This window comes from Pantoea sp. UBA5035, assembly GCF_002415245.1.
GTDB lineage: Bacteria > Pseudomonadota > Gammaproteobacteria > Enterobacterales > Enterobacteriaceae > Pantoea > Pantoea septica.
Genome location: NZ_DICD01000028.1, coordinates 1 through 55,768, shown reverse-complemented (window position 1 = coordinate 55,768; position 55,768 = coordinate 1). Strand labels below are relative to the sequence as shown.

Below are 55,768 nucleotides of genomic sequence, written 5' to 3'. Positions count from 1 at the left end.
TTGATATCGGCCGCCTGCGCCAGCTCGGCGCGCGCCTCGTCCGCTGACAGCGGACGCAGGCTCTCCAGGTGCACGATCTGCGCGTTGCCGTAAAACACCGGCGCCTGCACGCTGGTGACCGCGATCGGCAGCCCGTCATCCTGCAGCACCTTACGCACCTGCTCGACCAGGCGACGCTCGCTGGCGACGCTGCCCTCCGCGTCGGCCAGCTGCGGCAGCAGGTTAAACGCCAGCTGACGGCCGAAAAAGTGCTCTTCCGCCGGCACGCCGTTAAGCAGTCGCGCGCTCTCGCCCGCCAGGCCGTCGACCGCGCTTTTGCCGTGGCTGGAGACGGAGAGCAGGTTCGTGACCTGCAAACGGCCCAGGCCCGCCGCGTCAACCAGCGGCTTGATGGCGCTGAGCAGCTGACTGGTCAGGCTGTCGGCGACGCTCACCAGGTTGCGGTTGCGGTAGTCCGCCAGCACCTGCGGGTTAACGTCCGGCACCACCAGCGGCACATCCGGCGACAGCGCGAAGCAGTCGCTGCTGTCGATCACCAGACAACCGGCGCTGGCGGCCTCATCGGCATAGCGCGCCGAGGCGTCGCGTCCGGCGACGAAAAAGGCCAGCTGCGCCTGCGACCAGTCGAAATCGGCCGCGTTTTCGACGCGCAGCGAGCGCCCATCAAAACGCAGCGTTTCGCCGGCGCTGTTTTCGCTCGCCAGCAGATACAATTCACCAACCGGGAACTGGCGTTCCGCCAGCAGTTCCAGTACAGCGTTCCCTACTGCGCCTGTCGCGCCAAGTAGCGCAATATTCCAGCCGTCAGACATGTTGGTTTACTCCAGACAATGACATAAAAACAGAAGGCGGTGATATTCACCGCCCAGGTTTCGGAATTATCCCCCGCCGCGTCCGGCGCGGCGAGAAGATTAATTTAGCTGTTGTTGAGACGCGCGCAAAAACCCAGGGCGTTCAACAGGCTGGCGGTTTCTGCGTCGTTGCAGATCACCTCCAGCGATGACCACTCGCGGCGCTCCTGATAGGTTTTGCGCAGGCGGTCGAATTCGCCGGGTTTCGCCGCTACTTTACGCAGCGGTGCGTCGTCGCGGCGCACATCATACACCAGATGCGCCAGACGTTTCAGCGTTGCCTGATCGAGCGGGCCGTTGAGCGTGACGCTGCTGAATTCCGGCGTCGGCAGCAGCTCGCTGAGCGGCACCTGCTGCGGCTGGCCGAGGAAGTCGCACCAGGCTTCGAATACCTGGGTGGTGCCGCGCGCTTTGCCCTCCAGCGTATAGCCAGCAATATGGGCGGTGCCGATATCCACGCGATCCAGCAGCTCGAGCGACAGCGCGGGTTCCGGCTCCCAGACGTCGAGCACTACGCTGAGATCGGCGCGCATCTTCAGCACCTCCAGCAGCGCGGCGTTATCCACCACCGGCCCGCGGCAGGCGTTGATCAGAATGGCGTTGGGCTTCAGCGCCATCAGCAGCGCCGCATCAGCGAGATGCCAGCTTTTATAGGGGCCCTCTTTGAACAGCGGCGTATGGAAGGTCAGGATATCCGCCTCCGCCACCAGCGCGTCGAGCGAGCGGAAGTCGCCTGCGTCGCCGCGATCGGCGCGCGGCGGATCGCACAGCAGGGTTTTCACGCCCCAGGCTTCCAGCCGTTTTTGCAGTCGACCGCCAACATTACCGACGCCAACGATGCCGACGGTACGGTCGCGCAGCGCAAAGCCGTCGCGCTCCGCCAGCAGCAGCAGCGCGGAGAAGACATACTCCACCACCGCGATAGCGTTGCAGCCCGGCGCGGCGGAGAAGGCGATGCCCGCCTGACGCAGCCAGTCTTCATCGATATGGTCGGTGCCCGCCGTAGCGGTGCCGACGAACCTCACCGGCTTGCCCGCCAGCAGCGCTTCATTTACCTGCGTCACCGAGCGCACCATCAGGCCGTCGGCATCCTCCAGCTCCTGCTGCGGCAGCGGACGACCCGGCACCGCCAGCACCTTGCCGGTACGGCTGAACAGTTCACGCGCATAAGGCATATTTTCATCGACAAGAATCTTCACCACGGCTTTCCTGCTGGTTGCGTTATTGAGATGCGTTATTGTGGCACAAACGCGCCTGTTAACCCAGGCGTGCGCGGTAGCGATCCGGCGTGGTGCCCGCCTGCTGCTGGAACATTACGATCAGCGCCGACGCCGAGCTATAGCCGAGATCGTGCGCAATCGCCTGCACGCTTTTGCCCTGCCCCAGCTGCGCGACAGCGTGCAAAAAACGCAGCCGCTGCCGCCATTCGCCGAAAGACATATGCAGTTCCTGACGACAGCGGCGCGCCAGGGTGCGTTCGGTGGTAAAGACCCGCGCCGCCCACTCCGCCAGCGTGGTGTTGTCGCCGGGATGCGCCTCCAGCGCGTGCAGCACCGGCGCGAGAAACTTATCCTGCGACCCTGGCAAATAGCTCTCCTGCACCGGCGCCAGCCGCAGCCGATCGCGCAGCACCTCGCACAGCCGCCACTGCTCCGCGCTCTCTGGCTGTTCGAGGCCGAGGCGCGCGAACTCGTCCATAATCGCATGCACGATGGCGTCGACGTTCAGCAGGCACGCCTGCTGCGGCAGGCCGTCGCACAGCGCGGCGGCGAGATTAAAGGTGCGGAACTGCGCCTGCTGATGGTTGTAGCTGGCGTGCCGCCGTCGCGGCGGGATCCAGATGGGGATACTGGCGGGCGTCAGCAGCCGTTCGCCCTCGACGTTCATCTCCAGCACGTGACGCGTCACGAAGATCACCTGTCCCCATTCGTGGGCGTGCGGCAGATATTCAGTTTTCGCGTTGGTTTGTTCATAGCGCATAAAATAGCGAAGCCGCAGCGCATCTTCGGGCGGCTGGTATTCAATCTGTAAATTCATTCTGTCCGGTCAGCAACGTTTTTTGTCTGCTTTTAACTATCTCCTTGAAAGCGGTCAAAAGTAAACTAGCCGTATACATCCGCAGGAGAAGACCATGAACTTACTTTTTCCGCTGCTGGCGGTGCTGATCTGGTCGGTGAATACCATCGTCAGCAAGCTCTCCGCCGGCAGCATCGATCCCGCCGCTATTTCGTTTTACCGCTGGCTGCTGGCGCTGGTGGTGCTCACGCCCTTCGCGCTGCCGGGCGCGTGGCGGCATCGCCACGCTATCCGCGCCAGCCTGGGACGCCTGCTGATCCTCGGCCTGCTCGGCATGGTGCTCTATCAGAGCCTGGCCTACTACGCGGCGCACAGCGTCTCGGCGGTGATGATGGGCATTCTCGGCGCCACCATTCCGCTGCTGACCATTCTGCTGAGTCTGGTGGTGCTGCGGCTGGCGCCGACGCGCGGCATTCTTATCGGCGGCGTGCTGTCGTTCGCGGGCCTGGTCTGGCTGGTAAGCGAAGGTCATCCTGCCCAACTGCTGCACCAGCGTCTCGGCAGCGGCGAGCTGATGATGCTCGCCGCCTCAACCTCCTACGCGCTCTACGGCGTGCTGACCAAACGCTGGGCGATCCCGCTGCCGACCTGGCAGAGCCTCTACGTGCAGGTCTTTTTCGGCGTACTGCTGCTGCTGCCAGGCTTCCTGCACGCGCCCGACGTCGCGCTAAATGCGCGCAATATTCCGCTGGTGCTGTTCGCCGGGCTGTTCGCATCGATCATCGCGCCCTTTCTGTGGATCCTCGGCGTGCAGCGCCTGGGCGCCAGCACCACCAGCATTTTTATGAATTTCGTTCCGGCCTTTACCGCCGTTATCGCGGTGCTGTTTCTGCATGAGCAACTGCGCGCTTATCACTGGATCGGCGGCGCCATGACGCTGGTGGGCGTGATCCTTGCTCAGCGCCTGAAGACTCCGCTCAGGCGTCCTAAGGCGGAACCGACGCCCGGCTGAATAAACACAGGCCCCCGTGGGATTTCCCGGGGGCTTTTGCTATCATGGCGCATCTTTTTTCCGGCGCACCCCACGCTGTCTTGTTTTCAAGGATTCCGCCATGCAACCTCTTAGCGGCCCCGGTGCGCCGATGGGCGATCGTTCCTCTGTCACGCCGTCAACCGGCGCGGCCCGTCCCGGCGCGACGCCTGGCGATCAGCCACTCTCACCGGCCCAGCGCACCACGCTGGAACGCCTGATCGTGCGCATTATCTCCTTCAGCAACTTAAAAGCGCCTGAACTCTGGGCGGGCGTGCAGCGCGAAGTGGGGGTAAAAAGCGAAGCGGAGCTGCAGTCGCGCCATTTTCCGGCGGCGGAGCAGTATCTCAATAGCCGTCTGACGCAGGCGGAGACCGGACGCGCCACGCGTCAGCTGCTGACCCAGCTCACCGACCTGCTGCCGAAGGGCAATAACCGTCAGGCGGTAAGCGATTTTATTCGTCAGCAGTTCGGCCAGACGGTGCTGAGTTCGCTGTCGCAGGATCAGCTGCGTCAGGTGCTGACCATGCTGCAGAACGGCCAGATGGCGATCCCGCAGCCGCAGCAGTCGCGCACCACCGACCGCACGCTGCTGCCCGCCGAGCACCAGACGCTGAACCAGCAGATCGCCCGGCTGGCCGCCGCTACCGGCGAGCCCACCGGCAAAATCTGGGCTTCGGCGCTGAAGCTGGTCAACCTCACCAGCGGCGATCCCATTCCGTCGCGCCACTTCCCGCTTTTGACGCAATATTTGCAGGTGCGTCAGACGCTGAGCCAGCACAGCGCGCCGACGCTGCAGGTGCTGGAGGCCTCGCTGAAGCAGCCGCTCGATAGCAACGAACGCCAGCAGCTGGAGGATTACAGCCTGCAGCGTTTCCAGGCGACGCCGCAGACGATGCTGACGCCGGCGCAGACCCAGGATCTGCTCAATCATCTTTTTGCGCGCCGCGCCGAAAGGCATCAGGAACAGCCGCTGGCCGACAGCGCGCTGCGCCCGCAGCCCATCTGGGCGCCTTTTATCGCCGTGCTGCCCCAGCCGCTGGCGCAGCGCCCGATGCTGGGCGTCGCCGCGGCGCTGATCGTCATCCTCTTGCTGCTCTGGCTGGTGATCTGAGTGAGCCGCCGCGCGCTTCAGGCGCGGCGGGAAAAACGCCAGGTAATGACGATGCCCAGCAGCGCGCAGCAGGCGCCGGCCACATAGACGGAGCCGTAGCCAAGCGCGGTGGCCAGCAGTCCGGCAATCGGCCCGCTGGCGCCGTAGGCGACATCCTGAAAAGCGGAAAAACCGCCCAGCGCCGTGCCGCGCACCTGCGGCGAAACGCGCTTCACCACCTCCACGCCCAGCGCCGGGAAAATAAGCGAACAGCCGCAACCGGTCAGCGCCGCGCCGATAAGCGCTATCCAGCCTTCAGTGGCGAATGCCAATAGCAGCAGACCCGCTGCCTCCACCAGCAGCGAAATCAGCGCGACGCGGATGCCGCCGTGCCGATCCGGCGTGCCGCCGAACAGCAGACGCACCAGCACAAAGGCGACGCCGAACGCCGTCAGGGTAAAGCCCGCGTTGCCCCACTGCTGCGCGGCGAAGTAGAGCGAGGTGAAGGTGCCGATCACCGCAAAGCCGACGCCCTGAAGCGCCAGCGCGAGGCCCGGCTGGAAAATGGTGCGGATCACGCTGACCAGCGACGGCCGCTCGCCGCCCACCACCGGCACCGGACGGATGGCGCTGTTGAGCGCCAGCGCCACCAGCGGCAGCGCCGTGGCCACCGCGCTCAGCAGCGCAAAGCCGCCGTGCTGATGCAGCAGCAGACCGAGCGGCGCGCCGGCCGCCAGCGCGCCGTAGATCGCCATGCCGTTCCACGACATCACCAGCCCGGATCGCTTCGCGCCCACCAGCCCCAGCCCCCACGTCAGGTTGCCGGTAAGCAGCAGGCTTTCGCCAAAGCCGAGCAGTAGACGCCCCAGCGCCAGCAGCGCGAATTTAATCAGCGTCGGCGCCGGCAGCAGCGCGGCGGCGAGGTAAGCGACGCCCACCAGCATAATCGCCAGCATCCCCTGCTGAGTGGTGCGCTTCGCCCCGTGCCGATCGGCGCGACGACCGGCAAAGCCGCGCGTCAGCAGGGTGGCGAAAAACTGCATGCCCACCGCGACGCCGACCATCACGTTATTCATGCCCAGTTCCTGATGCACATAGAGCGGAATAACCGGCAGCGCCAGCCCGGCGGTTAGATAGGTAATAAAAACGGCCAGCGAGGAGCAGGCCAGCGGCAAGGTAGACGCGGTCTGCGGTTCAGTTGCGGTGGTGGTCATAACGGACGTAGCTCCCTGATGTCAAACGCGTCTGCACCCGGTCCACAAAAAGAAAAAGGGCCGGTCAGACCGGCCCTTTATAAAACATTTTTAGCGATTACGCCTGAAACTTACGCATCGTCAGAGTGGCGTTGGTGCCGCCGAAGCCGAAGCTGTTGGACATCACGGTGGTCAGCGCTTTTTCCGTCGGTTTAGTGACGATGTTCATGCCTTCCGCCGCCGGGTCCGGCGTCTCGATGTTGATGCTCGGCGCGATAAAGCCGTGCTCCAGCATCAGCAGGGTGTAGATCGCTTCCTGCACGCCCGCCGCGCCCAGCGAGTGGCCGGTCATCGCTTTGGTGGCGGAGATAGCCGGGGTGTTGTCGCCGAAAACTTCACGGATAGCGCCCAGCTCTTTCACGTCGCCGACCGGCGTAGAGGTGCCGTGGCTGTTGAGATAGTCGATTGGCGTATCTACGCCGTGCATCGCCATCTTCATGCAGCGCACCGCGCCTTCGCCCGATGGCGCGACCATGTCCGCGCCGTCAGAGGTCGCGCCGTAGCCGACGATCTCAGCGTAGATGTGCGCGCCGCGCGCCAGCGCGTGCTCCAGCTCTTCCACGACCACCATGCCGCCGCCGCCGGCGATAACAAAGCCGTCGCGCTCGCTGTCATAGGTGCGAGACGCTTTTTCCGGCGCGTCGTTATATTTGGTGGAGAGCGCGCCCATGGCGTCGAACTCGCACGCCATTTCCCAGCACAGCTCTTCGCCGCCGCCGGCAAAGACGATGTCCTGTTTGCCCAGCTGTATCTGCTCGACCGCATTGCCGATACAGTGCGCGGAGGTCGCACAGGCGGAGCTGATAGAGTAGTTTACGCCGTGGATTTTAAACGGCGTGGCGAGGCAGGCAGAAACGCCGGACGCCATCGCTTTAGTCACGACGTAGGGGCCAACCGCTTTCAGGCCGCGCGGGCTGCGCATCGCGTCAGCGCCGAACACCTGGAAGCGCGGTGAACCGCCGCCGGAGCCGGCGATCAGACCCACGCGCGGGTTGCTCTGATACTGTTCGTCGGTCAGACCGGAATCTTTGATCGCTTCTTCCATGGAGAGGTAGGCATAGATGGACGCATCACTCATAAAACGCACAATTTTGCGATCGATAAGGCCGGTGGTATCCAGTTTGACGTTACCCCAGACGTGACTACGCATGCCGGAATCCTTCATCTCCTGGGAGAAGGTAATGCCGGAACGGCCTTCACGCAGAGAAGCGAGCACTTCCTGCTGGTTATTACCAATGCTGGAAACAATCCCCAGGCCAGTAATCACTGCACGTTTCATTCAGTTGTCCTCATTCCACTTCTTTTTGGATTGACGTGCACTCTAGCTTACACTTGTACGCCGAACAAGTCCGATCAGCCATTTCCTTTTGTAAATTTGCGTCATGTGACCCTGGTCGCTAAAATCGCGCCACTGCCTGAAAAATGAGCCTTTGCCGTGAAATTATCCCCGGTTGAACATGCCCAGCTAAGCTGGAATGAACAGGGTACACCTGTTTCCCGAGCCTTTGACGACGTCTATTTTTCCAATGACAACGGTCTGGAAGAGACGCGCTACGTGTTTCTCGGCGGCAACGATCTGCCCGATCGCTTCGTGCGTCATCCGCGCGATCTCTTTATCGCGGCGGAGAGCGGCTTCGGCACCGGGCTTAATTTTCTCATGCTGTGGCAGGCGTTCGACGCCTTCCAGCAGGCGCATCCCGACGCCGCGCTGCGGCGGCTGCACTTTATCAGCGTGGAAAAATTTCCCCTGACGCAGGCTGACTTAACGGCGGCGCATCAGCGCTGGCCGGCGCTTCAGCCCTGGGCCGAGCAGCTGCAGCGACAGTGGCCGATCGCCCTGCCCGGCTGCCAGCGACTGCTGTTCGACGGCGGCCGCGTGACGCTCGATCTCTGGCTCGGCGATATTAATACCCTTATAGAAACTTTTGATGACAGCCTGCATCGCCAGGTAGACGCCTGGTTTCTCGACGGTTTCGCGCCGGCGAAAAATCCCGACATGTGGACGCCGCGCCTCTTCAGCGCCATGGCGAAGCTGGCCCGGCCCGGCGGCACCTTCGCCACCTTCACCGCCGCCGGTTTCGTGCGCCGCGGACTACAGGAGGCTGGTTTTGAGGTCAAACGCCGCAAAGGGTTCGGCCCTAAGCGCGAGATGCTGTGCGGCACCCTGACGCACGCGCCGGAGCTGCCTGCCGCGCAGCCCTGGTTCGCACGGCCCGCCGCGCGGGAAAAAGAGACGGCGATTATCGGCGGAGGCGTGGCGAGCGCGGTGCTGGCGCTCGCCCTGCTGCGCCGCGGCTGGCGCGTCACGCTCTACTGCGCCGACGAGGCGGCTGCGCTGGGCGCGTCGGGCAACCGCCAGGGCGCGCTCTATCCGCTGCTGAACCAGCACGATCCGGCGCTGGCGCGCTTTTTTCCTGCCGCCTTTAGCTTTGCGCGCCGGCTCTATGATGCGGCGCCGGTGAGCTATGAGCACTGCTGGAGCGGCGTGCTGCAGCTCGGCTGGGATGAGAAAAGCGCTGACAAAATCGCGCAGATGCTGACGATGGCGCTGCCGGAGGCGATCGCACGCGGCGTCACGCCTGAAGAGGCGGAGGCGCTGGCGCAGGTCGATCTCGGCGTCGGCGGTATTTTCTATCCGCTCGGCGGCTGGCTTTCGCCGGCTGAACTCACCGCCGCCCTGCTGGCGCACGGCGAAACGCAGGGGCTGCGTATCCACTGGCTGCATCGCCTGACGCAGCTCGCCCCGGCGGAACAGGGCTGGACGCTGCGCTTCGCCGACGGCAAAACAGCGACGCATCAAAACGTGACGCTGGCGACCGGCCATGCGCTCAGCGCCCTGCCGCAAAGCGCGCAGCTACCGACCTATCCGGTTTCCGGTCAGGTGAGCCACGTGCCCAGCACGCCCGGCCTTGATGCGCTGCAAACCGTGCTCTGCTACGACGGCTATCTCACGCCGGTCAGCCCGCAGTTCGGCACGCACTGCATCGGTGCCAGCTACCATCGCGGCGATACCTCTACCGCCTGGCGCGAAGAGGATCAGCAGCAGAACCGCGCGCGGCTGATCCACTCGCTGCCGGGTCGCCGCTGGGCGGAAAAAGTAGACGTCAGCGCGGGTGACGCGCGCATCGGCGTGCGCTGCGCCACGCGCGACCATCTGCCGATGGCGGGCGCGCTGCCTGACTATGAGGCGACGCTGACACGCTTTCAGGATCTTGCCGGCCAGCGTGCGCGCGGCGAAGCTATCGCCGAGGCGCCGCATCACGCGGGTTTGTTCGTACTGGGTGCGCTCGGCTCGCGCGGGCTATGCAGCGCGCCGCTCGCCGCTGAAACGCTGGCGGCGCAGATGAGCGGCGAACCGCAGCCGCTGGATAGCGCCACGCTGGCCGCGCTCAGCCCGAACCGCTACTGGGTGAGAAAGCTGCTGAAAGGAAAAAAAGCGGGGAAATAGCATTGGGGCGGCACCGCCGCCCCAATGGGTCAGGCGGTCTGACGCGCCTGCAGGAACAGGTTGTCCCACATGCCCACCACCAGCACCTGGTCGCGCGGCGAGAGCTCGCCGGCGGCAATGGCGTTTTGCAGGCTGTTGGCGACCTGGATTTGCAACGCTTCCGGCGTATGCTCGCCCGACTGTTCGATTTCCGCGACCGCGAGGGTCAGGTGACCGCGCAGATAGCCGCTGGCGAACAGCTCGTCATCGCTGGCGTGATCGACCATATCATCGATCAGGGCCAGAATACGCGCTTCAAATTCTGCGATCATCTCAATTCCTCTTTAATATTGTCTGCACTCATCACAGATCGTCTGGCCAGGGAAACTGTGCTGACGTCAGTGCAGGCGTGCCATAAAAGTCCGCCAGAGCGGCAATAAAACGCGCGGGCCGCGCAGGAATGCCGTTATCCAGATAAGACATGACCTGAGCATGGACCTTGCGCTGAAACGCGACGCGATCCGGCTCACAATCTCCGTCGAGATTGTCACAGCTGACGTTGAACGGGAAGCCCGCTGCAACGCAGAACATCCACTCCAGCGCCTGCGGCTTAATCTCCACGGACTCGAACTGATTTTGCGTCTGAGCGTCGCGGCCATCCGGACAGTACCAGTAGCCGAAATCCACCAGCTTGCGCCGCGCCTCACCGGCGATGCACCAGTGAGAAATCTCGTGCAGCGCGCTGGCGTAAAAGCCGTGGGCGAACACGACGCGGTGCCACGGCGAACTCTCGTCTGCCGGAAGATAGATGGGTTCGTCGTCGCCTTTAATTAGACGGGTCTGAAACTCATCGCGAAAGCAGCTATCGAAAATCGTAATCAGTTGTTCGTAATGGTGCGTCGTGTTCATGGTGTCATCGTAAAAACGGCGTCATTATCGCGGCGCCGAGAATGAATGTATTACAGCGCGGCGATCCACGCCAGCAGCGCGCTGCCGTGAGCGTCCCACAGCAGCTTCGCGCTCATTACCGCAGAAACAATCACCACCATCGGGCGGATCAGTTTCTGTCCGCGGCTCAGCACCAGCCGCGCCCCAAGCCGCGCGCCGCAGAAGGCGCCGAGCAGCATAATAAAGCCGGTTCCCCAGATCACTTTGCCGCCGAACATAAAGAACAGCAGGCTGGCGAAATTCGAGGTGAAATTCAGAATTTTGGCATGCGCGGTGGCTTTGGCGAGGTTAAAACCGCAGAGCGTGACAAAGGCAAGCGCGTAGAAGGATCCGGCGCCCGGGCCGAAGAAGCCGTCGTAAAAGCCGACGCAGCCGCCGCCCACCAGCGCATACGGCAGCCCGTAAAGGCGACGCGCGCGATCTTCTTCGCCGAGGCGCGGCATCAGCAGAAACCACAGGCCGATGGCGATCAGCAGCAGCGGCAGCACCTGGCGCAACGCATCAGCGTTCAGGTGCTGGATCAGAATGGTGCCCAGCACTGCGCCGATAAAGGTCATGGCGATATTGAGCCGCTGTTCACGCAGACTCACCGCGCCGCGGCGGATGAAGTAGAGGCTGGCGGAGAAAGAGCCGCCCACAGACTGCAGCTTATTAGTGGCCAGCGCCTGCGCGGGCGAGAAACCGGCCGCCAGCAGCGCGGGCACGGTAAGCAGCCCGCCGCCGCCAGCGATAGAGTCGATAAACGCCGCCAGCACGGCGACCAGAAACAGCACCCCAACCACTATCGGGCTGACGACGAACCACTCCATGGAGATCCCTTATAAAAGATGTTTATCCAGCAGCGCCTGACACGCCTGCGGCAGCGGCGGCGGCTCACGCTTCACCGGCGCACCGCTGCCCGGTTTCTTCGGCAGGAACCAGCTCTCCAGCTCGGCGCCGCAGCCGTCGCCCGGCGGCGGTGCAGGCTGATCTTCACAGCCGATGCTGTTAGCCGGGCAGCGCAGACGCACATGCATATGCGCGCGATGCGCGAACCACGGACGCACCTTGCGCAGCCAGTCGCGATCTGCGCCTGCGTCAGCGCAAAGCTGCTTTTTAATCGCTGGATTGACGAAGATACGCGTGACATCGTTGTCTTTCGCCGCCAGTTTAATCAGGCTGTCGATCTCCGGCCGCCAGTGACGCGCCACCACGCTTTTGTCATCCGCCGTTACCAGATCGAGCGGCTGCGGCTTCAGCAGCTGCTGCGCGCTCCAGCGAGTTTTCGGCAGCTGCAGCCAGATATCGACGTCGAGTCCGGTCTGATGGCTGGCGTGCCCGCTGCTGAAGCGCCCGCCCGCCGCCATGCCCATATCGCCAATCAGCACGTTGCCCAGCTGCAGGTTATGCACCTGGGTGCTGAGACGCTGAATAAACAGGATGAGATCGGGATGGCCGAAATAGCGCCGCTGATCCTGGCGCATCACCTGATAGTCGGGCGCGTTGAGCGGCAGCGCCTGCGCGCCGACGATGCAACCGTTGGCGAAGGAGCCGATAGACTGCGCGCTGCCCGGAATCGGCTGCTGAATACGCTGCCACGGCGTCGCGGCCAGCCCTGAGGCGCTGAAGAGCAGCGCCGACACGAGAATAAGCAGTGATTTCATGGCATCACCAGCGCGGCACGGTGCTGTTGACGTCTGCGTTCTGCGCGCGCTGGCGCAGCAGATGATCCATCAACACGATCGCCATCATCGCTTCGGCGATCGGCACAGCGCGAATGCCCACGCAGGGATCGTGCCGCCCTTTGGTGATCATCTCCACCTCTTCGCCGCTGCGGGTGATGGTGTTGCCCGGCACGGTGATGCTGGAGGTCGGCTTCATCGCCAGGTTGGCGCTGATGGTCTGGCCGCTGCTGATGCCGCCAAGGATGCCGCCGGCATGGTTGCTCTGGAAGCCGCTGGCGCGGATCTCGTCGCGATGCTGACTGCCGCGCTGGTTCACCACCGCAAAGCCGTCGCCGATTTCAACGCCTTTCACCGCGTTGATGCTCATCAGCGCATGCGCCAGATCGGCGTCAAGACGATCGAAAACCGGTTCGCCGAGGCCCGGCGGCACGTTTTCCGCCACGACCGTGACTTTGGCGCCGATGGAGTCGCCCTCTTTTTTCAGGGCGCGCATCAGCTCGTCCAGCGCCTCCAGCTTGCTGGCGTCCGGACAGAAGAAAGGGTTCTCTTCAACAATGCTCCAGTCCTTCAGCTCGCACGCCACGTCGCCGATCTGCGCCAGATAGCCGCGCACCACGACGCCGTGCTTCATCTGCAGGTATTTTTTGGCAATCGCGCCCGCGGCGACGCGCATCGCGGTTTCACGCGCCGACGAGCGGCCGCCGCCGCGGTAATCACGCAGGCCATACTTCTGCTCATAGGTGTAATCGGCGTGGCCGGGACGGAAGAGATCTTTAATCGCGCCATAATCCTGCGAACGCTGGTCGGTATTTTCAATCAGCAGGCCGATCGAGGTGCCGGTGGTGACCCCCTCGAAAACGCCGGACAAAATTTTCACCTGATCCGGCTCGCGACGCTGGGTGGTATAGCGCGAGGTGCCGGGACGGCGGCGGTCGAGATCGTGCTGGATATCCGCTTCGGTCAGCGGAATGCCCGGCGGCACGCCGTCAACGATGCAGCCCAGCGCGATGCCGTGCGACTCGCCAAAAGTGGTTACGCGAAAGAATTGTCCGATGCTGTTTCCGGCCATGGTGATTCCTTGTTACGAAGCGTTCGCTCAGTCTTTATAAATAGAGAAGTGATGTTGTGCGTCGACGATCTGCTGGCGCGTCAGCATAAAGACGCCGTCGCCGCCGTTGTCGAACTCCAGCCAGGTAAAGGGCACGTCGGGATATTGATCGATCATATGCACCATACTGTTGCCGACTTCGCAGATCAGCACGCCGTCGTCGCTCAGGTAATTTGGCGCGCAGGCGAGAATACGGCGTACCAGCTTCAGGCCATCGCTGCCCGCTGCCAGGCCGAGCTCCGGCTCGTGGCGATATTCGTTCGGCAGATCGTCCATATCTTCCGCGTCCACGTAGGGCGGATTGGAAACGATCAGATCATATTTCACCGGCGGCAGTTCGCGGAAGAGATCGGCGCGGATCGGCGTCACATGATGGATCAAACCGTGATCCTCGATATTCTGCTCGGCGACCGCCAGCGCGTCCCAGGAGATATCCACCGCGTCCACTTCCGCTTCGGGGAAGGCGTAGGCGCAGGCGATAGCAATGCAGCCGCTGCCGGTGCACATGTCGAGGATATGACGCGGCGCCTCGGCCACCAGCCCGGCGAAGCGGTTTTCAATCAGCTCGCCGATCGGCGAGCGCGGCACCAGCACGCGTTCGTCGACATAGAACTCGTGGCCGCAGAACCAGGCTTTGTTAGTGAGGTAGGCAACCGGGATACGCTCGTTGACGCGGCGGATGACGCGCTCAACGATGCGGTGACGCTCGCTGGCGGTGAGGCGCGCGCTGCGCATATCTTCCGGAATATCCAGCGGCAGCCAGAGCGTGGGCAGGACCAGTTGCACCGCTTCGTCCCAGGGATTGTCGGTGCCGTGACCGTACCAGATCCCGGCGGCGGAAAAACGGCTGACCGCCCAGCGCAACATATCCTGAATGGTGTGCAGTTCGTTGACTGCCTCATCGACGAAAATTTTGTCCACGTAGCCCTCCGCAGGCCCAATTGCTAAATCGGCCGATAGTGTGCCATGAAGCCGGGGAGAATTCAGCGCAGCAAGGTGAAAAAGCTGACAATTAGCGGATCGGGCGGTAAGGTAACGCCATTCGCTGTTTTCCAGCCTTATCAGACAAGATTCGCCTGCAATGAGCAAAAAAACATCTCTTAACGACGACGACAAAGCGTTGTTTCGCCAGCTAATGAGCGGCACGCGCAAAATAAAGCAGGATACCGTGGTGCATAAGCCGGTGGTGAAAAGCCGCGAGCTGCCGCTGAAGCGGTTGATTTCCGAACAGGTGGACAACAGCCACTACTTTTCCGACGAGTTTCAGCCGCTGCTGGCGACCGAAGGCGCGACGCGCTACGTGCGCGCCGACGTCAGCCACTACGAGCTGAAAAAGCTGCGGCGCGGCGACTATACGCCGGAGATTTTCCTCGACCTGCACGGCTTAACGCAGCAGCAGGCTAAACAGGAGCTGGGCGCGCTGATTGCCGCCTGTCGTCGCGAACATCTGTTCTGCGCCAGCGTCATGACCGGCCACGGCAAGCATATCCTCAAGCAGCAGACGCCGCTCTGGCTGGCCCAGCATCCGTACGTGATGGCGTTCCATCAGGCACCGAAAATGTTCGGCGGCGACGCGGCGCTGCTGGTGTTGATCGAGGTCGAGGAGTGGCAACCGCCCGAGCTGCCTTGAGAAGGGATGGGCCGTCTGCACGGCCCGCGGGCGTTATATGGCTTTCGCCAGTTTAGAGGGGCTGACCTGCCACAACAGCTTGCCTTCGCAGCTGGCGGGATCGAAATCGACGCAGGCGATGGCGGAGGTGGCGAACATCGGCGGCGCTTCCTGCGGGCAGAGTTCTGAAACCAGATAGCCGACCAGCGGCAGATGCGAAATCACGATCGCCGACTTCACGCCCTGATTTCCCAGCGCCTGCAGATAGCAGGCCACCAGCCCGGGATCGCCACCAGGCGTCAGCTCCGGCAAAATCTCCTGCCCTTCCGGCAGATTTAACGCTTCGCGTACCGTCGCCAGCGTCTGCTGGGCACGAAGGTAGGGACTGACCAGCACACGTTCTACATCCACCGTCTGGCTGTTCAGCCAGCTCGCCATCTGGCGTGATTCATCACAGCCGCAATGGGTGAGAGGTCGGACCGAATCACTGGCGGCTTCAAGAGCAGCATCGCCGTGACGCATGATAAAAACTTGCATAAAGCACCGCTGTTGTTTGTCGATATCGCCCGACGCGGAGGCGCCTGACTCTTCATTCTGCGAATGAACGCTGTGTTGTACCCCAATGACTTGAGTATAGTCAACCGGTTGTTTATTAAATAAGCGCTTCTCAGAATCGTGCCGCGCCGCCTGCTCTGACGGCGCTTTTCTAACCCGCTGAATCGGTGCGGATATTCCATTTGGTCAGGAAATGTAAAATTTCCTCTCATGCTGTTCCGCCTCCAGCAGCGCCTCACACGGGGCAAAGCGGTCGCCATACTGGCGCATTAAGGCGCGTAATGTTTGCGCGATATCCGCTGCGCCGCGCTGATCCATATAGCGGAACGGCCCGCCGAGAAACGGCGGAAAGCCGATGCCGAATACCGCGCCGACGTCGCCGTCGCGCGCGCTGCGGATGACGCCTTCGTCGAGACAGCGCGCCGCCTCGTTCAGCATCATCATCATGCAGCGCTCGGCGATTTGCGCTTCGCTCAGCTTCACTGCGGGCTGCACGCCGAGCAGCGGGTAGATTGCCGGATCCGGCTTTTTGCCGCCGCGTCGACCGCCGCCATAAAGGTAGAAGCCTTTGCCGTTTTTACGCCCTTTGCGATCGTCCTTCAGCACCGCCTCAAAAGCGGCTGGCGCGGCGAAGCGCTCGCCGTAAGCCTGCTGCAGCACTGGCGTGATCTTGCTGCCGACGTCGATGCCCACCTCGTCCAGCAGCTGAATCGGGCCGACGGGAAAGCCCGCCCGGACCAGCGCGCGATCGATATGCTCCACCGGTTCACCCTCCAGCAGGCAGCGCATTGCTTCATTTATATAGGGCGCGAGAATGCGATTCACATAGAACCCGGCGCGGTCCGCCACGACGATGGGCGTTTTGCCCTGCTTTTTCGCCAGCGCGACGGTGGTGGCCAGCGTCTGCTGCGAAGTGGTGGCGTGCGGGATGACCTCCACCAGCGGCATCTTTTCCACCGGACTGAAGTAGTGCAGGCCGATAACGTTTTCCGGCCGCTGCGCCTGCGCGGCGATATCTGCGATCGGCAGCGATGAGGTATTTGAGGCGAAGATGGCGTGCGGCGCGCAGTGGGCTTCGACCTCAGCGACCATCTGCTGTTTGAGCGGCAGATCTTCGAACACCGCCTCAATCACCAGATCGCGCTGGGCGAAGCCCTGATAATCGGTGCCGCCGGTAATACGCGCCATCTGCTGCTGGCGCTGCGCCGCGCTGATATGACGCCGTCTGACTTTGGCGCTCAGGCCGTCCCAGCTCGCTTTCAGCGCATGGTTAACGCCCTGCAGGTGAATATCCTTGATGCGGACCGGCAGCCCGGCGTTGATCGCCGTGACGCTGGCGATGCCGCCGCCCATCAGCCCGCCGCCCAGTATGCCAACCTGCCGCAGCGTGCGCGGCTCGGCTTCGGCGCCGGTCTCTTTTTTCAGCGCCGTGCTGGCGAAGAACAGGCTACGCAGCGCGGCGGATTGCGGCGTCATCGCCAGTTCGCCGAAGGCGCGCGCCTCTGCCCGATGTCCCGCCTCGCTGCCCTGCTCGATGCCGGTGCGCACCACGTCGATAATGCGCTGCGCGGCCGGGTAATTGCCGTGCGTTTTGCGCGCGGTTTCGCGCTGCGCCAGCGCAAAGAGCGTGTGGCGCGCCAGCGGCGCCTGCATTACGCGATCGCGCAGCGGCAGCGCGCGCGCGGCATGCCTGCCCTTCAGCACGCGCGCCACCGCGGTTTCCAGCAGGATCGCCTGCGGCACCGCGTCATCCACCAGCCCCATCCTGCGCGCCTGCTTCGCCCGCAGGGTTTTGCCGGTGAGTATCAGCGGCAGCGCCTGCCGCAGCCCGATAAGTCGCGGCAGGCGCTGGGTGCCGCCCGACCCCGGCAGCAGTCCCAGCTGGACCTCCGGCAGACCGAGTCGGGTTTTATCGTCCAGAGTACAGATGCGCGCATCGCAGGCGAGCGCCAGCTCTAGCCCACCGCCCAGGCAGGCGCCGTGGATCGCCGCCACAACCGGAAACGGCAGCGCCGCGAGCGCCGCCATCGCTTCCTGGCCTTGTCGCGCCAGCGACTCCGCCTGCTCGGCGCTGCGGCAGTCGGCGATCATGCTGATATCGGCGCCGGCGATAAAATTGTCAGGCTTGCCGGAGATAAGCACCAGGCCGGCCAGCTGCGTATCGCGCCGCGCCTCGTCAATGACCGTCGTCAGCTGCTGCGCAAAGGCGGCCCGCAGGGTATTCATCTTTTCGCCCGGCACGTCGATGACGATGACGCCGACGTGATCCGGCCGCATCTGTAAAGAGAAAGCGTTCTGCTCCATTATTCCGCCTCCAGAACCATGGCCGCGCCTAAGCCGCCTGCCGCGCAGGCGGTGACCAGCGCCAGCCCGCCGCCGCGACGCCGCAGCTCATGCAGCGTTTGGGTAATCATGCGCGCGCCGGTGGCGGCGAAAGGGTGGCCGTAGGCGATAGAGCCGCCGAGCACGTTAAAGCGCGCTTCGTCGACCTCGCCCAGCGCCTGCGGACGGTTAAGTTTTTCCCGCGCGAAGCGTTCGTCGTTGAAGCACTGCAGGTTGCAAAGCGTCTGGGCGGCAAAGGCTTCGTGCATATCGATCAGCGTCAGATCGCTCAGCGCGACGCCAGCGCGATCCAGCGCCAGCGGCGAGGCGTAGGCGGGACCAAGCAGCATGTCCTGCTGAACGTCGATGGCGGTAAAGGCGTAGCTGCGCAGATAGCCCAGCGGCGGAATGCCCAGCTCGCGCGCGCGCCCTTCGCTCATCAACACCACCGCCGCCGCGCCGTCGGTAAGGGGCGTGCTGTTGGCCGCCGTGACGCTGCCGTGCTGGCGGTCAAACGCCGGCCGCAGTCGCGCATAGTCTTCGATTTTCGCCGTCATGCGCACGTTGTTGTCCTGCTCGATGGGCGCTTTCCACGGCGGCGCGAAGGAGGGCATCACCTCCTGCTGCAGCACGCCGGATTGCCAGGCGCTGGCGGCGCGCTGGTGCGACCGCAGCGCCAGCGCATCCTGCGCCGCGCGGCTAATGCCGTGCGTTTTCGCCATCTGCTCCGCCGTATCGCCCATGCGCAGGCCGGTAGAGTACTCGGCGACGGCGGGCGGCACCGGCAGCAGATCGCGCGGCCGCAGGCGACGCAGAATCTGCGCTTTCTGTCCCAGGCTGCGCGCCTTGCTGAGATCGAGCAAGGCGCGCGCCAGGGTTTTGCTGACGCCGATCGGCAGCACCGATGAGGAGTCCGCGCCGCCCGCGATACCCGCGCGGATGGTGCCCGCCATCAGGCTTTCCGCCACGTTGGCGACCGCCTGAAAGCTGGTGGCGCAGGCGCGGCTGACGCTGTAGGCGTCGGTATGCACGCTCAGCCCGCTGCTGAGCACGATTTCCCGCGCGATGTTGGGCGCTTCCGGCATCTGGATCACCTGGCCGAACACCAGCTGCTCTATCGCCTCGACCGGCAGTTCGCTGCGCGCCATCAGTTCGCTTACCACCATCCGGCCCAGCTCCACGGCTGGAATGCCATGAAAACCTGTCGCCTGACGCAGGAACGGCGTGCGAAGTCCGTGAGTAATGGCGATGCGATCGCCCGCACGCGTCAGCAACGGCTGCGCTTTGCTCATCTGTTTCACCTGTGAATGTTGACCGGGCGTCATTGCCCTGAGAGGTCTGACCTGATCCACAGTGTTAACGACAAGCGGGCGCGCCGCCAATCAGGAAAGAAAAAAAGTGCGAGGGGAAACACGAAAATGAAAAACGCCGTTAAGCAACGGCGTTCAGAGGCTTAGCGCAGGCCCAGCTGAAAAATCAGGGTTTCAGCCTGGCAGGCGAAGGTGAAATCGATATCCAGCTGCACGCCGTTGTCGCGCTCATCGAAGCGGGCGTCGATCTGGCAAGGGTCCGACTCAATCTGCCGCGCTTTTTCCGTCAGGCTCGCCAGTTTCGCTTCCGCCTCGCTGCGCTGCGCGAACCACTCTGACCAGCTGGCGGTGCAGTCACTGTTATCCATCACGGTGCCGACATCCACGCAACAGCAGGCAGCGGTTTCATTGGCGCTGCATTTATTCATGGTATTGGTCATTGTGCTCTCCTGGGGATAAATCTGTTAGCGATCTGGATTAACGCCCGAAATTTTACGCCTCCGGTTTAAAATGCGCTATGTCAGACTCGCTAAGTGACGAATATCACAATAAAATTTGATCCAAAACAAATTAGAGTCGCTATGCTGCTCTCTGCTCCGCTCTTTTTGTTAAGCGGATCGAAATTTTGCAGATCAATTCAGAAATATTTTAAAAACAATATTGCAACATCTACACAGGTCAGACCTATACTTGCCGCACTGGTCTGATTTGTCAGCTTCTGGTCAGTCCCTACAATCCGCCGACCCTTGTTACGCGATGTAACAATTACAGTTTAATAATAATTCACATGAGGTTGTGGTCATGAGCCATAAAAACCTGTTCGCAAAGTCAGCCGTGGCGGCTGCAGTGGCGCTTGTCTCTTCACACGTATACGCAGCGGGCTTTCAGCTTAACGAATTCTCCTCTGCCGGTCTGGGCCGCGCCTATTCCGGCGAAGGCGCGATGGGCGATACCGCCGCCTCAGCCAGCCGCAACCCGGCGACCATGGCGCTGATGGATCGTCCGATGTTTTCTGTCGGCGCGGTCTTTATCGATCCCGATGTCGATATTACCGGCAACAGCCCGACCGGCCGCAGCCTCAATGCCAGCAATATCGCGCCGACGCAGTGGGTGCCTAATATTCACTATGTGCAGCCGATTAACGATCAGTGGTGGATTGGCGCGTCCGCAACCTCAAACTATGGTCTGGCGACGGAATTCAACGATAGCTACACCGCTGGCGGCTACGGCGGCAAGACCGATCTGATGACCGGCAACCTTAATCTCAGCACCGCCTATCGTCTTAACGAGCACTTCAGCTTCGGCGTCGGCTTCGACGCGGTTTACGCGCGTGCAAAGATTGAACGCTACGCGGGCGAAGCAGGCGCGGCGCTCGGCATTCCCGCCGATACTCAGGTGGCCCATCTGAAGGGCGACGAGTGGGGCTACGGCTGGAACGCGGGCATCCTGTATGAGGTGGATAAAAATAACCGCTTTGGCCTGAGCTATCGCTCGGAAGTGAAAGTCGATTTCGACGGCGACTACAAGAGCAGCCTGCCCTCCTCGATTAACCGCATCAATCAGGCGGCCAATTTAGGTCTTCCTTACGCTACCGGCGGCTCGACTATTCCGGGCGCGCTGACGCTAAACCTGCCGGAGATGTGGGAAGTGTCCGGCTGGCATAAAGTGGCGCCGCAGTGGGCAGTGCACTATAGCCTGGCCTACACCAGCTGGAGCCAGTTCCAGGAGCTGAAAGCCACCGGTTCCAGCGGTCAGACGCTGTTCTATAAAGATGAGAGTTTCAAGGACGCTTACCGCATCGCGCTGGGCACCACTTACTATTACGATCAGAACTGGACTTTCCGTACCGGCATCGCCTTTGATGACAGTCCGGTTCCGGCGGACAAGCGTTCTATCTCCATTCCCGATCAGGATCGTCTCTGGCTGAGCGCCGGCGCTTCGTATGCCTTTAACGACGACGCTTCGGTCGATGTGGGCGTCTCTTATATGCACGGCCAGCACGTCACGGTGGAAGAAGGCCCCTATACCTTTAACTCGGTGGGCAAAGCCTGGCTATACGGCGCGAACTTTAACTACAAGTTCTGATGATATTAGCTGGAAAAATGGCGACCTTTGGGTCGCCATTTTTATTGAGGAAAGGAGCCGACGCAAGTGGCCTGGGCCGATCGCAAAGACGCAAAGACGGCATCCCTGCCAGCTCGGCCCGCGCCGTCCATGGCGCGGGACGCTTTGCTCCTCTGCCCAGGCCACTCGCGTTTCACGTTCGGTGCACGCATTAAAAAAAATGGCGACCTCTGGGTCGCCATTGCTATTTTTACCGCCGTTACTGCGCGTCGATATCTTTCAAATCGTCCTGAATCGCGCTGGCGTTCGGGTTCTCTTCGGGCTTCAGGCGGCCGCCGTTCGCCAGGAAATCGTGACGCTGGAAATAAGCGTTGCGAATAAAGGCGTAGGGATCCGACTGCTGCTTCAGCAGCGCATCCGAGTCTAGCAGCTGCGCGCGCGTCTCTACTCCTTCCAGCGTCCACTTCGCGATAGACATCGGCCAGGTCAGCCAGCCCAGCACCGGATAGAGCGTATCGACGTAGTCGCCGCCATCTTCGCGGATGGTGAAACTGCCGTAGGCCGGCAGCTCTACGTAGGGACCGTAGCCGACGCCGTAGTGGCCGAGCGTACTGCCGAAACGGTGCGGCACTTCACGCGCCAGCTCCGGGTTCGCCTTGCCCGCCACATCGATAAAACCGCCTAGGCCCAGAATCGAGTTCAGGAAAAAACGGGTAAAGTGAATCCCCGCCTGGCGAGGCTCGCCGACCAGAATCGAGTTTACCATGCTGGCCGGCTCTTCCAGGTTGCCGAGGAAATTGCTTAAGCCCGTACGCGCCGGCACCGGCACGTAGTCGCGCCACGCCACCGCGACAGGACGCAGCACGTAAGGATCCAGCACGTTGTAGTTAAAGTTGAACATCGTGCGGTTAAAGCCTTCAAGCGGATCGCTGCGCTGCGCAGGCGCCTCGCTGTCCGGCTTTGAGCTGGCGCATCCAGCCAGAATGACGCTGGCCAAAACCAGGCTGGTCAGGCGGTAAGCCATTGTTATCTCCCTGTGCGGTTTAATGAAGTATCGCTTCAGGGCTGCTGTTGATTAATCTCCACAGCCATGTGCTGATGACCATCCCAGGGCATCACCGCGCTCAGACCAAACCAGTCGCCGGATTGGGGACTGGCGCTGCCGTCGCGGGAAATACGCACCCGAACCTGCACCTGATGCTGCGCCGAAAGCAGGCGCTCAGGCATCATGGCATTGCTGTCATCCAGCGTAAGCGATAACGGAAAGTGGCTCAGCGGCAAGCGCTTAACGGCCACGGGCACCGGTGAAACACCGTCAGAAACAGAAATATACATCACTCCGCCCGGCGGTAACATTTTTTCTGCCTCCGGCGTCAGCGTCACCGTCAGCGCCAGCTGCGTATTCTGCTGACCGGCGTCGGTTTTTGCTTGTTCAATGCTGCGCTCGATCATCACGCGGCGGCGATCGTCGGCCGGGATCTGTTTCAGCATAGCCTGCCAGCTGCTAATCGCCTGGTCATACTGTTGCTGTTCATAGGCGTTAAACGCCAGCAGGCCGAGCGTGCGCAGGTTGCCGCCATCTTCTTTCAGCATATCGCGCAGCATCAGGCCCGCCTGGCGGTTATCCTGCGGATCGCTGGAGCGGGTCAGTACTTCAGCATAGTCCTGTTTCAGGGCGAGGTTGTTGGGCGCGAGCTGCAGCGCATGCTCGAACGCTTGGCTGGCGCTGGCGGCATTGTTAAGCACCATGCCGAGACGGCCCAGCATGGTCCAGTCGTTCAGATTGTCCGGCTGCGCCTGCAGCGCGGTACGCAGCCCAAGCTGCAGTCGCGCCAGCTCCTCCATGGTCAGCGGCTTCGCCTGCGGATCCATCACCCGCGCGCGCAGCGCCGGATAATCCTGCTGCACCTGCATCCATCCGGCGACCTGCGTCAGGCCGCCGCTTTTCAGATAGAAGCCGAGCGACACCGCGATCAGCGCCACCACGCCGGGCAGCAGCACCAGACGGCCGCTGGCGCGCGACGACGCAACGTTCTGCGGCGGAATATCGGTCAGCAGCGTCTGCTGCAGTTCGCTCACCATGGTGGCGCGCTCGCCGATAACGCCCTGCGCCTCATCCTCTTCCAGCTCGCGCAGGCGCTGATGATAAAAGTCGGTATTAAGGCGATCGCGGTCGGTTTCGCTCGCCTGGCGCTGACGCCAGCCTGCGCCGAGAAACAGGGCGCTGGCGGCCGCCAGCAGAAGAATAATGCTTATCCACAAAGCGCTCATTTCAGCTTCCCGTCACGTTTCAGTATCGCCGCAAGGCGCTGTTGATCGGTATCGTCCAGCTCGCTGCGCGTTTTACGCTGGCGACTGCGCAGAACGATCACCAGACCGCCGAGCACGGCGAACAGCGCCGGGCCGACCCAGAGGATCAGCGTCGACGGCGTCACCTGCGGCTCATAGGTGACGAAATTGCCGTAGCGCGCCACCATATAGTCGATGATTTGCTGGCGGCTCTGGCCCTGCTTCATCAGCTCGTAGACCTTGAGGCGCATATCCGCCGCGATCATCGCATTCGAGTCGGCGATGCTGTTGTTCTGGCACTTCGGGCAGCGCAGCGAGGCGGTGAGATCGCGGTACTGCTCCTCCTGCGCCACGGAGTCGAACTGGTAAGTGTCGATCGCCGCCCACAGGCTGACGCTGAACAGCAGGCCGCAGAGCATCAAAAGCATGTGCTTCATACGCCCTCCTTGCTGTATTTCCGCCACAGCGGCAGCACTTCCTGCTGCCAGACGCGCGCGTTGAGGTCGCCCGCGTGGCGGTAGCGGATAATGCCGTTGCCGTCGATCAGGAAGGTTTCCGGTGCGCCGTAGACGCCGAGATCCAGCCCCAGCATGCCGTCGCCGTCATAGAGGCTAAGCGCATAAGGGTTGCCCAGCGTATTGAGCCAGGTCACCGCTTTGGTGCGATCGTCTTTGTAGTTGAGGCCCACTACGCGAATGCCCTGCTCCGCCAGCTGGTTGAGATACTGATGCTCTGCGCGGCAGGTCGGGCACCAGGTCGCCCAGACGTTCAGCAGGATCGGTTTGCCGTCGTTGAGGACTTTCTGGTCGTAGATCTTGCCGGGCCGATCGAGCGCTTCCAGCTTAAACAGCGGCACCGGCTTGCCGATCAGCGCCGACTCCAGCCGGGTTGGATCGTCGCCGCCGGCGTTGCGCGACAGCTGCCACAGCAGCGCCGCCGCCAGCAGCAAAAACAGGATCAGCGGAATAAAGAGAATTTTCTTGTTCATGCCCGTTCCTCACGCGCGGCTTTTTTCCGCGAGCGGTAGCGCGGATCGAGCAGGCAGAGCAGGCCGCCGACCGCCATAAAGACGCCGCCGAACCAGATCCAGCGCACAAAAGGTTTGTAGTAGATGCGCACAGCCCAGGAGCCGTTATCCAGCTCTTCGCCTAGCGCGGCGTAGAGATCGCGCGTAAAGCCGCCGTCGATCGCCGCCTCGGTCATCATGGTGCGCGCCGCGGTGTAGAAACGTTTTTCCGCATGCAGCACCGCTTCTGGCTTGCCGTTGCGGCTGACGTCGATAATGCCGACGCCGCCGCTGTAGTTCGGCCCCTGCAGGTTATGCACGTCACGGAACACGAAGTGGTACCTGTGAATATCAATACTGTCGCCCGCTTTCATGCGCACGTCGCGCTCGACGCTGTACTGGGTGCTGAAGGCGATGCCGATCACCGTGACGCCGACGCCGATATGGCCCAGCACCATGCCCCAGTGGCTGCGCGACAGATGGCGCAGGCCGCGGAAGAAAGCGTGCCGGTGAGTGGCGCGCTCGTGCAGTTCCATAAGCGTCAGCACCAAAATCCACACCGACATCAGCAGTCCTACGACCGTCATCGCCTCAATGCGATCCTGCAGCAGCCAGGGCAGCAGGATCGCGCTGGCCAGCGTCACCATCATCGCCAGCGCCAGACGCTTCCACAGCTTCTGCGGTTCGTCGCGTCGCCAGCGCACCAGCGGCCCGATGCCGAGCATCAGCGCGAACGGCGCCATCAGCCAGCTGAACATGGTGTTAAAGAAAGGCTCGCCCACGGAGATGCTGCCGAGGCCGAGCTGCTTGTGCACCAGCGGCAGCAGCGTGCCGAGCAGCACCACCAGCATCGCAGCGATCAGCAGCACATTGTTGCCGAGCAGGAAAGATTCGCGCGACCAGGTTTCGTTCTGCACGCGGCTGCGCACCTGTCCGCCCTTAATGGCGTAGAGCAGCAGCGAGCTGCCGATCACAATCACCAGGAAGGCGAGGATTAACATGCCGCGCGCCGGATCCGAGGCGAAGGAGTGCACCGACACCAGCACGCCGGAGCGCACCAGAAAGGTGCCGAGCAGGCTGAGGGAAAAGGCGGTGATCGCCAGCAGCACCGTCCAGGCTTTAAAAGTGCCGCGCTTTTCCGTCACCGCCAGCGAGTGCATTAGCGCGGTGCCCGCCAGCCACGGCATAAAGGAGGCGTTCTCGACCGGATCCCAGAACCACCAGCCGCCCCAGCCGAGTTCGTAATAGGCCCATGCCGAGCCGAGCACGATGCCGATGGTCAGAAACACCCAGGCCGCCGTGGTCCAGGGCCGCGACCAGCGCGCCCAGGCGGTATCCAGCCGACCCGCCATCAGCGAAGCGATGGCGAAGGCGAAGGCTACCGAGAAGCCGACGTAGCCCATATAGAGCAGCGGCGGATGGAAGATCAGGCCGATATCCTGCAGCATCGGATTGAGGTCGCGCCCGTCGATGGGGAAGTCCGGCAGCGTGCGGGTAAAGGGATTCGAGGTGAGAATAATAAACAGCAGGAAGCCGAGATTGATCATGCCCATCACCGCCAGCACGCGCGCCAGCGCATCCTGCGGCATGCCGCGGCTGAAAATCGCCACCAGCAGCGTCCAGCTGCTGAGCAGCAGCACCCAGAGCAGCAGCGAGCCTTCGTGCGCGCCCCAGGTCGCGGCGATGCGGTAATAGACCGGCAGCAGCGTGTTGGAGTTGGCGGCGACATAGCCGACGGTAAAGTCGTTAACCACGAAGGCGTGCACCAGTACGAGGAACGCCCCGGCGATGCAGAGGAACAGACCGCTCGCAAGCGGACGCGCCAGCCCCATCAGACGCGCATCCTGGCGCACCGCGCCCCACAGCGGATAGACGCTCAACAGCAGCGCGAGGCCCAGCGCCAGGCAGAGCAGAAAACTTCCAACTTCTGGCATCATGACTGAGTTCTCGCCTGTTCCGCCAGCGCCTGCGGGCTCTTGTGATTCTTCTTCATCGCATCCTCGATTTCCGGCGGCGTGTACTTCTCGTCATGCTTCGCCAGCACCTCTTTGGCGTTGACCAGGTTGCCCTCTTCCAGCACGCCCTGCGCGACGACGCCCTGCCCTTCGCGGAACAGGTCCGGCAGAATGCCTTCGAAGCTGACGCTGACCACGCCGTTAGCGTCGTAAAGCTTAAAGGAGACGGCCAGCGTATTCGGGTCGCGCTTCACGCTGCCCGGCATCACCATGCCCCCGACGCGCAGGCGCTGCCCCGCTTCCGGCTTCTGATGATCCTCGCCTTTGCCGTAGAGGATTTCGCTCGGCGTGTAGAACAGGTCAATATTGGAACGCAGCGCATACATAACCAGCGACGTGGCGAGGCCCAGCCCCACCAGGATCGCCACAACAACGTACAGGCGCTGACGACGACGGGTATTCACATTGGATCTCCTGCCGCTTCACCGGCGGCTTGTTTCATTTTCGCCGAACGGATGCGGCGCTCCCTGGACTGACGCTGGCGGATCTCGGCCAGCAGGCGGCGGCGCTGCAGCAGCGTATGCAGCAACAGCCCGCCAAGCGGAACAAGGGTGCAGATCACCGCCAGCCAGACGTAAAAGGCGTAGCCGCCCATGGCGAAAAAGGCGGAGAGGGAAGAGAAAGCAGGCGTCATGCTTTGCGGCCTCCGTTGGCGAGGTTCGCCACCCAGGGGCGGTGACGCTCGGTGTAGAGGATCAGGTTACGCAGGCGCATCAGCGTCAGCGTAACGAACAGCAGCAGATAGCCGAGGATCGCCCAGCGCAGCGGCGTGCGCATGCTCGGCGCGATCGCCTGCTGCAGAATGCCCGACGAGCCCTGATGCAGGGTGTTCCACCACTGCACCGAGAAGTGAATGATCGGCAGGTTGACCACGCCGACCAGGATAAGAATGCCGGCCGCGCGTCCCGCCGTGCGGCGGTCGTCAAACGACTGATAGAGCGCTATCACGCCCATATAGAGGAAGAGCAGCACCAGCTCCGAGGTCAGGCGCGCGTCCCAGATCCACCAGGTGCCCCACATTGGCTTGCCCCAGGCGGAGCCGGTGATCAGGGCGATAAAGGTAAAGACCGCGCCGACCGGCGCCATCGCGGTAGAGACCAGATCCGCCATCTTCATCTGCCACACCAGGCCGGTAAACGCGGCGACCGCCATCGCCGCATAAACGCCCATCGACCACATCGCCGCCGGAACGTGGATATACATAATGCGGAAACTATCGCCCTGCTGATAGTCGGCCGGCGCGAAACCAAAGCCCCAGATCCAGCCGAGCAGCAGCGTCGCCGCGCCCGCTACGGCAAACCAGGGAATTAAACGCCCGCAGAGCTGATAAAGCCGCTCCGGCCTTCCCAGCTGATGTAACCATTTCCACATGTTGCATTGCTCACAGGTTAAAAAATCATTCCCGACATGTCTGACGCATGTGCGGATCAGTGCAGCGCGATACGCAGCGCGGCAGCGGTGGCGAACGGCGCCAGCGTCGCGCTGGCCGCCAGCATCGCGCCGAGGATCGCCAGATAACCGCCGATCGGCAATCCCTGGCCCGCTGCGTCGATCGCCGCGCTGGCGAAAATCAGTACCGGCACCGCCAGCGGCAGCACCAGCAGGCTCAGCAGCACGCCGCCGCGCCGCAGTCCAACCGTCAGCGCGACGCCGATGGCGCCGAGAAAGCTGAAGGTCGGCGTGCCGAGCAGCAGCGTCAGCGCCATCGCCAGCCAGCTGTTGAAATCGAGCGACAGCAGCAGCGCCGCCAGCGGCGACAGCAGGATCAGCGGCAGGCCGGTGACCAGCCAGTGGGCGATCACCTTGCCCAGCACGGTAACCGGCAGCGGCGTCGGCAGCAGCAACAGCTGCTCCAGCGATCCGTCGATAAAATCGTCGCGGAACAAGCGCTCCAGCGCCAGCAGCGATGAGAGCAAGGCGGCGACCCAGGCCACGCCCGGCGCGATGCGCGCCAGCTGCTGCGGTTCCGGCCCGATGCCGAGCGGGAACAGCGTAATCACGATCAGAAAGAACCAGAGCGGGTTAACCACCTCCGCGCCGCTGCGAAAGGCGATGCGCAGCTCGCGCTGAATCACGCGCAGCGACATCAGAGCAGCTCCGCGCCAGTAAGCCGTATTTTACGCACGCGCGCATGGCTTTTTGGCAGATCCTGATGGGTGGTGAGAATAACCGAGCCGCCATTTTCGGCATGTTGCGTAAAGCGCTTCATTAATTTCTCCACACCCTCTTTATCTATCGCCGTCAGCGGCTCATCCAGGATCCACAGCGCGGCGTCGCTGAGCCAGAGCCGCGCCAGCGCCACGCGCCGCTGCTGTCCCGCCGAGAGCTGCGCTACCGGCACCTCTTCGTAGCCCAGCAGATCGACGCACTCCAGCGCGTCAAATATCTGCGAGGCGTCGCGGTTCGGATGATAGAAGCGCAGATTTTCCAGCGGCGATAGTACCGCTTTTACGCCAGGCTGATGGCCGAGAAAAAGCAGGCTTTGATGCCACTGTTCGCGCTGTTGGCGTATCGGCTCGCCTTGCCAGCGCACCTCGCCCTCTTCCGGACGGCTCAGTCCCGCCAGCAGGCGCAGCAGCGAGGTTTTACCGGCGCCGTTCGGCCCTTCGATCTGTACGATATCGCCCGCCGCCACGCCGAACGACAGGCCGTGGAACAGCGTGCGTTCGTCGCGAACGCAAGAGAGATTAATGACTTCGAGCATGCCGGAGGAGTCGCGCCAGGTAAAAAGTGGCCAGGATGATAGCACAAGGTTGCGGTGGGCCGAAGCCCATGGCGTGCGGCGCGGCGCGCCTGGCCTGATGGTTATGCCTCTTCCGAGGCAAATATGGATGAAAAACGCCCCGCGTTAAAATTTTGTTACGCTTCATCTGAAAGATAGTTACATTTCGCCCTTGCCAAAACAGGCTACGCTTATTACGCGCAGCAATTATAACAAGGAGCAAACATGAAACCTTCCCCATCTGTTCACCAGGATGAAAACGATGTCGACAGCGAAGAGAAAGAGCAAGGAACGGAAATTGAGGTAAACGAAGAGGCCCTGCCCTCGCGCGCGGCGGCGATACATGAAGAGATTCGTCAGGATGGCGAAAAGGAGTTAGAGCGCGACGGCATGGCGCTGCTCTGGTCGGCGATTGCGGCCGGCCTGTCGATGGGCGCCTCGCTGATGGCGAAGGGGATCTTTCAGGTCCATCTTGACGGCCTGCCCGGCGCTTTTTTGCTGGAAAACCTGGGCTACACCTTCGGCTTCGTTATCGTCATTATGGCGCGCCAGCAGCTCTTTACCGAGAATACGGTAACGGCGGTGCTGCCGGTGATGCACAAACCGACTATGGGCAATGTCGGCCTGCTGCTGCGGCTGTGGGGTCTGGTGCTGCTCGGCAACCTGATCGGCACCGCCCTCGCCTCCCTCGCCTTTGCCGAGATGCCGATTTTCGACGATGCGACGCGCCAGGCCTTTAGCGCCATCAGCCAGAAAGTGATGGAAAACACACCCGGCGAGATGTTCGCCAACGCGGTGATTTCCGGCTGGATTATCGCAACGATGGTCTGGATGATGCCGCAGGCGGGCGCCACCAAACTGATTGTGATCGTGATGATGACCTGGCTGGTCGGGCTCGGCGATCTGGCGCATATCGTGGTGGGTTCGGTGGAGATCCTCTATCTGGTCTTTACCGATCAGATTAGCTGGTATGAGTTTATCTGGCCGTTCGCGTTGCCGACCCTGCTGGGTAATATCACCGGCGGCACGCTGATTTTCGCGTTGATCAGCCATGCGCAGATCCGTAACGATATGAGCGAGGCGGCGAAAGAGGAAGCGAAAGCGAAACAGCGCGAAGCGAAGCAGCAGGAAAAGCAGCGCTAAGCTGTTGAGGAAATGAGCAAACGCGCCGCCTTGGGTTATTCTTGCGGCGCGTTTGCGCTATACTGCGCGCCGCGGTCCCCTTAGTTAAATGGATATAACGAGCCCCTCCTAAGGGCTAGTTGCAGGTTCGATTCCTGCAGGGGACACTATCCTGATCAGCATGTAGCGGTTAAGCAGCTGGTTCATGTGCATATCCGTTTCTGACAACAGCCTTTCCGGCAGCGGTTTTCCAGGCTCATACTGACTGAGCTGATAGAGCTGCTCCTCCAGCGGCACCGCCCGGGCAAAATCCTGCGTGATCGCAAAGACCATGGTTTTCAGTTCCGAACCGGTCAGATATTTTCCCTTACGCACGTCCAGCGCGTTGAGCTGACGGGTCATTTCCTGCAACCCTTCCATGCCCTGATGCCAGCCGGTCAGCGCCTCCGATGGTATCGCATTACCGGCAATATACTGCCGCCACTGCGCTTTTAGCCTTTCTGTCGCCGCTGGCTGCGCGCGCGCCGCCAGCGCAAAACCGTACTGCTGGCGCCACAGCGGCGAAAGCTGCGCCAGCTGCTTTAGCGCAGCCTCATTCGCCGCCACCGGCAGCGGGCCGCTTTCGGCGGGATATAACCTCTGCCAGCCCCATTCGGCTGCCGCGCCCAGCGTCAGCATGGTCAGCATACCGGCGACGAAAAGCTTCCAGCCCCTTTTTTGCGCAGGCGCAGCCGGCACCTCGCGCGCCACGTAAACCAGCGGTTCGTCCGGCAAAACGGCGGGCGCGACCAAGGGCGCAGCTACATCAGCCTCGTCGTGCAGGTCCACCTCTCTTTTCTCCTGCTCCAGCCTGCTCACCGCTTTATGCAGAAAGGCGCAGAGTTCGCCTGTCCGGCTGGCTTCCGCCAGCGCCATGCGCTGCAGCAGATCGCGTATCGCATTTAAATGCCGCTCTGCCTGACAGACCAGCGGCAGATCGCTGTGGTGCAGCGTCAGGGTGCGAAGCATCATCTGCAGACGCTGGCTAAAACCCGCCAGCATTTTAATCCGCGCCTGATCCGCCTTCGGCAACATCGCGCCCCACTGACAGGTCAGCAGCGCGTCGAGCACCGCCAGCCCTTCATTCAGTCCGGTGATGCCGGCCAACCGGGTGCGCGCCAGGCAGTACCAGACCGCCGTCTGCAGCTCGACGCCGTTCTGGCGAAACAGCGACAGGCTAAGCTGTTCGACGCGCGTCCAGTCGACATCCGGGCGCGCCGGGTGCGTGAGTTTCGCCAGCTCTGCGCGCAATAGGGCAAAATCCGGCAGCGCGCGCGGATCGCCGCCGGTTTTGAGTTTTTCGGGGTTTTTCACTGGTTATTTCCGTTGGTAATCAGAGAGGATGAGCGGCATCGCGCTCAGGGCAGCAGGCTCGCGATGATGGTGAAAAAGGCTTCTTCATCGAAGGCGCGTTCTGGCCCGGAAAGCGCGCCTGCGGGCATAACGCGCCAGCCAGAGTCGCTGCCTGTGCGCATAAACAGACGATGCAGCGGCGTCATCCACGCTGAAGTGGTTAATTGCCCATCTGGTATGGTTGATGGCCTCAATGGTGCCTCCGGCCCGGGCAGCAGGCTGCGAGCAGCCGGTTAACAGCAGCAGGCCCGCCACGAGCGGGCTTAACAGGGAATGTTTCATCGGTCTTTCCTTGCAGAAGAGTGACTTAAAGAAGGAATAAAGAGGATCAGGCTAAACGGGCTTACTTTATTTCGGACATACCTCAGGCTCCTTCATCCTGATGGGCTCTTTATCGGGTAGGACGGACTGCCGTAGGTGTAGCAACTGGTCGTTATCCAGTAAATTCGCCTTTAAATCGCGCAGCAGATTACGCATCGCAAGCATGGCTTTAAGCTGGGGGATCTGGCGCGCCACCTGCTCCGGCGTAAAGTCCTTCATATCTCGAAATGTCAGGCTGATATTTTCTTCTCTGCCGTCGTTGGTCAGGGTATTTTTTATAGTGAGATCAACTTTTGGGGAATATTCAGAAAGCACGCTATTAAAATTATTCTTATTAACGTTTATTTTATTCCGCTCTGATAGCGGTGCGGTTTCCTGGCCATGGCTAAAATCGCCAGCGACCAGTAATTTCAGCGGTAACTCCGTTTTTTTAGTCGCTCCACCGGTGTGGAGATCCAGCTTAAGATTAATACGTGCTTTAGGTACTTCACTCTGGAAGCTGTCAGCCATTACTCTGTCCCTCGTTTAATCGCTGTGTGACAATCGTCGTAAAACTTTTTCCGTCGAGATAATAGAGTAATAAAGCACCAGGAATCAAATGATCAAAAAATTGATTTACAATCAGAATAATCCTAATTATTTTGGAGTTTAAGTTAACTAAAGGTAAATGGACTCAACGGGTTAATCTTCTGGCCTTGAATTATTATTCAGCGCATTCCGTCATAAAAAATCGTCAGAGTGAAACCCTATCGCCCAACCTCTTACGCTTTGATATAAATATGAAAATAACAAAGGATCTCAGCTATATCGCCATGACGCATGCTGATAATCCGTCATGCTGATTTAATTAAAACAAACGTGATCTGCATCTCAAATAAACGCGCCGTCTCTTTTGAAGACGGCGTTATATTCTTAGCGATCGTGACCTTGCCTGGGCGAAACCTGTTATTAACAGAAAACCTAACAGCATCTGGCAACAGTTAGCTTGCTTAGAAAATAAAGGATCACCAAATGACAATTGAGAATTTTCAGCTAATGGCAAAGCCGTCAGGGTCGCTCTGCAATCTCGATTGCGCCTACTGCTTTTACCTTGAGAAAGAAAAGCTTTATCCGGAGAGAAAACAAAACTGGCGCATGACAGATGCAACCCTGGAAAAATATATTGCATCGCATATCGCTTCGCAAAAGGGCGATGTGGTCGACTTCCTGTGGCAGGGGGGCGAACCCACCCTGCTGGGCATTGCGTTTTATCTTCGCGCCGTCGAGCTTCAGAACAAATATCGCGGTACAAAATCCGTTAACAACTTCTTTCAGACCAACGGCGTTAATCTAAATAAGGAATGGGCGACATTTTTCCGCGAGCACCATTTTCTGGTTGGCGTATCGATAGATGGCGACCGCGCCAGCCACGACGCGTACCGTATGACGCGAGCGGGCAAAAGCACCTTTGATGCGGTTATTGAGGGAATCGCCCTGCTGAGGCGTCACCACGTTCAGTTCAATACGCTTACCGTGGTTAACGACGTCAACGTCCGCCAGCCCGTCAAGCTTTACCGTTTTTTGAAAAGCATCGGCAGTCGCTATATGCAGTTTATCCCGCTCACAGAACGTCGGGCATCGACGCCGGCTGTGGATGGACTTACCCTGATCCCGCCGACGTTTTCAGGGGCGTGTCGCGTCGAGCCATGGTCCGTCTCTCCTCGGGCATGGGGGGCGTTTCTTAATGCAATTTTTGATGAATGGGCCACCCGGGATATCGGACAGATCTTCGTAATGAATTTTGAGCAAACCCTGGCGCAGCTGTACGGCATGCAAAGCGCCTGCGTGATCGGCGTAACCTGCGGCGCCAATCCCATCGTGGAGGCGAATGGCGATGTTTACTGTTGCGATCACTTCGTCTATCCCGAATACAAACTCGGCAATATCCATCGACAGGATCTCGCCGCAATGGTGAACTCACCGCAAAATCTGGCCTTCGCCCGGCGAAAAGCGGCCGATATCAGCAAAGATTGTCTGAGCTGTCCGTTTCTGCAGGCCTGCAACGGCGGCTGCCCAAAACAGCGCTTCGCGCTTTCTGGCGAGGGCAAATCTAATAAGCACTATCTTTGCGAAGGTTTCCGCATCCACCTGAGCCATGTCGTACCCGCGCTGCATCGTCTTTACGAGCTGCTGAGAAAAGAGGCGTCGCCAACGCGTATGAAGAAAGAGATGAAAGCGATGTTGCTAAACCGCTAGCCGCACCAGGCTGCTGCGCGACATCAGGTGCCTGATAAAAACAAGGCGGAAAAGAGTCTTTCCGCCTTCGCTGTGAGAGCGTTATTGCTCTTCTTTCATATATTGCTGCTTAATATATTCCTTCGTTTTCTGCATGGCTTCGCTCATTTTTTGCAGCTTTTGCGCTTTATCAGGCGTGTCTGGCAGGAAGCCGACAAACTTATCGCTGGTACCGTAAGGCCGCATCCAGCCTTTAGGGAAATCAGCGGCTCTCACGCCATTGCCGTGATCTTCGTAGCGCTGAACGATGCCTTCGGAAAGTCTGGCGTTATAGGGAATAACATTCTTGCCTTTGTGGTCGCTGAGCTTGTTGAACAGCTCCTGACGCAGCGCCTGTTTGATTTTCACAATAGCGGGATCGGTCGCGTTAATCAGGTTATGCATCTCTTTGGGATCCGCTTTCAGATCGTAGAGCTCTTCCGTATCCCAGACGCCATAGTAGTTGATGTACTTATAGCGGTCGCCGCGAATAGCGAAGGTCGTTGGCGTATAAGGGAAGTTATATTCCCAGAAGTATTCATAGACGAAGGTTTTACTGCGCGGATCCGCCGGGGATTTGCCGCTGCCCAGCGCCAGGAAGCTGGAGCCGTCGTAATTTTTCGGTTTAGCGATGCCAGCAGCATCGAGAATGGTTGGCGCAATATCGATATTGGCGACTACGTCCTCTACCACACGGCCCGCATCGAACCCTGGTCCGCTGGCGAGAAGCGGAACGCGAATCGACTCTTCGTAAGCGTTACGTTTATCCGTCAGGCCATGTTCGCCGAACATAAAGCCATTATCCCCCATCACCATAATGATGGTGTTTTTATCCAGGCCCTGCTCTTTCAGATAGTGGCGGATACGTCCCACGCTCTCGTCAACCGACATCAGCGTTTCGTAATAATTCTCCAGCCAGCTGTTGTAATCCATGTTCTCCATATAGGGGAAATCGATGCCGTGCCAGCTGTTGCGCTGGTCTTTAACCCAGCGCGGTTTTCCTTCGTAGTTCGCCGCGTTATTGACCCAGGAATCAGGTTTTTTAAATACCTTGCCTTTGAGCTTGCCGATGTGACGCGGCGCGGGCAGAAAATCGGCATGTACGCCCTTATGCCCCAAATAGAGCATAAAGGGTTTTGATTTATCGCGGTGCTCCATCCAGTCAACCGCATAGTCGGTCAACTCATCGGTGATATACCCTTTCTGCTTGACGATTTTGCCATCAACGTTTAGCTCGGAGGCGCCGCCAAATTCATTGATGGGATAATAATTGCCCTGCGCGTTGGAGCCGATAAAGCCAACCCAGCGATCAAAACCGGCAAAGCCGGGTTTCGCCTCGGTCTCTACCCCGCCGAAATGCCATTTGCCGAAAAACGCCGTCTGGTATCCGGCCGCCTTAAGGCGCTGCGGGAAGAAATCGAGGCCATATACGTTATCGTTTTTATTGTTGTCCACCATGCCGTGGTTATGGGCATACATGCCGGTCAGAATAGAGGCTCTGCTGGGGCCGCATAGCGAGGTAGTGACAAAGGCATTTTTAAAATAAGTCCCCTCTTTCGCCATCGCATCCATATTTGGCGTGACGGCATCGCTGTTAATAAAACCCATAGCGTCATAGCGCTGATCGTCTACGAGGATATAAACGATATTAGGTTTTTCCTGCGCCCCCCAGGCATAATTCGCCGTGGTTGTCGCGGCCAGACAGGACATGCCGATCAGTGCAGCCAGTAAATTACGTTTCATTTTCTTCTCCTGTTTTCCCAGAAAAAACTTCTCTTCAGAAAAAGATGACGTTCGCAGAAATACCGAATTTCCACTGGTCATCTTTATTATCTGCAAACGCGACATTATCGAGCTGGTTGTCCAGCGCTTTTAGCCAGGTAGCATAAAAGCGAATTTCAGGCAGCAGCCCGAAGCTGCTTTTTTCAAAGCGGATCGTATGAAAGAAGGTTGTTTTAACGCCCGACTCGCTTAACGTCTTGCCGAATTGCTTACTCTTTTGATTGAAATATCCCAGTTCGACGCCGGTCTGGTTATTATTTTCCCAGATATAGGCGGGACGAAGAGCCGAGCGGAAAAAGGTCAGGTCCGAATGCGGCGCAAAGGTTTCGGGATCGACGATATCGCTGGCTTTCCCCAGCGCGATAGCATGGACAAGGCCGAAATGGTCGCCGATAAAATTTTCGCCTTGCGTCACGGCCCGATAGAGAAGGCCGCCGCTCTGCTCGCCAAAGTAGTTGTCGCTGTGGCCGAGATAGGGATTGGCGCCGTGCAGCCGGCTCATATTAGTCGCCATACCGTTGCTGGCCACCTGCAAAACCAGTTCGTTGAAGCCGCTATCCGCCTCGGTTTTTCTGAACGCCGCGCCCGCCATAAAGGCATCTTTGAGCGTGAAGATTTCGCCCGCCGCCGCGCGTTTTTTCTGGCTGTCGGAAGCATTTGCTATCGCGTAATCACCCAGCAGGCCCAGTGTGATATCGGGCGTCAGCCTGATATCGTGGTAACGCATCTGGACGGTATTGGTGGCGACCGAGGTGCTGCCGCTCAGGTCGGTTTTAAACACCTTGTAGTCGTTGCGCCCGACCGCGAGATCGAGCGCGCCCGGCCCCATGCGCACATTCTGGATGCCTGCGCCGCCGCCCTCCGCGGTGTAGGCGTATTTCCAGTCAAACATCAAAATTTCTTTGGCCGGAAGCTGATTGCGCCCTACCCAGAACGTGGCTTCAGGATGGCCGGGAATCAGCCCCTTGGTTTCCAGATACATTTTGCCGAATGAGATATCGTTGCCGTCGGACTTAGCGAAGTTGTTATTGCTGCTGTCGAGGTCGATAGAGCCGTCCAGCAGCACTACTGCCTTCATAGAGACGCCGTCTTTGTTGTAAAAGCGCTGAGATAAAATAAGATCGTACCAGCCGTAAAATTCATTGCCGTACCGACCTAAAGCGCCCTGCGCCCAGTTGGGCCTTTCAAAGCTAATACCGGAGGCGCTTACGCCTTTGCCCAGCGTAACCGTGGCGTTGGTGGTGCCTTTCGCAGCGCTCTCCCAGCCGCCGCGGAAATAGCCTGCGAAATTGAAATCTTTGAGCTTGTCATTATCCGCCTCCAGCTTAGCCAGCCGCTCTTCAACGGCCTCGTAGTCCTGAAGCGCGTTGCTATTCGCCTCGGCGAGAAAAGGAAAAATAACAAGTAATGATAAAGATAAAACCAGCCGTTTATGGTGCATTTTTGTTTTCCCCAGGATATGAAAATAAAAAAACCCGGGAGAGATATTCTTTTCAAATATCTCGCCCGGGTTTTGCCCGCATGATGCTGTCACAATCCCGTATCACTCACTGAGGCCGCTTTACTTTTTTGTATTAGATGAACCTATAATTATCTACTTCTGGCCGCCAGCGATAACCCGACAACGTAGTCGCGTGGTCTTTTATTAAAATCCATTATCAAAAAAAAACCGATCCGCAGCCTACACTGCAGATTAGGTTTTGCCTGCCGCAACAGTTACAACCCTGCCTTTAAACAAAAACACATTATCATCGCTGCAGCTCTATGCAAGTGGCTTAATTAACCCTAATTAAAATTTGTGAGCAAATTAACGAAGAATTTGAAAGCTATTATTTTAATTGCAATAAAAACCGCCATGTTAAAGAGTGGCGCAGGGGTATTAATGCCAACCTTTATTAAAAGAAAAGCTAACAGGCAAGACATAGCCCCGTCTGTTTATTGCCATAGTTCCTGTCGTATTACCTTTTCGCTGCTCCCCTTACAAGCCAGCGGGCCGCTCTCTTACGCGCCCCGCTGGCCGTTACGGTAAGCCGAAGGCGAAACGCCATGGATCTGCCTGAAACGGTTGCTGAAATGACTGGGCGAATGGAACCCGCAGCTGAAAGCGATGGTGGTCAGCGAAAGCGAGGCATCCGCCAGCATCTGTTGCGCACGCTGCATGCGACGTCGCATCACGTACTGGTGCGGCGCTTCGCCCATCGAATGGCGAAACATGCGCGCGAAGTGAAACTCGCTTAGCGACGCTTCGTGACTCAGCTGCGCCAGCGTCAGCGGCCGATCGAGATGCGCGTCGATAAAGGCGATCAGGCGACGCAGCACCGCAGGCGCCAGGCCGCCGCGCGTCTGAGGCGCGCGCCAGCGCACGTCGCTGTAGCGCTGCAGCAGATGGGTCAGCAGCAGGGTTGAGGCGCTGCTCAGCATCAGCTGGTTTGCAGGCTGCTGCCAGTCGCAGCTGAGCAGAAAATGGCGATAGAGCTGAGTAATGCGATCGTCGCTGGCGAACACTTTTTCGTGCAGCTGAAGGTGCGCCGGGCTGCGATCCCACGTCTCCTCCGCCAGCTGGCGCAGATGCGCTTCGGAGCAGTAGAGATGGACGAACGAGAGATCGGAACGCAGATCCCAGGTTGACTCGACGCCGGCGGGCATCAGGCAGAAGCGATCCGGCCCACCACCGTTACGCCAGCCGTTCGGGGTTTTGTGCCAGGTATCGTAGCCGTCGGCAATATAGAGGCTGAGGGTGTGATGGTTGCTGAGATTGGTCACCCGATCGCCGCTGTTGAACCAGTGCGCCAGCTGCGTGCCGTCGCTAAGCCGGGCGTGGTGACGCAGCTGGGCTTTATGACGTTGCAGCATATCGAAAGTCTGGTAAGTCGGGGCATTCACGGGCGTTCTCCTGCTAACTGGGCTCCAGTGTATGAAGAGCCGCCTGAAGAGAACAGTCTTATCCGACGCGACGGATAAAAAAGCGCAAGAATTTGCAAGTGCGCCGCAAGCCGTTGCAAGCCGCCTGCCGCTTTCCCGGTAATACTGCGGCCTGACTTGAAGGAGGCATGCAATGAATCTCGCTTTATACCTTTCCGTGGTGCTGATCTGGGGCACCACCTGGATCGCCATTTACGCCCAGCAGACGGCCAGCGGCGGCAGCGTCGGCGCGGCGGTGTTCTGGCGGTTTATCGTGGCGTCGCTGGTGATGCTGGCGGCGCTCAGGGCAATTAAGCGCCTGCGCGCGCTGACGGCGCGCGATCACCTCTTTTGCCTGCTGCAGGGCTGCTGCGTCTTCGGCTTTAATTTTCTCTGCTTTTACCACGCGGCTGCCTGGATCAACAGCGGGCTAGAGTCAGTGATCTTTTCGATGGCGGTGCTCTACAACGCGCTCAACGGCTGGCTCTTTTTCCGGCAGCGCCCTTCCCTGCGGCTACTGCCTGCCGCCGCGCTCGGCGCCGGCGGAATGGTGGCCCTTTTCTGGCGCGATCTGCACGGCAGCGAAGCTTCTGTCCAGCTGTTATGGGGTATTGGGCTGAGCGCGCTGGGCACGCTGGGGTTTTCGCTGGGCAATATGATCAGCCTGCGCCATCAGCGCCTGCAGCGCGATGTGCTGACGACCAACAGCTATGCGATGCTCTACGGCGCGCTGGCGATGGCGCTGGTCACGCTGCTGCAGGGCGAATCGCTACAACCTGTCTGGAACCGGCAGTGGCTGGGCGCGGTGGCGTATCTGGCGATTTTCGGCTCGGTGATTGGCTTCGGCGCCTACTTCACGCTGGTTGGCCGCATCGGTGCCAGCCAGGCTGCCTACAGCACGCTGCTGTTTCCGCTGGTGGCATTAGGGCTGTCGACGCTTTATGAAGGATATCATTGGCATGCGGAAGGCTTTATGGGATTAACCATGATTCTGGCAGGCAACCTGGTGATGTTTGCGCGTGTGCCAGGCGGGCGCAGGCGCGTCCCGCAGTAAAGCAAAGAGCGGGCATAACGCCCGCCCCGCTGAGCGTCATGCCCGGCGCTGCACAGGGGCAAGCTGATGAGGTCGGTTAATCGCCTTGCGCGCTATCCAGTAGAGCAGCACGCGCTCATCGTCATTGTCCTGGTCGGCCATGGAGAGCAGTTTCAATGCCAAAGTGGATTTAGTCACAGGCTGCTGCTCATCGCTGAGTTCAATCACTGCCTGACCGATGATGCAGCGGACTTCGTCCTCACAACTAAGGGATTCATATGCTCGGTCTTTCATATTTCCTCCTGTAAAGTGAGCTTTAAGCCTGGCAAATATTCTGCGTTTCTGCTGGCAAAACCGGCTGAGAGACACATCTGCTTACCTCAGGTAACCAATCATTATCAGGTTGCCGAATTGTTCATACTTTAGCGAAGCGGATTCACTGCCGTTCATACCCTGACAGCGGCATTTCATGACGCGTTTCATCCCGTTCATGCTTTTTCTCGTCGCGCGCGCGTAGCCTCGTTTTAATCTGGCGTTAGTGTCCAGATCCCCGGACGGGAGAGAAAATTATGAATCAGACAATGTCTTCATCCTACCAACGCACCCGCTGGCTTACCCTGGTCGGCACGGTCATCACCCAGTTCGCGCTGGGTTCGGTCTATACCTGGAGCCTGTTCAACGGCCAGCTGGCGTCAAAACTCGACGCGACGGTAAGTCAGGTCGCCTTCTCGTTCGGGCTGCTGAGCCTTGGTCTGGCGGTAGCTTCGTCGCTGGCGGGCAAGCTGCAGGAGCGATTCGGCGTGCGGCGCGTCGCTATCGGCGCGGGTCTGCTGATGGCGGCCGGCTTCTGGCTGACAGCCCATGCCGACAATCTGATGATGCTCTATCTCAGCGCAGGCGTGATGGTCGGGCTGGCGGACGGCGCGGGTTATCTGATGACCCTGTCAAACTGCGTGAAGTGGTTTCCCGAGCGCAAGGGCGTGATCTCCGCCTGCGCTATCGGCGCATACGGCCTCGGCAGCCTGGGCTTTAAATTTATCTGCGGCGCGCTGCTGGGCGCGGTCGGCCTGGAGCAAACCTTTATTATCTGGGGCCTGGCGGCGATGGGGATGATTATTCTCGGCGCGCTGCTGATGCGCGACGCGCCGGTTCAGCGCGCGACGGGTGAAAGCGCGCAGCAGGCGCGCGACTATACGCTGGCGCAGGCGGTGCGTCTGCCGCAGTACTGGATGCTGGCGCTGATGTTTTTGACCGCCTGCATGAGCGGACTCTATGTGATCGGCGTGGCGAAAGATATCGGCGAAGGCCTGGTGCATCTCAGCGCGCAAACCGCAGCCAATGCGGTGACGGTGATTGCCATTGCCAACCTGAGTGGTCGTCTGGTGCTCGGCGTGCTCTCCGACAAGATGGCGCGTATCCGCGTGATCTCACTGGCGCAGATTATTTCGCTGGCGGGCATGAGTATTTTGCTGTTTACCCGCATGAATGAGACCACCTTTTTTGCTTCGCTCGCCTGCGTCGCCTTCAGCTTCGGCGGCACCATTACCGTCTTCCCGTCGCTGGTCAGCGATTTCTTCGGCCTCAATAACCTGACGAAAAACTACGGGCTGCTTTATCTGGGCTTCGGCATCGGCAGCGTGCTCGGCTCGCTGATCGCCTCACTGTTCGGCGGCTTTACCGTGACCTTTAGCCTGATTATGACGCTGCTGGTGATGTCGCTGCTGCTGTCGCTGATGATTCGCCTGCCTCAGCGCGAGCCGCTGGCAGAGCAGATGCTGCAGCGGAGTTGAGCAGCAGCGCGGGCGCCATGGCGCCCGCGCCTTTATGCGCTAAGTGATGACCTGCGCGTTATCCCGGAAACAGCGGCTCCGCAATACCCGCTACCTCCACCTCTACTGCCAGAATATCTCCTGACTGCGGATAGCGCGCCAGCTCCTCTTCGGTGCGGTCCTCGCGCGAGCTGGTGATATAGAGCGTTTTCAGGTCAGGGCCGCCAAAGGCGACCATAGTCGGCCAGCGCACCGGCAACGTAATTTCATCAACAATTTGCGCGCTGACGGGATCGATACGCACGATGCGTCCGCCGTCGAACTGCGCCGACCAGTAAAAGCCTTCGCTGTCGACCGCCGCGCCGTCCGGCAAGCCGCCTGCGGCGTCGAACTGGCGGAAGATCTCCCGCGCGCCCGGCTCGCCGTCCGCATCGAGCGGATAGCGATAGAGCACTTCATTCGGCGTATCGCTGTGGTACATCCAGCGGCGATCGGGCGAAAAGGCGACGCCGTTGGAGATCTTGATGTCGCGCGCTTTCACCTCCAGCTCCAGCGACGGCGTTACGCGGCACAGCAGCGCGCCGTTCTTATCCTGCGGCTCCCACAGGCTGCCGCACCAGAAATTGCCCCAGGGATCGACGCGCCCGTCGTTAAAGCGGCTTTTCGCCGCCTCGCCTGGGTTATCAGCAATTTTACGCAGCGGTCTGCCCTGCTCATCCAGCAGCCAGACGCCGCTGCGCAGCGCCGCAATCACTCCGCCCTGCTCGCGCAGGCCGATACACCCGACCTCTTCCTGCTGCGGAAAGCTCTCCAGCGCGCCGCTGCGCGGATCGAAGCGGTGAATGGCGGGCGCCAGAATATCCACGCACCACAGCACCTGTTCGCGCGCCGACCAGGTGGGGCACTCGCCCAGCTCCGCCTGCAACGCCAGTACATTTTTTACTTCAGGCTTCATCATCGCTCCTTTTTATTTCGCATCAGCATACTTTAGTCTGAATCCGCTCCACCGGGTAAAAACGTCGCGTTTGCTTTTCAGAATTGTCTTGCCGATAATCGTTTTTATTCAGCCTGTTCCGATAGGCTTATTTAATGTCCCTCTACTGATACTTGGCGCTGAAATATTCGGTAATATCTCTCTAAATAACTCTACATTCACTGCATCATCACTCCACTATTCCGGCGTAATGTCGTACCTATCGGAAAAGAGGAGAACTTTCTGTGAAAAAAATCGTTAAAGTTGCCACCGTTTTTGCCGTTATCTCTATGCTGAGCGGGTGCATTATCGACAGAGGTCATGGCGGCGGCTGGCATCACGGCGGCGGGCATGGCTGGCATCATCACCGCTAAGGGCAAAGATTTCACACAGCATAAAATAATAAAATAAAAAAAGGGCGGGATATTACCCGCCCATTTTACTATTTAACTCGATTAGCTTTTCAGCGCATAGTTACACTGAAACCAGCTGGTTTTCAGCCCAGGAATATGGCTCTCCTGCGGCGTTAGCGCTTCCACCTTATCAAATCCTTTCTTACCGCAATAATCTGCCAGATCCAACTCCATCGCATCTCGATTTAATTTCTGCGGATCGTAACGGTACTGCACCGTATTTGCGCTCGGATCTTCATCAACGCGTTCAAAGCCCCCGGGTTTGCTGACGCTACAGCCAGTCAGCAATAACAGCGCCGTCGCGCCGACGATAATTGATTTCATTTTTCTTTCTTCCTCTCGTTGCTGCGGCAGTTTAAGCCGCAGCGCTGGCGCCGGCTATCGGAAAACTGCCCAACTTAATGCTACAAATGTAAGTTTTCACCGATTAAAGTGATATTACCAAACGGTTATCTCTATCACTAAAAGGGTGAGAAGATGCCTTCAGACAAAACAGCGTCTGCATCACACCAGGTGATATCAAGAAGACATTCAGATTGATTTTATGCCCGTGCTGAGCGGGCTTTTTTTCGCCTGTCAGCCAGAGAGAGCCACCATTCTACGCAGCAGATTCGCGGCGTGTTTGTCCGGCAATGCGAGGATGGCGCTGTAGAGATCAACGGACATGGCGCACATAGAGGAGCGATCGACCGCGGTGTCGGCAGGCATATTGAGCTGCTGCAGCTTGTCGCCCCACTTCTTATAGAGCGTCGCCACGATACGCTGCAGATCCTGCTGCGCCTGCGGCTGATCCACCGGCAAATCGGCGCCGCGACTCGATAATAGCAGCTGCTCCATCGCCGCGGCGTCCTCGGCATTGAGCGTCGGCGACAGCGTTTTCGCCAGATTAACTCCGCCGCTCACCTGCGGATAAAGAAAGCGGAAACAGAGCTGCGGATCGCGCTGATCCAGCGCCTGCATCGCATTGACCGAAGCGCGAATATAGTTGACCACGGCCGCATCCGGCGCGCGCATCAGCCGCTGATTAATCAGGTCGGCCAGCCAGCCGCGCAGTTCGCCCGTCGCCTGCTGCGGCATTTCGCCAGAACGCAGCTTGAGCTGCAGCTCCTGCACCAGCAGCTGCCACAGCGCCGGCTCCTGCGTTTGCAGCACGCGGTAGCCCGGCGTTTGCGCCAGATAGTCAATCGCCGCCTGGCGCTGGGCAGCATGCTGCTGCTGTGGCTTCAGCCAGCTGAACCAGAGCAGGTTCGCCAGCAGCAGCGGCAGCAGGAACAGCACGACGCCCTGCCAGGCGCGCAACCGGGTGGTTTTAATCAGAACGACGATGATAAGCGCCAGCAGCGCAAAGGCGGCCAGCGTGACGATCCACAGCGAGGTCATGCTAAGTTGCTCAATCCTTACGAACGTCGATTAATACCGGGCAGTGGGCGCGCTCGATCACCGCCGCGCTCACCGATCCCTTTAGCAGACGGTTAAAAGAGGAGAGATGACGCCGTCCCATAATGATCATCTGCGCGTTGAGCTGGTGCGACTGGGCGACGATGGTATCCGCCGCTTCGCCCGCAACGATCAGCCCGCGCGCGTCAACCCCAGCGCGCAGCAGCGGCGCCAGCGCGTGACGCACCACCAGCTCGGCGGTGTTCTGTTCATCCTGCGCGGCGGCGAAATCTTCCGGATCCTCGCCGGCGGCGATATAGACAGGCTGGTTGCAGGAGGAGTACGCGGGATCGACGCAGCAGAGCACCACAACCTGCGCCTTGTGCGCCAGCGCTTCCTCTATCGCCGTGGCGATCACCTTCTGGGCAACCGGCGAATTATCAACAGCCATCAGCAGTGTTTTCATCAGAGTTTATCCTTCAACAGCGGCAGTTTTGCCGATTTCGCGTATCAGCGCCTCTTTGCATCTGAGCATCTCTTCACGGTACGCCGCTTCGTTTTTCTGAAAACGCGACGTGGGCACCAGCAGAGAGACGGAGAAACGGCCGAATAGCGTATCCAGCGCCACCGCCATGGTGGAGATGCCTTCAAGGGTTTCGCCGCGATCGTAGGAGATGCCGGTTTTACGCACCTCATGAATCAGCGCCATCAGCTGCGGCAGCGTTTTGACGGTTTTATCCGTTAGCTCGCGGTAGGCTTCGCCCACCATCAGGCGCACGTCGTCGTCGCACTCCAGCGCCAGCAGCGCGCGGCCGCCGGAGGTGCTGTAGAGCGGCAGGTTCAGCCCCATGCGCGGCACCACGCGCAGTTCGCGCGACGCCACCACGTGGTGAATGATAGTCAGCTGCGTGCCGCTGGCGCGCGACAGCGAAACCGTTTCATTGGTCGCCGCGCAGAGCGCTTCCAGCTTGGGTCGCACCAGATCGACGACGTCGGTATGCACGCTGGAGATCAGTTTCAGCAGCGCCGGACCAAGCCGCAACCCGCCTGCGCCGCTGCTGCGCACCAGCTGGGCGTTATCGAGCGCGGCGACGATGCGCTGCACCGTGGAGCGCGGCAGATCCACCGCCTGTGCGATTTCGCCCAGGCTCATGCCGCCGGGGTGCTCTCCCAGCGCGTTAAGAATTTTTGCCGCGCGGGCGATCACCTGGATACCGCCCGATTTTTCATCCTCGCGACTGGATGGAAGTTTTGCCATGAGTCGTCCTTTTCAGCTGCCCTACTCTACCGCGAAAAAGGCACGATTTACAGCATGTACCACATTGCAATACAGCATATCGAAATGTAAAATCGCAGCCTGTATCACATCGCAATACACTGCATCATAATAATGAGAAACCTGCTATGAACGCTCAGCCTGCTGCTGCTGCGCCGACGCCGCACCCCTTTACGCTTCGCCTGGCGCTGGGCCTGGTCGGCGTGCTTATCGCCGCATTGACCTCGGGTCTTAACGACCGCGTCACCGATATCGCGCTGGCGGATATTCGCGCCGCCATCGGCGTTAGCTACGACCAGGGCAGCTGGATCGTCTCGGCCTATCAGGCCGCCGAAGTGGCGGCGATGATGATTGCGCCCTGGTTTGCCGTTACCTTCTCGCTGCGCCGCTTTTCGCTAACGGTATCGACCGGCTTTATGCTGTGCGGCATTCTGCTGCCGCTGGCGCCTTCGCCCGGCTGCTTTATCGCCCTGCGCGTGCTGCAGGGGCTGTTCGGCGGCGCGCTGCCGCCGATGCTGATGACCGTGGCGCTGCGCTTTCTGCCGCCGCCGCTTAAGCTCTACGGGCTGGGCGGCTATGCGCTCACGGCCACCTTCGGCCCCAATATGGCCGCCTCGCTGGCGGCATTCTGGACGGACGACGTCAGCTGGATGTTTGTCTTCTGGCAGGTGGTGCCGCTGATGCTGATCGCCATGCTGCTGTTCGGCTGGGGTCTGCCGCAGGATCCGCTGCGCCTCGAGCGCTTTAAGCAGATCGACCTGTTCGGCATGCTTACCGGATGCAGCGGCATGGCGCTGCTGGTGCTGGCCCTCACCCAGGGCGAACGGCTGGACTGGTTCGAGTCGCCGCTGATCGCCGCCATGCTGCTGGCCGCCGCGCCGCTGCTGCTGGTGTTTCTGATCAACGAATGGTTTCATCCGCTGCCGCTGTTTCGGCTGCAGATGCTGTCGCGCCGCAATCTGACGCACGGCCTGCTGGCGCTGGCGACCGTACTGATCGTCTCGCTCTCCGGCTCGGCGCTGCCCTCCGCCTATTTCGCTCAGGTTGAGGGCTTCCGCACCCTGCAGTTCGCGCCGCTGGCGTTAACCGTCGGTCTGCCGCAGCTGCTGATTGCGCCGCTGGTCGCCGCGCTGCTGAATATCCGCTGGATTGACTGCCGCTGGATGCTGGCGGCGGGCGTCGCCTTGCTGGTGACCGCCTGTCTGCTCGGCGCGCAGATCACCAGCGACTGGGCGCGCCAGAACTTCTGGACGCTGCAAATGTTGCAGGCGTTCGGGCAGCCGATGGTGATCCTGCCGATTCTGATGAGCGCCACCAGCGTGGTGGCGCCGCCGGAAGGCCCCTTCGCCTCGGCGATGTTTAATACCGTGCGCGGCTTTTCCAGCGTCGCGGCCTCGGTGCTGGTGGAAGTTTTCCTTAGCCACCGCGAGAAGGTCCACTCCAACATTTTGCTGGACCAGGCGGCCAGCCGCCCCTGGCTAATGAGCGCATCGAGCAGCGCCGACGCCAGCGCCAGCCATCCGCTGCTGATGGACGGCAGCGTCAGCAGCAGCGAGAACCTGAGCGGTTTCGCCACCCTGGTGCGTCATCAGGCCACCGTGCTCGGTCTCAGCGACAGCTGGCTGCTGCTGATCGCGTTCGCCGCGCTGCTATTACTGCTGACTGCCTGGCTGCCGAAGCGCGTCTGGCCGCCGCAAACCCTGATTCAACCTGCCTCTTCGACATCGAGAAAATAAGATTATGCGTGCTTTAGTAATGAGAAAAACCGTGCTGCTGAGCCTGTTGTTGCTGGTTTTGCTGGCCATCGCGTTTTTTATCTGGTCTAGCCTGACCGGCAACGATCACCGCACCAACGACGCTTACGTCAACGCCGACTACACGCTGGTGGCGCCGAAAGTGTCAGGCTATATCGCCGAGGTGAAGGTGCAGGATAACCAGCAGGTGAAAGCGGGCGACGTGCTGGCGACGCTGGACGATCGCGACTACCGCGTGGCGCTGGAGAGCGCCGAGGCGGATCTGCAGGTCAGCGAGGCGAAACTGCTCAGCAGCCAGGCGCAGCTGGAGCAGCAGCAGTCGGCCATCGAGCAGTCAAAAGCGACCCTGGCGGCCAGCCAGGCGACCGCGCAGTATGCTGGTCAGAACGCCGATCGCTATAACCGCCTGTATAAAAGCGGCATTATCGCCGCAGACGACCAGCAGAAGGCCAGCTCGACCCAGCGCTCCGCCGCGGCGACGGTGCGTCAGAGCCAGGCGGCGGTGGCTTCCGCGATGAAAGAGACAGGCGTACTGCAGGCGGCGGTGCGTCAGGCGCGGGCGGACGTGGCGGCCGCGCAGGCGAGCGTGGATCAGGCGCGTTTGAACCTCTCCTATACGCGCATCGTCGCGCCGGTAGATGGCATGGTGGGCCAGCGCGCGGCGCGCGTCGGCGCCTACGTTTCCGCCGGGACGCGGCTGCTGGCGGTGGTGCCGCTGCAGCAGACCTATATCACGGCGAACTTCCTGGAGACGCAGCTCAGCGATGTGCGCCAGGGACAGCGGGTGCAGATCGCCATTGATGCGCTGCCGGGCAAGCATTTCACCGGCCATGTCGACAGCATCGCGCCCGCGACCGGCGCGACCTTCTCGGCAATTTCGCCCGATAATGCGACGGGTAACTATACTAAGGTCGTCCAGCGCCTTCCGGTTAAAATCGTGCTGGATACGGACCAGCCCGACCTGTCGCAGCTGCGGGTTGGTATGTCGGCGATCCCGGAGATTGAAGTAGAGTAAAAACGTGATGAATCTCTCACACTGGTGCTATTTATTTTAGGATCAATTACGCGTAAATTAGCGTTCGATCCTGTTCTGAGTTACTCGGAACGACCTGAGAAAATGCCTGAGGCGATGATGACCTGATGCGTTTTTCTCATTCTGTTCGCGTTGCGCTGGCCTGGGATCGCTATCGTCGTAACCGCTCAGAGGAGTTGTTTGTGAAATACGCCTTGATGGGAATCTCTTTCTTTGTGCTGCTTTGGCTCGGCACATTCGTGCTGATGCTGTAGCGCCAGCCAGGGGGCGACAGTGCTGTCGCCCCGCTTTGCTTTACTCTGCTTCTTCTACCGCTTTTACGCTGCCCGGCAAAATGCCGTCCGCGCGAAACATCGCCTTAATGCCCCGCACCGCCTGCCGAATGCGATCGCTGTTCTCTATCAGCGCGAAACGCACATGGGTATCGCCGTAGTCGCCGAAGCCGACGCCCGGCGACACGCACACCTTCGCCTCCTGCAGCAGTTTTTTGGCGAACTCCAGCGAGCCGAGCGCGGCGTAGCGATCGGGAATTTTCGCCCAGACATACATTGAGGCTTTGGGGTTATCCACCATCCAGCCCGCCTCATGTAGCCCTTTCACCAGCACGTCGCGACGACGCTTGTACTGCTCGGCGATGTCGCGCACGCACTGCTGATCGCCTTCCAGCGCGGCGATGGCCGCCACCTGCAGCGGCGTAAAGGTGCCATAGTCGTGATAGCTTTTGATGCGCGCCAGCGCGGCGACCAGCTCTTTGTTGCCCACCATAAAACCGATGCGCCAGCCCGCCATGTTGTAGCTTTTCGACAGCGTGAAAAACTCCACCGCCACGTCGCGCGCGCCAGGCACCTGCATAATCGAAGGCGCTTTCCAGCCGTCGTAGACGATATCGGCGTAGGCGAGATCGTGCACCACCAGCACGTTGTACTGTTTCGCCAGCGCGATAACCCGTTCGAAAAAGTCCAGCTCGACGCACTGCGCGGTGGGGTTCGACGGAAAGCCGAGGATCATCATTTTCGGCTTCGGATAGCTTTCGCGGATCGCCCGCTCCAGCTCGGCGAAGAAATCGACGCCCGCCACCAGCGGCACCGAACGCACCTGTGCGCCGGCGATCACCGCGCCGTAGATATGAATGGGGTAGCTGGGATTCGGCACCAGCACCGTATCGCCGTGATCGAGCGTCGCCAGCATCAGGTGCGCCAGCCCCTCTTTCGATCCGATAGTGACGATAGCTTCGGATTCAGGATCGATCTCTACCTGATAGCGCTCGGCGTACCAGCGCGAAATGGCGCGGCGCAGGCGTGGAATGCCGCGCGAGGTTGAGTAGCCGTGCGTGTCTTCACGCTGCGCCACCTGGCAAAGTTTTTCCACGATATGCGGCGGCGTAGGGCCGTCAGGATTCCCCATCGAGAGGTCGATGATATCTTCGCCGCGCCGACGCGCAGCCATCTTCAACTCAGCGGTAATGTTAAACACATAGGGGGGAAGGCGATCGATACGCGAGAAACGACGGGGTGTGCTGTTGTCAGCCATAGTGTCCTCTTGAATACGTAAGCGCCCGGACCGTCCGAGCGACGCAGGTCACAGCCGTGACCGAAAAAAGACCTTAACGCGGCGGTCGCGCGCTTGTCGAGAGGAGAATAAAATTTTTTTAATCTGCGAGATTCAGACGACCAAATACCCAATCGTTCACCCATTCGCCGTTTAGCAGATAATTATCCCGCAAAGTCCCCTCAAGCACATAGCCATTCTTCTCCAGAATACGCCGCGACGCCACATTTCCTTCTACCACCATCGCCTTGAGCTTATGAAAACCCGCCTTCAGTAGAAAGTCGCTCAGCCCGGCCAGCGCTTCGCTGCCGTACCCCTGGCCGCAGAACCGGTGCAGCAGCATATAGCCGACCTCCGCCTGACGATAAGGCTGCCATTCCGGGCTGCAGCCGAACAGGCCGATCGGCTCGCCGCTGTCGCGCAGGCGCGCCACCACGCAGAGCATATGAAAACTGCTGACCTGCCAGGGCGCGAGGCGTTCGTTGAAGCGCTGGCGCAAATCCGCCTCGTCAGGAATTTCGCTGACCCAGGTCATGGTGGCCACGTCTTCATGCACGGCACGGAACAGCAGCCAGTCTTCGGGCTTAAGGGTGGTGAGGGTAAGACGCGGCGTGATTAACTGCATGAAATTACTCCCGGTGCAGATAGCCATAACGGCTGTCTGAATAAAAAAACACTATCGGCTCACCGCCAGCGGCGAATGAAAAACCTTCCCTGTTTTACGACTCAGGTTTCCCCTTTTTACCATTTCAGCCATGAAAATTGATCCACAACATGAAGGAAGCGCTCACTCTTTTTGCACACTGGCGCATCGCGATCACATTTTTTATCATAGGCCTCTCTCTGTTATGACCTGAAGGCTGGCTGTGATCTCTCACTTCGATATGCTGCTGGCGGTGTTTGACCGCGCCGCCCTGATGCTGATCTGCCTCTTCTTCCTGACCCGCACCCGGCTTTTCCGCCAGCTGCTGCAAAAAGATGAACATGCGCCGCTGGAGAAAGCGGCCGTTATTGCCATTTTTTCGCTGTTTGCGCTTTTCAGCACCTGGTCGGGCATTCACGTCGACGGCTCGCTGCTGAACGTGCGGGTGATCGCGGTGATGGCCGGCGGCATCCTGTTTGGTCCCTGGGTCGGCATCGTCACCGGCGCGATCGCCGGGCTGCACCGTTTTCTGATCGACATTCACGGCGTCACCTCGGTGCCCTGCCTGATCACCAGCATTATTGCGGGCTGCGTGGCCGGCGCCATCAACCGCCGCGTGCCGAAAGCGCAGCGCTGGCGCGTCGGCATCATCGGCGGCATGCTGTGCGAAAGCCTTACCATGCTGCTGATCGTGCTGTGGGCGAAGCCGATGTCGCTTGGCCTGTCGATTGTGTCGGAAATTGCGCTGCCGATGATCCTCGGCGCGTCGAGCATCGGCCTGATTGTGCTGCTGGTGCAGAGCGTCGAAGGCGAAAAAGAGGCGATTGCGGCGCGGCAGGCCAAGCTGGCGCTGGAGATTGCCAACAAAACGCTGCCGCTGTTCCGCGACGTCAACAGCGACTCGCTGCGCCGCATCTGCACCATTATCTGTGACGATATCAACGCCGACGCCGTCGCCATTACCAACAAGACCCATATTCTCGCCTACGTCGGTTACGGCGAGCAGAACTACCAGAACGGCGACGACGGCATTAGCCCCACCACCGCGCAGGCGATGGCCACCGGAAAAATCATCATCAAGAACAACGACGAGGCGCATCGCACCAGGGATATTCACTCGATGATCGTTATTCCGCTGCGCGAGCAAGGCAAGGTCACCGGCACCCTGAAGATTTACTACCGCCGCGCGCACCGCATTACCGGCTCGCTGAAAGAGATGGCGATCGGCCTGTCGCAGCTGATCTCGACCCAGCTGGAGGTGTCGCGCGCCGAGCAGCTGCGCGAAATGGCGAATAAAGCGGAACTGCGCGCCCTGCAGAGCAAAATCAATCCTCATTTTCTGTTTAACGCGCTGAACGCCATCAACTCCTCTATCCGCCTTAATCCCGATACGGCGCGTCAGCTGGTGATTAATCTTTCCCGCTATCTGCGCTACAACCTTGAGCTTAACGACGACGAGACAATCGATATCAAACGCGAGCTGTGGCAGGTAAAAGATTATATCGCTATCGAACAGGCGCGCTTTGGCGACAAGCTGACGATGATCTACGACGTTGACGACGATCTGCACTTCTCATTGCCCAGCCTGCTGATCCAGCCGCTGGTGGAGAACGCCATCGTGCACGGCATTCAGCCCTGCCGCGGCAAAGGCGTGGTGACGCTGAGCGTTAAGGCGTGCGGCGATCGGGTGCGTATTGCCGTGCGCGACACCGGGCCGGGCATCAGCGACGAAGTGATGCGGCGCGTGGCGAATAATGAGATGCCGGGCAATAAAATCGGCCTGCTGAATGTGCACCACCGCGTCAAACTGCTGACCGGCCAGGGGCTCGACATTACCCGGCTGCAGCCCGGCACCGAAATCGCCTTTACCCTGAGCAAAAGCGGAGAGTTGCTAACCGAATCACCGCTTGCCGTCGCGGAGAGCGTGCAATGAAAGCCATTATTGTCGAAGACGAATTTCTGGCGCAGCAGGAGCTGAGCTGGATGATCCAGCAGCACAGCAAGATAGAGATCGAGGCCTGTTTCGACGACGGCCTGGAGGTGCTGAAATATTTGCAGCAGCATCGGGTCGACGTCATTTTTCTCGATATCAATATACCGTCGCTGGACGGCATGCTGCTGGCGCAAAATATTCACCAGTTCGCGCAGCGGCCGCTGATCGTGTTTATCACCGCCTGGAAAGATCATGCGGTAGAGGCTTTCGAGCTGGAAGCCTTTGACTATATTCTCAAGCCCTATCACGAAGCGCGCATCGTCACCATGCTTAACAAGCTGGAAGCGGTCGGGCAGCAGCAGAGCGTCGCCCAGACGCCGGTCGACCACGGCCCGCAGACGGTGAATCTGGTGAAGGATGAGCGCATTATCGTGACCGACATTGACGATATCTATTACGTGGAGGCGCATGAGAAGCTGACGTTCGTCTATACGCGGCGCGAAGCCTATGTGATGTCGATGAGCATCAGCGATTTCTGCGCCCGTTTGCCGGAGCAGCGCTTTTTCCGCTGTCATCGCTCTTACTGCGTGAACCTGAGCAAAATCTCTGAGATAGAACCCTGGTTTAACAATACCTACCTGCTGAAACTGCGCGATCTGGCGTTTCAGGTGCCGGTCAGCCGCAGCAAAGTAAAACGCTTTCGCGAGCTGATGCGCCTGTAGAAAAACAGTTCGCGCCAGCACGCATTAATGCCAGCCAGCAGGTGATATGAAGCGGAGAGCAAAAGCAAAAAACGGCCCGAGGGCCGTTTTTGAAAAGAACTACAGAATACGCCCCAGCGTCTGCCGCAGATGCGCGCCAGCGCCCAGCAGGCCAGGCTGATCGTGGGTGATCATATAGACCGGAATGCGGGAAACGTAGTCGCGGAAGCGCCCTTTATCCTCAAAGGCGGCGCGGAAGCCGGAGGCCTTAAAGAACTCCAGGAAGCGCGGCACGATGCCGCCGGCGATATAGACGCCGCCGAAGGTGCCGAGATTCAGCGCCAGATTGCCGCCAAAACGTCCCATAATCACGCAAAACAGCGACAGCGCGCGACGGCAGTCGGTGCAGCTATCGGCGAGCGCGCGTTCAGAGACATCCTTCGGCTTGAGGTTTTCCGGCACGCGGTTGTCCGCCTTCACGATAGCGCGGTAGAGGTTCACCAGACCGGCGCCGGAAAGCACGCGCTCTGCGGAAACGTGGCCCAGCTCGGCGCGCAGCACTTCCAGAATCAAATCTTCCTCATCGCTGTTGGCGGCGAAGTCGACGTGGCCGCCCTCGCCTGGCAGGCTGACCCAGCGACGGTCGACGTGCACCAGATGGCTGACGCCCAGGCCGGTGCCCGCGCCGTAAATCGCGATAGGCTTATCCTTTACCGGCTCGCCGCCGCCGAACTGAATCACATGCTCCGCCTTCAGCATCGGGATCGCCATGGAAACGGCGGTGAAGTCATTAATGATTTCAAGATGATCGAAGCCAAGGCTGGCTTTCATTTTGCTGGTGGAAAAAGCCCAGTCATGGTTGGTCATTTCGACCCAGTCTTCCGTGATAGGACAAGCAATGGCGATGCAGCCGTCTTTAACGTTTTGCAGCTGCTCGCCAAGATAGTGGCGGATGACGGCTTCAAGGCTGTCATAATCTGAAGTTGAGAATGTTTGGGCCTGGGAGATGCTGCCGGTTTCCACCTCACACAGGGCGAGTCGGGCGTTGGTGCCGCCGACGTCGCCGACCAGGGCATAAGTTGTCATTCTTTTGTTGCTCCGCTTGGGGTCCCTAAGATGCAGGACACTATAAAAGTCTGCCGGTAAAACAACAACGCTCGCCGCGACAAAAGACGAGCGTTGAAGGTGGTGAGCACAGCCTACCCGTCCGGCAAGCCGCTTGACAGCGGCAACACTCCGAATCTTACCCTCCGTTGCGTTGCGCGAGGCAAGCCGTCACTTTATGCAACAGCGGCGGCAGATCGTCTTTAGGCATCACGACCTCGACCAGCGTCAGGTAGTCGGGCGCCTGCAGACGCGCCATTACCTCATCCAGCTGCACACATTCAGTGACGCGCCAGCTCTGCGCCTGTCCATGCAGACAAAGCGCCTGCGGCAGCGCGGTCCAGTTCCACTGCGCGATATCATTATAACGCTGCGTTGCGCCGTGGATGGCGCGCTCCACCGTATAGCCCTCGTTGTTCAACAGGAAAATAATCGGCGTTTGCCCGTCGCGCAGCATCGATCCCAGCTCCTGAATAGTCAGCTGCGCCGAACCGTCGCCGGTAATCAGGATCACCCGCTGTGCGGGCGCGGCGGTCTGCGCGCCAAAGGCTGCCGGTAGAGTATAGCCAATGGAGCCCCAGAGCGGCTGCACCAGCAGCTGCGCGCCGGTGGGCAAGCGCAGCGCCGCCGCGCCGAATGCAGCGGTGCCCTGATCGGCGAGAATAATGTCGCCCGGCTGGAGAAAGCGCTGCATCGCCTGCCAGAAAGCGCTCTGGCTGATATCGGCGCCAGCATCCGCCGTCTCGACCGGCTGCACCTGCGGCGCCAGCGCCCAGCCCTCGCCGTAGCGCGCAAACAGCGCCTCCAGCTCGCTTAGCGCATCCGCCATGTTGAGCGGCCCGAAGCGCTCCCCGGCAACGCTGGCGGCGAAAGGCTGCAGATCGATCAGCTGTGAGGCGGCAAAATTCTGGGTAAAGCCCGCCGTCAGAGTATCGGTGAAGCGCACGCCGACGCAGATTGTTACATCGGTCTGCTCAATCAGCTCGCAGATGCCGGGCTCGCTGCCCGCAGCGGCGTAGGTGCCGACGTAGCCCGGCTGGCGCTCGTCCAGCACGCCTTTGCCCATCAGCAGCGTGGCGCAGGGAACGGCGCGCAGCCGACGCAGCCGGGCCAGCGCCGCCTGCTGCCGCCAGCGCGCGGCGAGAAAATCAGCCAGCA

General features: G+C 60.2%; 56 protein-coding genes, 1 tRNA gene and 1 pseudogene (1 of these 58 cut by a window edge). 16 read left to right on the top strand and 42 right to left on the bottom strand.

Annotated features, from left to right (window positions below; genetic code table 11):
* The 3 genes from B3229_RS19585 to B3229_RS19575 all read right to left on the bottom strand — a co-directional run.
* Positions 1-812: the 5' portion of an aspartate-semialdehyde dehydrogenase gene (locus tag B3229_RS19585; protein ID WP_286873645.1), read on the bottom strand. Its footprint begins 199 nt before the window's first position; only the first 812 of its 1,011 coding nucleotides appear in the window; it begins with the start codon at positions 810-812; its stop codon lies beyond the left edge, outside the window.
* Positions 813-916: 104 nt separating this feature from the next.
* Complete coding sequence (pdxB, locus tag B3229_RS19580) at positions 917-2,050, bottom strand: 4-phosphoerythronate dehydrogenase PdxB (RefSeq protein WP_286874202.1); 1,134 nt, start codon at positions 2,048-2,050, stop codon at positions 917-919.
* A gap of 58 nt (positions 2,051-2,108) precedes the next feature.
* On the bottom strand, positions 2,109-2,888 hold the full coding sequence (locus B3229_RS19575) for an AraC family transcriptional regulator (RefSeq protein ID WP_286873642.1): 780 nt from the start codon (positions 2,886-2,888) through the stop codon (positions 2,109-2,111).
* A gap of 94 nt (positions 2,889-2,982) precedes the next feature.
* Between B3229_RS19575 and B3229_RS19570 the strand changes: the two genes are divergently transcribed.
* Complete coding sequence (locus B3229_RS19570) at positions 2,983-3,879, top strand: DMT family transporter (RefSeq protein WP_286873640.1); 897 nt, start codon at positions 2,983-2,985, stop codon at positions 3,877-3,879.
* 100 nt (positions 3,880-3,979) lie between these two features.
* A complete protein-coding gene (flk, locus tag B3229_RS19565) occupies positions 3,980-5,011 on the top strand; it encodes a flagella biosynthesis regulator Flk (protein ID WP_286873638.1) in 1,032 nt (343 codons plus the stop codon).
* 17 nt (positions 5,012-5,028) lie between these two features.
* Here flk and B3229_RS19560 read toward each other — a convergent pair whose 3' ends face one another.
* On the bottom strand, positions 5,029-6,204 hold the full coding sequence (locus B3229_RS19560) for an arabinose transporter (protein WP_286873636.1): 1,176 nt from the start codon (positions 6,202-6,204) through the stop codon (positions 5,029-5,031).
* Between the two features lie 97 nt (positions 6,205-6,301).
* On the bottom strand, positions 6,302-7,522 hold the full coding sequence (gene fabB, locus B3229_RS19555) for a beta-ketoacyl-ACP synthase I (RefSeq protein WP_033750590.1): 1,221 nt from the start codon (positions 7,520-7,522) through the stop codon (positions 6,302-6,304).
* Between the two features lie 156 nt (positions 7,523-7,678).
* On the opposite strand from fabB, the gene mnmC reads away from it, so the two are divergent.
* Complete coding sequence (gene mnmC / locus B3229_RS19550) at positions 7,679-9,691, top strand: bifunctional tRNA (5-methylaminomethyl-2-thiouridine)(34)-methyltransferase MnmD/FAD-dependent 5-carboxymethylaminomethyl-2-thiouridine(34) oxidoreductase MnmC (RefSeq protein ID WP_286873634.1); 2,013 nt, start codon at positions 7,679-7,681, stop codon at positions 9,689-9,691.
* Between the two features lie 29 nt (positions 9,692-9,720).
* Here mnmC and B3229_RS19545 read toward each other — a convergent pair whose 3' ends face one another.
* From B3229_RS19545 to prmB, 6 genes are read right to left on the bottom strand one after another with little or no spacing between them, the layout of a single operon-like run.
* Positions 9,721-10,002: a YfcL family protein gene (locus tag B3229_RS19545; RefSeq protein WP_033750596.1), complete on the bottom strand. Its 282-nt coding sequence runs from the start codon at positions 10,000-10,002 to the stop codon at positions 9,721-9,723.
* Positions 10,003-10,033: 31 nt separating this feature from the next.
* On the bottom strand, positions 10,034-10,579 hold the full coding sequence (locus B3229_RS19540; RefSeq protein ID WP_048780926.1) for an elongation factor P hydroxylase: 546 nt from the start codon (positions 10,577-10,579) through the stop codon (positions 10,034-10,036).
* A 50-nt stretch (positions 10,580-10,629) separates the two neighbouring features.
* Positions 10,630-11,427 (bottom strand): sulfite exporter TauE/SafE family protein, encoded by a 798-nt coding sequence (locus B3229_RS19535; RefSeq protein ID WP_048780927.1) that lies wholly within the window; start codon positions 11,425-11,427, stop codon positions 10,630-10,632.
* Between the two features lie 9 nt (positions 11,428-11,436).
* Positions 11,437-12,261, bottom strand: a complete 825-nt coding sequence (gene mepA, locus B3229_RS19530) for a penicillin-insensitive murein endopeptidase (RefSeq protein ID WP_048780928.1) — start codon at positions 12,259-12,261, stop codon at positions 11,437-11,439.
* Between the two features lie 4 nt (positions 12,262-12,265).
* Positions 12,266-13,351: a chorismate synthase gene (aroC, locus tag B3229_RS19525; protein WP_048780929.1), complete on the bottom strand. Its 1,086-nt coding sequence runs from the start codon at positions 13,349-13,351 to the stop codon at positions 12,266-12,268.
* A gap of 27 nt (positions 13,352-13,378) precedes the next feature.
* Complete coding sequence (gene prmB, locus B3229_RS19520; protein WP_048780930.1) at positions 13,379-14,311, bottom strand: 50S ribosomal protein L3 N(5)-glutamine methyltransferase; 933 nt, start codon at positions 14,309-14,311, stop codon at positions 13,379-13,381.
* Between the two features lie 160 nt (positions 14,312-14,471).
* Between prmB and smrB the strand changes: the two genes are divergently transcribed.
* On the top strand, positions 14,472-15,020 hold the full coding sequence (gene smrB, locus B3229_RS19515; RefSeq protein ID WP_048780931.1) for an endonuclease SmrB: 549 nt from the start codon (positions 14,472-14,474) through the stop codon (positions 15,018-15,020).
* 33 nt (positions 15,021-15,053) lie between these two features.
* On the opposite strand, the gene sixA is transcribed toward smrB, so the two are convergent.
* The 4 genes from sixA to B3229_RS19495 form a co-directional block, all read right to left on the bottom strand.
* On the bottom strand, positions 15,054-15,536 hold the full coding sequence (gene sixA, locus B3229_RS19510) for a phosphohistidine phosphatase SixA (RefSeq protein ID WP_048780932.1): 483 nt from the start codon (positions 15,534-15,536) through the stop codon (positions 15,054-15,056).
* Positions 15,537-15,740: 204 nt separating this feature from the next.
* Positions 15,741-17,858, bottom strand: coding sequence for a fatty acid oxidation complex subunit alpha FadJ (fadJ, locus tag B3229_RS19505; RefSeq protein WP_286873623.1), 2,118 nt, complete (start codon positions 17,856-17,858; stop codon positions 15,741-15,743).
* Positions 17,858-19,168: an acetyl-CoA C-acyltransferase FadI gene (gene fadI / locus B3229_RS19500; protein ID WP_286873620.1), complete on the bottom strand. Its 1,311-nt coding sequence runs from the start codon at positions 19,166-19,168 to the stop codon at positions 17,858-17,860. The genes fadJ and fadI overlap by 1 nt, the downstream gene beginning before the upstream one ends.
* A 161-nt stretch (positions 19,169-19,329) precedes the next feature.
* Positions 19,330-19,626 carry a YfcZ/YiiS family protein gene (locus B3229_RS19495; RefSeq protein WP_075203216.1) on the bottom strand — a complete coding sequence of 99 codons (297 nt, stop codon included), beginning with the start codon at positions 19,624-19,626 and terminating at the stop codon, positions 19,330-19,332.
* Positions 19,627-19,987: 361 nt separating this feature from the next.
* Between B3229_RS19495 and fadL the strand changes: the two genes are divergently transcribed.
* A complete protein-coding gene (gene fadL, locus B3229_RS19490; protein ID WP_286873616.1) occupies positions 19,988-21,271 on the top strand; it encodes a long-chain fatty acid transporter FadL in 1,284 nt (427 codons plus the stop codon).
* A gap of 238 nt (positions 21,272-21,509) precedes the next feature.
* On the opposite strand, the gene mlaA is transcribed toward fadL, so the two are convergent.
* The 10 genes from mlaA to ccmA are packed head-to-tail and all read right to left on the bottom strand — an operon-like array spanning position 21,510 to position 29,264.
* Positions 21,510-22,274 carry a phospholipid-binding lipoprotein MlaA gene (mlaA, locus tag B3229_RS19485; RefSeq protein WP_033750623.1) on the bottom strand — a complete coding sequence of 255 codons (765 nt, stop codon included), beginning with the start codon at positions 22,272-22,274 and terminating at the stop codon, positions 21,510-21,512.
* Positions 22,275-22,309: 35 nt separating this feature from the next.
* Positions 22,310-23,521 (bottom strand): c-type cytochrome biogenesis protein CcmI, encoded by a 1,212-nt coding sequence (gene ccmI, locus B3229_RS19480; protein ID WP_286873614.1) that lies wholly within the window; start codon positions 23,519-23,521, stop codon positions 22,310-22,312.
* Complete coding sequence (locus B3229_RS19475) at positions 23,518-23,976, bottom strand: cytochrome c-type biogenesis protein (protein ID WP_286873611.1); 459 nt, start codon at positions 23,974-23,976, stop codon at positions 23,518-23,520. The genes ccmI and B3229_RS19475 overlap by 4 nt, the downstream gene beginning before the upstream one ends.
* A complete protein-coding gene (locus B3229_RS19470; RefSeq protein WP_033750630.1) occupies positions 23,973-24,527 on the bottom strand; it encodes a DsbE family thiol:disulfide interchange protein in 555 nt (184 codons plus the stop codon). Before B3229_RS19470 ends, B3229_RS19475 begins: the two co-directional genes overlap by 4 nt.
* Positions 24,524-26,482 carry a heme lyase CcmF/NrfE family subunit gene (locus B3229_RS19465; protein ID WP_286873608.1) on the bottom strand — a complete coding sequence of 653 codons (1,959 nt, stop codon included), beginning with the start codon at positions 26,480-26,482 and terminating at the stop codon, positions 24,524-24,526. Before B3229_RS19465 ends, B3229_RS19470 begins: the two co-directional genes overlap by 4 nt.
* The gene (gene ccmE / locus B3229_RS19460) at positions 26,479-26,964 is read right to left on the bottom strand and encodes a cytochrome c maturation protein CcmE (RefSeq protein WP_033750634.1); all 486 of its coding nucleotides are present in this window, start codon (positions 26,962-26,964) and stop codon (positions 26,479-26,481) included. The genes B3229_RS19465 and ccmE overlap by 4 nt, the downstream gene beginning before the upstream one ends.
* Positions 26,961-27,194, bottom strand: a complete 234-nt coding sequence (ccmD, locus tag B3229_RS19455; protein WP_033750637.1) for a heme exporter protein CcmD — start codon at positions 27,192-27,194, stop codon at positions 26,961-26,963. Before ccmD ends, ccmE begins: the two co-directional genes overlap by 4 nt.
* Positions 27,191-27,931, bottom strand: a complete 741-nt coding sequence (locus tag B3229_RS19450; RefSeq protein ID WP_048784707.1) for a heme ABC transporter permease — start codon at positions 27,929-27,931, stop codon at positions 27,191-27,193. Before B3229_RS19450 ends, ccmD begins: the two co-directional genes overlap by 4 nt.
* Before the next feature lie 56 nt (positions 27,932-27,987).
* Positions 27,988-28,647 carry a heme exporter protein CcmB gene (gene ccmB, locus B3229_RS19445; protein ID WP_033791689.1) on the bottom strand — a complete coding sequence of 220 codons (660 nt, stop codon included), beginning with the start codon at positions 28,645-28,647 and terminating at the stop codon, positions 27,988-27,990.
* The gene (ccmA, locus tag B3229_RS19440; protein ID WP_048784705.1) at positions 28,647-29,264 is read right to left on the bottom strand and encodes a cytochrome c biogenesis heme-transporting ATPase CcmA; all 618 of its coding nucleotides are present in this window, start codon (positions 29,262-29,264) and stop codon (positions 28,647-28,649) included. The genes ccmB and ccmA overlap by 1 nt, the downstream gene beginning before the upstream one ends.
* Before the next feature lie 243 nt (positions 29,265-29,507).
* Here ccmA and B3229_RS19435 point away from each other — a divergent pair, with 243 nt between their 5' ends.
* Entirely contained in the window at positions 29,508-30,425 is a 918-nt protein-coding gene (locus B3229_RS19435; RefSeq protein ID WP_286873601.1) for a formate/nitrite transporter family protein, read from the top strand.
* 74 nt (positions 30,426-30,499) lie between these two features.
* Positions 30,500-30,571: transfer RNA gene (locus B3229_RS19430), tRNA-Arg, on the top strand.
* Here the strand turns inward: B3229_RS19430 and B3229_RS19425 are convergent.
* From B3229_RS19425 to tssB, 4 genes and pseudogenes are all read right to left on the bottom strand, one after another.
* Positions 30,534-31,757, bottom strand: a complete 1,224-nt coding sequence (locus tag B3229_RS19425) for a VasL domain-containing protein (protein WP_286874199.1) — start codon at positions 31,755-31,757, stop codon at positions 30,534-30,536. The genes B3229_RS19430 and B3229_RS19425 overlap by 38 nt on opposite strands.
* A gap of 44 nt (positions 31,758-31,801) precedes the next feature.
* The gene (locus tag B3229_RS19420) at positions 31,802-31,990 is read right to left on the bottom strand and encodes a hypothetical protein (RefSeq protein WP_286874214.1); all 189 of its coding nucleotides are present in this window, start codon (positions 31,988-31,990) and stop codon (positions 31,802-31,804) included.
* Positions 31,941-32,078 (bottom strand): annotated as a pseudogene (locus tag B3229_RS19415) (hypothetical protein); the annotation flags it as partial. The pseudogene B3229_RS19415 and the gene B3229_RS19420, both read right to left, overlap by 50 nt.
* A 66-nt stretch (positions 32,079-32,144) precedes the next feature.
* Positions 32,145-32,627 (bottom strand): type VI secretion system contractile sheath small subunit, encoded by a 483-nt coding sequence (tssB, locus tag B3229_RS19410; RefSeq protein ID WP_286873598.1) that lies wholly within the window; start codon positions 32,625-32,627, stop codon positions 32,145-32,147.
* 501 nt (positions 32,628-33,128) lie between these two features.
* On the opposite strand from tssB, the gene B3229_RS19405 reads away from it, so the two are divergent.
* Positions 33,129-34,352, top strand: coding sequence for an anaerobic sulfatase maturase (locus tag B3229_RS19405; RefSeq protein ID WP_286873595.1), 1,224 nt, complete (start codon positions 33,129-33,131; stop codon positions 34,350-34,352).
* An 81-nt stretch (positions 34,353-34,433) separates the two neighbouring features.
* On the opposite strand, the gene B3229_RS19400 is transcribed toward B3229_RS19405, so the two are convergent.
* The 3 genes from B3229_RS19400 to B3229_RS19390 form a co-directional block, all read right to left on the bottom strand.
* Positions 34,434-36,113, bottom strand: a complete 1,680-nt coding sequence (locus B3229_RS19400) for a sulfatase family protein (RefSeq protein WP_286873593.1) — start codon at positions 36,111-36,113, stop codon at positions 34,434-34,436.
* A gap of 34 nt (positions 36,114-36,147) precedes the next feature.
* Positions 36,148-37,593, bottom strand: coding sequence for a carbohydrate porin (locus tag B3229_RS19395; RefSeq protein WP_286873591.1), 1,446 nt, complete (start codon positions 37,591-37,593; stop codon positions 36,148-36,150).
* A 560-nt stretch (positions 37,594-38,153) separates the two neighbouring features.
* Positions 38,154-39,005 (bottom strand): helix-turn-helix domain-containing protein, encoded by an 852-nt coding sequence (locus B3229_RS19390; protein WP_048784712.1) that lies wholly within the window; start codon positions 39,003-39,005, stop codon positions 38,154-38,156.
* Positions 39,006-39,207: 202 nt separating this feature from the next.
* On the opposite strand from B3229_RS19390, the gene B3229_RS19385 reads away from it, so the two are divergent.
* Entirely contained in the window at positions 39,208-40,107 is a 900-nt protein-coding gene (locus B3229_RS19385) for a DMT family transporter (protein ID WP_286873589.1), read from the top strand.
* 36 nt (positions 40,108-40,143) lie between these two features.
* Here B3229_RS19385 and B3229_RS19380 read toward each other — a convergent pair whose 3' ends face one another.
* Entirely contained in the window at positions 40,144-40,380 is a 237-nt protein-coding gene (locus B3229_RS19380) for a hypothetical protein (RefSeq protein WP_048784698.1), read from the bottom strand.
* 275 nt (positions 40,381-40,655) lie between these two features.
* On the opposite strand from B3229_RS19380, the gene B3229_RS19375 reads away from it, so the two are divergent.
* Positions 40,656-41,876 carry an L-lactate MFS transporter gene (locus B3229_RS19375; protein WP_048784697.1) on the top strand — a complete coding sequence of 407 codons (1,221 nt, stop codon included), beginning with the start codon at positions 40,656-40,658 and terminating at the stop codon, positions 41,874-41,876.
* A 58-nt stretch (positions 41,877-41,934) separates the two neighbouring features.
* Here B3229_RS19375 and B3229_RS19370 read toward each other — a convergent pair whose 3' ends face one another.
* Positions 41,935-42,810, bottom strand: a complete 876-nt coding sequence (locus B3229_RS19370) for an SMP-30/gluconolactonase/LRE family protein (protein WP_286874197.1) — start codon at positions 42,808-42,810, stop codon at positions 41,935-41,937.
* 263 nt (positions 42,811-43,073) lie between these two features.
* Between B3229_RS19370 and B3229_RS19365 the strand changes: the two genes are divergently transcribed.
* On the top strand, positions 43,074-43,202 hold the full coding sequence (locus B3229_RS19365; RefSeq protein WP_255351578.1) for a hypothetical protein: 129 nt from the start codon (positions 43,074-43,076) through the stop codon (positions 43,200-43,202).
* A gap of 81 nt (positions 43,203-43,283) precedes the next feature.
* Here the strand turns inward: B3229_RS19365 and B3229_RS19360 are convergent, their stop codons facing one another.
* The 4 genes from B3229_RS19360 to B3229_RS19345 all read right to left on the bottom strand — a co-directional run bounded on the left by B3229_RS19360 (position 43,284) and on the right by B3229_RS19345 (position 45,876).
* Complete coding sequence (locus B3229_RS19360) at positions 43,284-43,565, bottom strand: membrane lipoprotein lipid attachment site-containing protein (protein WP_033753614.1); 282 nt, start codon at positions 43,563-43,565, stop codon at positions 43,284-43,286.
* A 252-nt stretch (positions 43,566-43,817) separates the two neighbouring features.
* Complete coding sequence (locus tag B3229_RS19355) at positions 43,818-44,621, bottom strand: hypothetical protein (RefSeq protein WP_286873583.1); 804 nt, start codon at positions 44,619-44,621, stop codon at positions 43,818-43,820.
* 10 nt (positions 44,622-44,631) lie between these two features.
* Complete coding sequence (locus tag B3229_RS19350) at positions 44,632-45,084, bottom strand: universal stress protein (protein ID WP_048784887.1); 453 nt, start codon at positions 45,082-45,084, stop codon at positions 44,632-44,634.
* 6 nt (positions 45,085-45,090) lie between these two features.
* Positions 45,091-45,876 carry an IclR family transcriptional regulator gene (locus B3229_RS19345; RefSeq protein ID WP_033753624.1) on the bottom strand — a complete coding sequence of 262 codons (786 nt, stop codon included), beginning with the start codon at positions 45,874-45,876 and terminating at the stop codon, positions 45,091-45,093.
* A 146-nt stretch (positions 45,877-46,022) separates the two neighbouring features.
* Between B3229_RS19345 and B3229_RS19340 the strand changes: the two genes are divergently transcribed.
* The 3 genes from B3229_RS19340 (at position 46,023) to ypdK (ending at position 48,935) form a co-directional block, all read left to right on the top strand.
* On the top strand, positions 46,023-47,630 hold the full coding sequence (locus tag B3229_RS19340; protein ID WP_048784889.1) for an MFS transporter: 1,608 nt from the start codon (positions 46,023-46,025) through the stop codon (positions 47,628-47,630).
* A gap of 4 nt (positions 47,631-47,634) precedes the next feature.
* The gene (locus tag B3229_RS19335; protein WP_048784891.1) at positions 47,635-48,663 is read left to right on the top strand and encodes an HlyD family secretion protein; all 1,029 of its coding nucleotides are present in this window, start codon (positions 47,635-47,637) and stop codon (positions 48,661-48,663) included.
* Positions 48,664-48,863: 200 nt separating this feature from the next.
* Positions 48,864-48,935, top strand: a complete 72-nt coding sequence (gene ypdK, locus B3229_RS19330; RefSeq protein WP_152904249.1) for a membrane protein YpdK — start codon at positions 48,864-48,866, stop codon at positions 48,933-48,935.
* Positions 48,936-48,975: 40 nt separating this feature from the next.
* Here ypdK and alaC read toward each other — a convergent pair whose 3' ends face one another.
* A complete protein-coding gene (gene alaC, locus B3229_RS19325) occupies positions 48,976-50,211 on the bottom strand; it encodes an alanine transaminase (RefSeq protein WP_033753634.1) in 1,236 nt (411 codons plus the stop codon).
* 118 nt (positions 50,212-50,329) lie between these two features.
* A complete protein-coding gene (locus B3229_RS19320) occupies positions 50,330-50,854 on the bottom strand; it encodes a GNAT family N-acetyltransferase (protein WP_286873576.1) in 525 nt (174 codons plus the stop codon).
* A 259-nt stretch (positions 50,855-51,113) separates the two neighbouring features.
* Between B3229_RS19320 and B3229_RS19315 the strand changes: the two genes are divergently transcribed.
* Both B3229_RS19315 and B3229_RS19310 read left to right on the top strand, forming a co-directional pair.
* Positions 51,114-52,805, top strand: a complete 1,692-nt coding sequence (locus B3229_RS19315) for a sensor histidine kinase (protein ID WP_048784897.1) — start codon at positions 51,114-51,116, stop codon at positions 52,803-52,805.
* Positions 52,802-53,527 (top strand): LytR/AlgR family response regulator transcription factor, encoded by a 726-nt coding sequence (locus tag B3229_RS19310; protein ID WP_286873573.1) that lies wholly within the window; start codon positions 52,802-52,804, stop codon positions 53,525-53,527. Before B3229_RS19315 ends, B3229_RS19310 begins: the two co-directional genes overlap by 4 nt.
* A 99-nt stretch (positions 53,528-53,626) precedes the next feature.
* Here the strand turns inward: B3229_RS19310 and glk are convergent, their stop codons facing one another.
* Both glk and B3229_RS19300 read right to left on the bottom strand, forming a co-directional pair.
* Positions 53,627-54,592, bottom strand: a complete 966-nt coding sequence (gene glk, locus B3229_RS19305) for a glucokinase (protein ID WP_033753641.1) — start codon at positions 54,590-54,592, stop codon at positions 53,627-53,629.
* Between the two features lie 157 nt (positions 54,593-54,749).
* Positions 54,750-55,768: thiamine pyrophosphate-dependent enzyme (locus B3229_RS19300; protein WP_286873570.1), on the bottom strand; the 1,019-nt coding region annotated here is incomplete at its 5' end.

Bases quoted from the DNA above. Each gene is read 5' to 3' on its own strand.
- ccmA (WP_048784705.1), bottom strand. From the start codon at position 29,264: ATGCTCGAAGTCATTAATCTCTCTTGCGTTCGCGACGAACGCACGCTG.
- tssB (WP_286873598.1), bottom strand. From the start codon at position 32,627: ATGGCTGACAGCTTCCAGAGTGAAGTACCTAAAGCACGTATTAATCTT.
- glk (WP_033753641.1), bottom strand. From the start codon at position 54,592: ATGACAACTTATGCCCTGGTCGGCGACGTCGGCGGCACCAACGCCCGA.
- B3229_RS19335 (WP_048784891.1), top strand. From the start codon at position 47,635: ATGCGTGCTTTAGTAATGAGAAAAACCGTGCTGCTGAGCCTGTTGTTG.
- B3229_RS19405 (WP_286873595.1), top strand. From the start codon at position 33,129: ATGACAATTGAGAATTTTCAGCTAATGGCAAAGCCGTCAGGGTCGCTC.
- B3229_RS19375 (WP_048784697.1), top strand. From the start codon at position 40,656: ATGAATCAGACAATGTCTTCATCCTACCAACGCACCCGCTGGCTTACC.
- B3229_RS19315 (WP_048784897.1), top strand. From the start codon at position 51,114: ATGCTGCTGGCGGTGTTTGACCGCGCCGCCCTGATGCTGATCTGCCTC.
- B3229_RS19345 (WP_033753624.1), bottom strand. From the start codon at position 45,876: ATGGCAAAACTTCCATCCAGTCGCGAGGATGAAAAATCGGGCGGTATC.
- B3229_RS19385 (WP_286873589.1), top strand. From the start codon at position 39,208: ATGAATCTCGCTTTATACCTTTCCGTGGTGCTGATCTGGGGCACCACC.
- flk (WP_286873638.1), top strand. From the start codon at position 3,980: ATGCAACCTCTTAGCGGCCCCGGTGCGCCGATGGGCGATCGTTCCTCT.
- ccmD (WP_033750637.1), bottom strand. From the start codon at position 27,194: ATGACGCCTGCTTTCTCTTCCCTCTCCGCCTTTTTCGCCATGGGCGGC.
- B3229_RS19400 (WP_286873593.1), bottom strand. From the start codon at position 36,113: ATGAAACGTAATTTACTGGCTGCACTGATCGGCATGTCCTGTCTGGCC.
- B3229_RS19540 (WP_048780926.1), bottom strand. From the start codon at position 10,579: ATGAACACGACGCACCATTACGAACAACTGATTACGATTTTCGATAGC.
- ccmB (WP_033791689.1), bottom strand. From the start codon at position 28,647: ATGTCGCTGCGCGTGATTCAGCGCGAGCTGCGCATCGCCTTTCGCAGC.
- aroC (WP_048780929.1), bottom strand. From the start codon at position 13,351: ATGGCCGGAAACAGCATCGGACAATTCTTTCGCGTAACCACTTTTGGC.
- B3229_RS19310 (WP_286873573.1), top strand. From the start codon at position 52,802: ATGAAAGCCATTATTGTCGAAGACGAATTTCTGGCGCAGCAGGAGCTG.
- smrB (WP_048780931.1), top strand. From the start codon at position 14,472: ATGAGCAAAAAAACATCTCTTAACGACGACGACAAAGCGTTGTTTCGC.
- B3229_RS19390 (WP_048784712.1), bottom strand. From the start codon at position 39,005: ATGCTGCAACGTCATAAAGCCCAGCTGCGTCACCACGCCCGGCTTAGC.
- B3229_RS19465 (WP_286873608.1), bottom strand. From the start codon at position 26,482: ATGATGCCAGAAGTTGGAAGTTTTCTGCTCTGCCTGGCGCTGGGCCTC.
- B3229_RS19475 (WP_286873611.1), bottom strand. From the start codon at position 23,976: ATGAAGCACATGCTTTTGATGCTCTGCGGCCTGCTGTTCAGCGTCAGC.
- fadI (WP_286873620.1), bottom strand. From the start codon at position 19,168: ATGAGCAAAGCGCAGCCGTTGCTGACGCGTGCGGGCGATCGCATCGCC.
- B3229_RS19350 (WP_048784887.1), bottom strand. From the start codon at position 45,084: ATGAAAACACTGCTGATGGCTGTTGATAATTCGCCGGTTGCCCAGAAG.
- B3229_RS19495 (WP_075203216.1), bottom strand. From the start codon at position 19,626: ATGACCAATACCATGAATAAATGCAGCGCCAATGAAACCGCTGCCTGC.
- B3229_RS19575 (WP_286873642.1), bottom strand. From the start codon at position 2,888: ATGAATTTACAGATTGAATACCAGCCGCCCGAAGATGCGCTGCGGCTT.
- B3229_RS19320 (WP_286873576.1), bottom strand. From the start codon at position 50,854: ATGCAGTTAATCACGCCGCGTCTTACCCTCACCACCCTTAAGCCCGAA.
- B3229_RS19395 (WP_286873591.1), bottom strand. From the start codon at position 37,593: ATGCACCATAAACGGCTGGTTTTATCTTTATCATTACTTGTTATTTTT.
- B3229_RS19470 (WP_033750630.1), bottom strand. From the start codon at position 24,527: ATGAACAAGAAAATTCTCTTTATTCCGCTGATCCTGTTTTTGCTGCTG.
- sixA (WP_048780932.1), bottom strand. From the start codon at position 15,536: ATGCAAGTTTTTATCATGCGTCACGGCGATGCTGCTCTTGAAGCCGCC.
- fadJ (WP_286873623.1), bottom strand. From the start codon at position 17,858: ATGGAGCAGAACGCTTTCTCTTTACAGATGCGGCCGGATCACGTCGGC.
- B3229_RS19570 (WP_286873640.1), top strand. From the start codon at position 2,983: ATGAACTTACTTTTTCCGCTGCTGGCGGTGCTGATCTGGTCGGTGAAT.
- B3229_RS19370 (WP_286874197.1), bottom strand. From the start codon at position 42,810: ATGAAGCCTGAAGTAAAAAATGTACTGGCGTTGCAGGCGGAGCTGGGC.
- fabB (WP_033750590.1), bottom strand. From the start codon at position 7,522: ATGAAACGTGCAGTGATTACTGGCCTGGGGATTGTTTCCAGCATTGGT.
- B3229_RS19435 (WP_286873601.1), top strand. From the start codon at position 29,508: ATGAAACCTTCCCCATCTGTTCACCAGGATGAAAACGATGTCGACAGC.
- B3229_RS19545 (WP_033750596.1), bottom strand. From the start codon at position 10,002: ATGATCGCAGAATTTGAAGCGCGTATTCTGGCCCTGATCGATGATATG.
- fadL (WP_286873616.1), top strand. From the start codon at position 19,988: ATGAGCCATAAAAACCTGTTCGCAAAGTCAGCCGTGGCGGCTGCAGTG.
- B3229_RS19560 (WP_286873636.1), bottom strand. From the start codon at position 6,204: ATGACCACCACCGCAACTGAACCGCAGACCGCGTCTACCTTGCCGCTG.
- mepA (WP_048780928.1), bottom strand. From the start codon at position 12,261: ATGAAATCACTGCTTATTCTCGTGTCGGCGCTGCTCTTCAGCGCCTCA.
- B3229_RS19360 (WP_033753614.1), bottom strand. From the start codon at position 43,565: ATGAAATCAATTATCGTCGGCGCGACGGCGCTGTTATTGCTGACTGGC.
- B3229_RS19450 (WP_048784707.1), bottom strand. From the start codon at position 27,931: ATGTGGAAATGGTTACATCAGCTGGGAAGGCCGGAGCGGCTTTATCAG.
- B3229_RS19380 (WP_048784698.1), bottom strand. From the start codon at position 40,380: ATGAAAGACCGAGCATATGAATCCCTTAGTTGTGAGGACGAAGTCCGC.
- B3229_RS19340 (WP_048784889.1), top strand. From the start codon at position 46,023: ATGAACGCTCAGCCTGCTGCTGCTGCGCCGACGCCGCACCCCTTTACG.
- B3229_RS19355 (WP_286873583.1), bottom strand. From the start codon at position 44,621: ATGACCTCGCTGTGGATCGTCACGCTGGCCGCCTTTGCGCTGCTGGCG.
- alaC (WP_033753634.1), bottom strand. From the start codon at position 50,211: ATGGCTGACAACAGCACACCCCGTCGTTTCTCGCGTATCGATCGCCTT.
- B3229_RS19535 (WP_048780927.1), bottom strand. From the start codon at position 11,427: ATGGAGTGGTTCGTCGTCAGCCCGATAGTGGTTGGGGTGCTGTTTCTG.
- mlaA (WP_033750623.1), bottom strand. From the start codon at position 22,274: ATGGCTTACCGCCTGACCAGCCTGGTTTTGGCCAGCGTCATTCTGGCT.
- ccmI (WP_286873614.1), bottom strand. From the start codon at position 23,521: ATGAGCGCTTTGTGGATAAGCATTATTCTTCTGCTGGCGGCCGCCAGC.